We start from the raw sequence: 57,671 nt of genomic DNA on the forward strand, positions 1-57,671 counted from the left end.
TTACATAATCTGCTGTTAATGATTCGATAAAGTATGAACCGCCTGATGGGTCGATTACATTTGTTACATGCGACTCTTCTTTCGTAACAAGGGAAACATTACGCGCAATACGGACCGACTGCCCCGAAACACCTGTCAATGCATCATGCGGATGTACTGTAATTACGTCTGCACCGCCGATTGCCGCTGAGAATGCTTCATTCCCTGCACGCAACAAGTTTACATAAACATCATATTTCGAGAAGCTGCGTACCGAAGTTTCCACTACGACCGGGACAGCGCTTGCTTCATTGCCGAATGCTGAAGCAAACGCTTTCCATAATACTTTAAAGGCACGAAGTTTTGCTACTTCTGCAAAGAATTGTGTATCGACAGCGAACTGTACGAAAAACTTCTGTTCAAATGCTTTAAAATCTTCTGCCGTATTGGCAAGTTTGGCTGCCTGTGCAAGCGCAATAGCCAGCTCTTGTACCGCATTAGCGCCGTCATTATGGAACGGAATCGTATTTGCACAAAACGTGCGGACGTTTGGATAGTCAGCTAATTCAACTGTTTCAGGTGAAACAATATAGCCTACAACGTCATTGCGTTTAGCTTCGTCAATATATTTGAATACATCCAGCACTGCATCTTGGGCAGAAGCGACGATAAATTTAAATGAATTTTCCGATAAATAAGAAGCGAGTTTTTCGCTGTCCTGTTCAGACCAGTCGAATGCAACCGGGCTGTTGATTGTAATCATTTCATTACCGCGTGATAAGCTATCCTCGATATTGGCAAAAAAGCTGGCTGCATCGTTGCCGGCAATTTGCTGGGCAACCGTGAAGCTCGTCTGTTTTGTTAAAGTACGGATTGTTGAAACTTGTTTCTCCAGTTGGTCTCCCAATTTTTCGATTAAGCTTTCTTCTGTGTAAAGTGGGTCAAGCGTGATATTTTCAATCGTCTTTGTAAATAAGGATTCAAACGGTTTTCCTTTTAATGCTTTAACCGCTTCTTCCTTCCACTGCTCATAGCTAGCTGTTTGAAATTCGATCTCTTTCATATTCATTGACATGTGGTCGCTAAGTAGCTTCCCCCCTTGTTATATTTCTGTACTATAGTTTACACGAGAATGTTCTGACAATAAAGAGAAAAAAAACGTGAAAGCCTTATTTCACAGGCTTTCACGGTGTTTTTAGTAGACTGACATCTTCTGTTTATCGACATTTTCGAGAATTTCTTTCACACGAGATAAGAATTTACCACAAATCATGCCATCCAAAATTCTATGGTCTAAAGATAAACATAAATTTACCATAGAGCGTGGGGCGATCATATTCCCCTGTACTATTACAGGTCTTTTTACAATACTTTCCACCTGTAAAATGGCTGCCTGCGGATGATTGATAATGCCCATCGACTGAACCGAACCAAATGATCCGGTATTGTTGACCGTAAATGTCCCACCTTGCATATGCTCCAATTTCAGTTTTCCGTTGCGTACAAGATGTGCGTATTCATGAATTTCTTTCGCAATGCCTTTTATCGATTTTTCATCGACATTTTTGATGACCGGCACGAATAATGCATCATCAGTTGCTACGGCAATCGATAAATTAATATCTTTCTTTTGAATGATTTTATCTTCCGCCCAAACAGAATTGATGATCGGGAATTCTTTAAGCGCCTGGGAGACCGCTTTTAGGAAGAATGCAAAATACGTCAGATTGAATCCTTCTTTTTTCTTGAAATCTTCTTTGATGCTGTCACGGTATTCAACAAGCTCTGTCACATCGACTTCCATCATCATCCATGCATGCGGAATTTCATGTGTGCTGCGCAGCATATTTTTCGCAATCGCTTTACGCACTTGCGTAACCGGAATTTCAATGTCCCCAGCGGCAACAGGAATGTCCTGTTTTGGCTGCGGTGCAGATGCCGAAGCTTGTGTAGTACCTTGTGCTGTCGCTTGCGAAGACGCTTCTTGTTTTGGTTCCGCGAAAGCTGTTGGCTGCTCGTCATTCGAAATATCCTGATTTGTCGGCTTCCCTGCAGCAACATAAGCTTCAACATCTTTTCTCGTAATCCGGTTGCCGACACCTGTTCCGGTAATCTGGGCCAAGTCGACATCATGCTCATTTGCCAATGATAAAACAGCAGGTGAAAAACGGCCAGGCTTGCGTTCTGTGCGCACTGGTTTGTCTTCTTTTTTCACTGCCGGTTTGTCTTCTTCTTTTTTCTGAGTACCGGCATTAAGAATGGCCGAGCTGACATTCGACTTCTTTTCTGGCGGTGCTGGCGGCAATTCGGATCCTTCCACTTCAATCGCGCATACAACTGCGCCTACCGGCAATGTTTCACCTTCGTTTGCGATTAACTCTGTAATTACCCCTGCAAACGAAGAAGGGATTTCGGCATTCACTTTATCTGTTGTTACTTCTGCTAATGGATCATATTTGTTTACTTTATCTCCCAATTGGACAAGCCAGCGTTCAATCTTGCCTTCTGTCACACTTTCTCCAAGTTGCGGCATGACGATATTTTGAATTGTCATCAAACAATCCCCCTTTAACTAATAGGCCTTTGCTCAAAAAGTTGCAAGCCAATTATAGATATTTGAATTAAATTAGGGCATCTCAAAATATATGAGTTGATTTCCATTTCAGGGAGGACACTTTCCGCAGGAGCCGCCTCCCTTCCATTCCATTCAACTCGTTTCTCTACAAAACTGTAGCTTAAATATTCTGTCCCTTATTCTATTAACTAGAATTCAGCGAGTTCGCGAATTGCTTTTTCTACTTTGTCAGGATTGATCATGAAGAACTTTTCCATTGATGGTGCGTATGGCATTGCGGGTACATCCGGTCCTGCGAGACGCTTGATCGGTGCATCCAGTTCAAATAGGCAATGTTCTGCAATAATGGCTGCCACTTCACCGATAATGCTGCCCTCTTTGTTATCCTCTGTAATAAGGAGGACTTTTCCTGTTTTTCTTGCCGCTTCGATAATAGCTTCCTGATCTAACGGGTATACAGTACGCAAATCTAAAATATGTGTCTCGATACCGTCTTTTGCAAGGCGTTCTGCCGCCTGTAATGCAAAATGTACTGCAAGACCGTACGTAATGACCGTTACATCATCACCTTCACGCTTCACATCGGCTTTACCGATCGGCAATGTATAATCATCTGTCGGCACTTCCCCTTTAATAAGACGGTATGCACGTTTATGTTCGAAAAACAGTACCGGATCCGGATCGCGAATGGCCGCTTTTAACAGACCTTTTGCATCATACGGAGTTGATGGAATGACAATCTTAAGTCCAGGTGTCCCTGCAAACATCGCTTCAACCGATTGTGAATGATATAGGGCACCATGTATTCCCCCACCAAATGGCGCACGCACAACTAACGGACAGCTCCAGTCATTGTTTGAGCGGTAGCGGATTTTTGCCGCTTCCGATACAATCTGGTTCACAGCAGGCATGATAAAGTCAGCAAACTGCATTTCGGCAATCGGACGCATGCCGTACATTGCTGCACCGATTGCAACACCGGCAATCGCACTTTCCGCTAACGGTGTATCCAGTACACGCGCTTCGCCGAATTGGTCATACAGGCCCGTTGTCGCTTTGAACACGCCGCCTTTTAACCCGACATCTTCACCTAATACGAAGACGCGGTCATCTCGCTCCATTTCTTCTTTCATCGCTAAGTTAATCGCATCAATATAAGATATTACCGGCATTACGCATCTTCTCCTTCCGCATACACATAACGCAATGCATGTTCTGGCGAGGCATAGGCTGCATTTTCTGCATAATCTGTCGCTTCATTGACAGTATCCATAATTTTTTTGTTCATTTCTTCCAATAGCGCATCATCCGCTATTCCGTTGTCTTTTAAGTATGTTTCGAATAAAATAATCGGGTCTTTTGCTTTTCCTTCTGCAATATCTTCAGCTGTTCGGTATTGACGATCATCATCATCCGAAGAATGGGCTGTCAGTCGGAACGAAACCGTTTCGATCAGTGATGGCCCTTCACCGCGACGTGCACGATCAGCCGCTTCTTTCACCACTTTATAAACTTCCAGCGGATTTTTGCCGTCTACCGTTACACCAGGCATCCCGTAGCCGATTGCACGGTCTGATACTTGTGCACAGCCCAGTTGACGCTCAACCGGAACAGAAATTGCATACTGGTTGTTTTCTACCATGATAATAACCGGCAATTTATGCACGCCCGCAAAGTTTGCTCCTTCATGAAAGTCTCCTTGGTTTGACGAACCTTCACCGAGTGTTACAAATGTGATAAAGTCCTTTTGCTGCATTTTCCCTGCAAGTGCGACACCGACCGCGTGCGGTACTTGTGTCGTTACAGGAGAAGAACCCGTAAGTATACGATTTTTCTTTTGCCCGAAATGCCCCGGCATCTGACGCCCGCCGGAGTTCGGATCTTCCGCTTTCGCAAACGCCGAAAGCATTAAATCTTTTGCCGTCATCCCAAAATGAAGGACAACCCCCATATCACGATAGTACGGCGCAATATAATCCTTTGTATGATCAAGGGCAAAGGCAGCACCTACTTGAGCTGCCTCCTGTCCTTGGCATGAAATAACAAATGGTATTTTGCCTGCACGGTTCAACAGCCACATCCGCTCATCAATACGGCGTGCCATCAGCATTGTTTCGTACATATTCAGTACATCTTCATCCGTCAATCCCAATTGTTCATGTGTAATATTCGTGTCCGTCATAAAATACCCCCTTGTCACTGTTAAAAATGAATCGCTTTGCCTTCAATCGCCAGCGCGGCTTCCCCGATGATTTCGCTTAACGAAGGATGCAAATGCACCATCTGTCCAACTTCCCATGGTGAGGCATTTAAAAACAAGCCAAGTGCAGCTTCGGAAATCAAATCCGTTGCATGCGGTCCGATTAAATGGACGCCGACAACATCATTCGAACTTTCATCGGCAACTACTTTCACAAAGCCTGCTGTTTCACCATACACGATCGCTTTACCGATCGCTTTAAACGGGAATGTTGTTGTAACAACTTTATAGCCGTTATTTTTCGCTTGCTCTTCCGTAAGGCCGACACTAGCGACTTCCGGATTACTGTAGACGCCTCGAGCAATATTTGCATAATGCAGTGGAATCGAATTCTGTCCCGCAATATGCTCAACAGCACGTATTCCTTCATGTGAAGCAACATGTGCCAACTGCATGCCACCGATCACGTCTCCTATAGCATATATATGACGTTCTTTCGTCTGGAAATGTTCGTTTACTGAAATATATCCGTTGTCCAGTTCGATTTCCGTATTCTCCAAGCCGATGTTTGACGTGTTCGCTATCCTTCCAACCGATAGTAGAAGTGCTTCCGCTGAAATGGTTTCATCATTCACTTGAAGCGTCACATCTTCCTTCGTATCAATTGCCGAAGGATCGAGTTTCACATTGAAATGAACGTTTACACCGCGCTTTTTCAAAGATTTCAGCATTTCTGCGGAAATGGCTGCATCTTCAGTCGGCAGCAGGCGGTCACCCAGCTCGATAATCGTGACTTCGACATCGAAATCAGTGAGCATTGACGCCCATTCGACACCAATTACACCACCACCGATAATAATGGCTGATTTCGGAAGCTTTTCGATCGTCAGGAATTCATCTGATGTGAACACCTTTTTCCCATCCACTTTCAAACCGTCCAATGTTCGAGGGCGAGAACCCGTCGCAACGATGACGTTTTGCGGCACAAGCATTTCATTTTCAGTGCCGTCATTCATTTCCACTGAAATCGTACCTGGCATCGGCGAGAAAATAGATGGTCCTAAAATGCGGCCAAAGCCGTCATAAACATCGATCTTTCCTTTTTTCATCAAATGCTGGACACCTTTGTAAAGCTTATCGACTACGGTAGCCTTTCTTTGCTGGACACGCTCAAAGTCGATTTTGACGTCATTCACTTCCACCCCAAAATCAAGTGCCTTTTTCGATTGCACATATACTTCCGCACTTCGGAGCAATGCTTTGGTCGGAATACAGCCCGCATGCAGGCATGTACCCCCCATTTTATTTTTTTCGACGATTGCCGTTTTCAATCCGAGCTGTGAGGCACGGATTGCGGCTACATAACCGCCTGTGCCTCCGCCTAAAATAACGACATCATAATCTTTCGCCATAACCGACACCCCTTTTTTCCAGTTACAAAATCAATTACTTCTTTCGGAATCGCGTTTTAGCGACCGTTTAAAATATTTTTTTCGTTTTGAAGGAACTGACTGCGGGATTTCGCTACACGAGCAATACGCTCTTCCGCTAAACGGTTTGCCGCTAAATAAGTTGGAATATCTTCTTCTTTTGAAATGGCAAAAATCTTTTCCAAGCTTGTGTAGATCGTTTCAACACGTTTCATAGCGCGCTCCCGATTGTAGCCGTATAATTCGTCTGCTACGTTAATAACCCCACCTGCATTTATTACGTAATCCGGTGCATAAACAATCCCTAAATCATGCATTACTTTACCATGTCTTGATTCGGCCAGCTGATTGTTTGCAGATCCAGCGATAACCTTCGCTTTGAACGTCGGAATCGTCTGATCATTGACGATTGCGCCAAGAGCACATGGTGAGAAAATATCCACATCTTGTGCGTAAATCTCGTCAGGTGCTACAGCCACCGCTCCAAAGTCTGCCACGACACGGTCGATTGCCTGCTGATTAATATCCGTTACAATTAGTTTCGCTCCTTCATTATGCAAGTATTCACATAATGTGTACGCAACATTCCCAAGACCTTGAACCGCTACTTTACGGCCTGCCAGCGAATCATCCCCAAAAGCTTCTTTTGCAGCTGCCTTCATTCCTAAAAATACACCATACGCTGTAATTGGCGATGGATTGCCTGAGCTGCCGAATGCCGGTGAAATTCCTGTTACATAATTTGTTTCTTCATGGATCAGATCCATATCCGCAACCGTTGTCCCCACATCTTCCGCTGTAATATATCGACCATTCAAACCTTGAATGAAACGCCCTAATGCTCGGAACATTTCTTCATTTTTATCTTTGAACGGATCTCCAATAATAACTGTTTTACCGCCACCTAAATTTAAGCCTGCCGCCGCATTTTTATAAGTCATACCGCGTGCTAGACGAAGTGCATCTTCAATCGCTGCTTCCTCCGAGGCATATGTCCACATGCGCGAACCCCCAAGAGCTGGACCCAATGTTGTATCATGAATAGCAATGACCGCTTTTAACCCCGATGCCTCATCTTGGCAAAAGACTACTTGTTCAAAATCATATTTCTGCATGTACTTGAAAATTTCCATAACACTATACCCCTCCACTCAAGAAAGCGCTTACTTTCTCGTATATTATTATTTTCTGTTAATTAGAGATAATAAATACTTAAATTTGTATAATTTTATTATCGTTATTTTTACAATACTTATAAATCTAAAATGATGCAACTAGAAATCCCTAATTTGACTTAAATTAGAATATTCGGACAATTTTTAATCCGAAATACACCTGAAAACCGTGTGAAAACACTTTCGAAAACACTATTTTAATATAGTAATTTTAAGGTTGTTAAGCTAATTCCATATTTCCATTCTATGAATCTATACCCGATTATTGACTTTCTCTGCCTGCATTGTAAAATTAAGTGATGCTAAAATAATCTGGGACATTGTTACATCCACTACTTTTTGTCTGGAGGAGGTCTATAAATGGCACGTATGGCTGCATTTATCGTACTAGTCATTCCCGCAATTTTAATGGCTGCCGGGATAAAATTTATGCGAGATACATTATTCGGTATTTTAATTTCACCATTCCCTTGGATTTGGTTACAATTCGTCGTCGGAGCCATATTTTTTGCCGTTTCATTTTTATTTTTTGCAGGTTTTTTACTGTACCGGGATCGCAAGCGCGGCAAAGTATCGGAACGCTGGCAAAAATAAAACAGAACAAGGGGCCGGGACATAACAAAAAAACACTATTTTCCTCTGAGAGGAAAATAGTGTTATTTTGCTAAGCGTTAAAATTGATTTCCATTCCGGGACGCTTTCCGCGGGCGTGAGGCCAACAGGATGTTGGTCACAAAAGCGTTGCCACAGGAAGTGGCGTTCTTAGCTTTTGTTCCTAGTCTCAGGCGTCACGCTATTCCCGCAGGAAGCTTTGCTTGTAGCGAAAGGCGTAGCCGTCAGCTAGTGTTTTAACAGTGCGAAAGGTGAAACCGTCAGCACGAACACTCGCCCTGCATTCCAATCAATTTTGCAAAATATCCGTTTCTTAATAAAGGTTTTCCTGTTATTTAACGGTCATTCTACTTATATCCCAGCCATTTTGTCGATTCAGTTAATTTACTTTCAAGAAACAAGAATACTATTGTGGCATTCCGCAAAATTATTAAAGCGAAAGTAAAAAGGAAATAAATTCCTTTCATCGTTCGTTAAAACTAACCAGACTTGTCAATTTATCCGGGCTTCCTGAACTAAATGCGGAAAATCCGTAATCCACCCTTTTACAATGGAATGGGGATTTTTCAGAAAAGATTCATTCCCCTGGATTCCGTAAAAACGCATGCCGGTATCTGCATGTTTACAAGCTTCTAAATATTGACCTTTATAGTACCTTTTATGGGCATGGATCGCATCGAAAAAATTCTGCTCCGCTAATGTGGCCCAATAGAATTTCTTCGTAATAATGTACCCGGTTTCGATATCCGGACGAACCTCTTTCACTGTTTTTAAAAGAGCATCATGGAATGACGAGAAATGGCTGTTTTCAGGCAAGGTAATCGTTTGCAGTAATTCCTTCAGCACATGCTCGTTTGTTAATAGCGACTCTTTCAGCTCCACATTCAATGCCATGTTTTCTGCATTCGCCCATTCCAGCACATCGGCAAAGGCAACCATCCGTTCACGGCGAAACAGCCGTTTAAAACGCGGACCTAATTTATAATGAATCAGCTCGTCATAGGAGCACTGATTCACCATTTTGTTCACACCGGCAAGTCTTTTTAAGTCATTGTCATGAAATACCACTAAAACCCCATCATGTGAAACTTGGAGATCCAGTTCAATGCCATCTGCCCCAAGTTCTTTTGCTTTTTTAAAGGCAGCAAACGTATTTTCAAGATGAAAGCTCGATGCCCCTCGGTGGGCAAAAATGGGTATGTTATCCATTATACATTCAACTCTCCATTTTCTATTAAAAATCGTCCATTTGTTATAGACGTCAAAACCGTGGACTTTTTGCCGATTTGTATATATGTACCAGGATATGCTTCTTTCGTCACATGTATCTCTGCTTTGCCGACTTCGCGCAGATCGCTCATTAATTGTTTAATTTCCCGATCTAAATTCAGCGCTGTTTCTTTGTTGGAAGCGAGCTTTTGTTCTGTCAGCTCCAGTGTTGCCAATTGTCGTTGTGTCAATGTATGTATAACTGGAGCGATGCGTTCTAAATGTGTCTCAAGCTGTATGATATCTTCCTGCATCGATTTCAGCAGCGATGCCTTGTATTGGATAACTTCAAGACTTTGCGCTTTGTTTATACTATTAATGATTAATTCGGTCGGTCTTTCCAATCGGTTTCCCGTACATGCCGTAACGATGATACTTTTTGCAATTGCAGTTCCCCCGATGATTTTCCCTTTTCGTTCATCAACCAATATAGATCGTGCAGATAATTTGGAACCTAACGAATAAAATCCAATATTCAGATTTTTTCCTGCAATTAAGCGGGCATCATTCACATGTTTAACGAATATATCCCCGGCAGCTTCTACAAGTGTTTCGCCTAAACCGAATATGCCTCCGCGTATAAAAATGTCTCCGTATAGGGACTTAATCAGCTTTGCGCCGGATACACCTTCCGGATGTTCGATTGAAATGTCCCCATTTGCAACAACCGTAAAACCAGGCTGGACGGTTCCTTTAATCGAGACAGATCCATTAAATTCGATATTCCCGGTTTCAACACCGACATCGCCAACAATCGGTAAATGATGATTCACAAATACCGTTCCTTCATGTTCTTCGACTACCCCGCTAATTTTCGAGCGAAGGACCGTCTTTCCTTCTTCCTCCACTTCGAATGCCGATTTCCGGTCATATTTTAGCTGGAGATCTTTGCCCCATGGAGCAGGAATCGGTTCCCCATAAATATTCATTCCCGGAATACCTGGCTGTGCGTGAATTTTCTCCCCAAGCCATGCGCCTTCTTCAATTTCATATATAAAGTTCATATCATAATAATCCGCTTTGCCGTCTTCTCTTATGACCGGTTTCCGCTCAGGCAGTTCTAAATAGGTAAGTTGTGCATCTTTCCCTTGGACAGGCGGGGTCCCTTGCGCAATCAATGTTGCTTTTGCCGTGACAACGGATTCAGGATTCACATTTAGAATCCCGTATGTTATGTTCTCTTCAGCTAAAAGTTGCTGTACCTTTTTCTGAATGGATTGCACATTTTCTTTTATATGCTCCGCTGTCTCATATACAAAAAGCGATGCCGACATTTTATCTTTGGAAATTTCGATCACCATCGACGGCAGCCATATACCGATTTCAACAGGGGTGTCTTTCACTTCATTTAGCCCCTTTTTTAATAAGGCAAAATTCGTAAGTTTAATACGAGGATTTTGGCGCACAATTGTTTCGAAGTCTTTTAGCATAAAACCTGGCTTTCGTGTCAGTAAATATACTTTTCCCTCATTATTTATTATTTTGAAAAAATTATTTTCATGAATAACCATGCCATCCCACCTCCACATACATTATAGTATATACATTTTTTAGTTATTTGTTTAGTTAAATATTGGATTGCAGGGAGGTTTATCGGCATATCCTTTAAATGAAATATACAACATCTGTCTCACCCGTTATAAAACCTTGTAAACCATTATTATAGTAAACGTTGGATTTGGAGCAAATTATGATACATATCTGATAAGTCTTTCAAATACGTTTCGTCACGTGTTTCTATAGCCCTAAGTGTTCGGTGAATCATTAAAATGTCCAGTTCAATGGAGTTGGTTAAGTTTTGATGGTTTATATTATTTTCGATAATTTCGTTTCTTAAAGTGCCCAGCTCATTTAAATAGTTTTCGAGCTTCATTTCCATCATTTGAAGCTGGGTATCGCTTAATGTACCGAGCACCAATATATCGTTATAGCATGTCTCGCGCTGGATATGTAATTCTTCTTTATATTTTTTGACAACCACATCAGGAGAAGTGGCCGTTATTGTTTGAGATGCGTCAAAATCTAGTGGAAATCTTACAAGCAGAAATAATGTCAGGACGCCGAAAAGAATCAGTAGAAATTTCCATCGTTTCATTTTTCATCGCTCCTTATTGTTGTCCCCCTATTCTACTGCGAAATTATATTAATAATGTAAAATTAATATTAAAATCCTATGACAGCAAAAAAAGTGCCCAGCACCGGCCAGACACAAAGAGAACAATACGTTTGTCAACATATTATCCAAAGAAAGGAGGTAAAAACGAAGACGAAGAATTTCTTAGCCTTGCTCTCTCATTTTACCCGTTGTTAATTTTTGTTAAACGTTATTTATAATTTTTTTTGCACAAGGGAGTTTCAACAATTAAAAGATAAACAAAGTCTAAAAAATCTATTTTCAGGTTAGAATAATCGTAAATTACCATGGAAATAAAGGGATGATTATGAAATGAGTGTTATTGTACTAGATAATAAAAGGCTTTTTCTCAAAAGGATTAAAAATTATGAGCTGAATACCGATAAGATCTATTATCGAAATGATCAGGTAGAGGAACGGTTTCTTTTTCTGTTTCTGATGAATGAAGAGGAACTATGGAGTGAATACAAGTTCGGCTATTTATATATTAAGATGTTTGATGGTAATGAATATAAGTATTTTTCTGACAAAAAACTGAATCGAATCTTAAAGAAAATGGAGAAATACTTTAAAGAAGTCGCCGATATTGATAGTGAGATAGACGAATGCTCCTATGACCGTTCCGAGGATTGTTACTATGTTAGCGAAAAATTAAAAGAAATACTGGAAAATGATGAACATCTGGCGCAAGCTGTCGACAGCTATATCATCATCAGGGATACGTACATATTCGTCGATGAAGACATTTCAAGTATTGCGAACAGAATGGACAATGCATTTGGAACGGTATAATGACTGGACACATCATAAAAAAGCCTTCTTGATCAGTGAAAGACACTGTTTAAGAAGGCTTTATGAAAGTTAGATTCTCTTTTTTAGGCACGACGCATTCATATGATTAATTAGCTCGCTACCATTTCAATACGGATCTTGTCAGCGATCATAGCTATGAACTCCGAGTTCGTCGGTTTTGATTTCATATGGTGCACTGTATAGCCGAACAGTTCTGAGATGTTCTCATAGCTGCCGCGGTTCCAGGCTACTTCAATGGCATGGCGAATGGCACGTTCCACACGTGACGGGGTTGTCCCGAATTTTTTCGCGATTTCCGGATATAAAATTTTTGTAACCGAGCTTAATAACTCGATATCGTTGTAAACCATCTGGATCGCTTCACGTAAATAAGCGTATCCTTTTATATGTGCAGGTACACCAATCTCTTTGATGATGCCTGTAATCGTTGTATCCAATAAGCGTGTGTCCATTTTTGCAGGAGTATTCGTTGATAAAACCGGCGTGCGTTTTTCCTGTTCGACTTTCTTGCCTGCACAATGCAGAATTTTTTGAACAAGCTGCTCAAACTCAAAAGGCTTCAGCATAAAGTAAGATGCACCGTAATTCACAGCCTGCTTCATGACATCTTCTTGTCCAAATGCAGTCAGCATAATGACTTGTGTCTGTGTATGTCGTTCATTGTTATACATTTCTTCCAAAACCGCCAGCCCATCCAAATGCGGCATAATGATATCCAATAACAGCACATCGATTTTATGCTCTTCCAACATTTTAATACAGATTTTACCGTTGGATGCTGTTGCAACAATTTCAATTTGCGGATGATTCGTAAAATAAACTTCCATCATTTTAACTAATTCGCGATTATCATCAGCAATCGCAATTTTCACCTTTGACAAACAAAATCCCCCTTTTATAATTCTATCTCTTATATATTCATTACAATGGCAAATTGTATGAGCTTACTTACAAATGTACAAACTTCTTTGTGTAATACAATTGTAACAAAAATGAGCGACAGTTGTCTTTCGATCTCTCTTATTTTGCATTGTCCTTTAGTGAAGTTTCGACAGAATTACTAAATTTCCTTTTCCTTCATAAAAAATAAGTAACAAGTAGCATCTTTTCTCTGTTTCTCGACAAGGAAATTTATGGTTTTGCATTTGTCGATTTATCATTATGTACTATTGTAATGAAAAAAGCAAAAAAAGACTACACTTTATTAAAAAGTGTAGTCTAAAGTATTTTTAGTACGGACTCTTTTTCAGCATTTCAATAACAAGAATACCGGCACCTTTTGTTGGTTCTTCGATAAACATATGCGTTACCGCACCAACGAACTGGTTATTCTGTATAATAGGACTTCCGCTCATCCCTTGAACAATTCCGCCCGTTTTCTTTATAAGACGTTCATCGACGACATTGAAAGTAAACGTATTATCCGTTTGCTTGTCAATTTCGATATCAAACAAATTGACTTCTTCCCCGTCGATTGCCGTTAAGATTTGTGCTTTTCCCTTTTTCAACTCATTTGCATGTATAATTTCCAGCGGCGGATGCAAACTGTCATGTAATGATTGTTTCCAATTACCAAAAATACCGTAAACATCATTGCTTATTACTGAACCGAGTGGCATTTGTGATTTATCTACAACTGAAATTTTGTACCCTGGCTGTCCCGGCGTACTTTTCTTCACTTGTGAGATTGATGCTTCGAAAATTGCACCGTCATTGAATTTCGGAGGCTGCTTCATTGTAGAATCTACAATTTGATGCCCAAGCGCTCCGTATTCCATCGTTTCAGGATCGATATACGTTAACGTCCCTATTCCATCTGTTTCACTTTTTAAAAATGGTTTTAAATGCACCAGTTCATGAGCTGATACGCTGATCTCTCGTTGTTGCTTTCCATTCTCAACGGTCAGTGTAAATGATTCGCCTTTGCCGGCAATGTCTTCTAACTGGCTTACTTTTTCACCATTAAGTTCTAAAATATGTTCTCCCTTTTTCAACCACTCACTATTTTCCAATAATACGTCCTGTGCAACCATTACATAAGGCATCTCCAACTGAACGCCAATTGAATGGCCCATTGGAATTAATGATTTTCCCAATACTTGTATTGGTGATAACATAAAAAGCAATGCAACGAGTATCGACCATTTTTTAATCATCCTTCACCTCCTCTATGCGCTTACTATGTGAAAATTTGACGGAGTTATGAACGGAAAAATTTTGTTGATATGAGGAAAAATTAGAATGTATTCGCTGAAATCCTTGCTGCTTGGCGGCCATGAAACTTATACGTTAAAAAAAATAAAAAACCGCCTAAAATTTTTAATCATTTCAGACGGTTTTTATCTATTTAATTCATCGTTTCCTTGCGTTCATTGGCCATATGGATCAACTCTGAAGCATGCTGTAAAGTCAGGTCTGTAATTTCGGCTCCGCTCATCATGCGGCTGATTTCCACAATTCGCTCCTTTTCTTCCATTTCCGTAATCGACGTAAATGTACGGTTATGCTCCACCTGCTTTTTAATGTAGTAATGATGGTCTGCCATTGCGGCAACTTGCGGTAAATGTGAAATACATAACACCTGGGAATTGACAGAAATCGCAGCAATTTTTTCTGCAATTGCCTGAGCGACACGTCCGCTTACACCTGTATCGACCTCATCAAAAATAATTGATGTAATGCCGTTTGATGAAGAGAAGATTGTTTTCAGCGCCAGCATCATCCGTGATAGTTCCCCGCCGGAAGCAACTTTAGGCAGCGACTTTGGTGGTTCCCCAACATTTGTGGAAATGTAAAATGCAACTAAATCTTTGCCGTTTGCGTCCAGTTGATTAAGTGGCTCGAATTTAACGATAAACTGCGCTTTTTCCATATGAAGCATACGCAGCTCATTCATAATGGCATCACTAAGTTTAATCGCACTTTCTTTGCGGATTGTCGTCAATTGTTCTGCAATGTTATTCAGATCGGCTTCCATTTTCCCCAGCAACTGCTCATTTTTCTGCAGTGTTTCATCACGGTTCATAAGCTGGCTTAATTCTTCCTCGATTTTTTCATGATACGTTAATATCTCTTCAACTGTCGTACCATATTTACGTTTCATAGTTTGATATAAAGCAAGACGCTGCTCAACCTCATTCAGGCGCTCTGCGTCATACTCTAAATCATCGAGCACATTTTTCACCTGATATGCCGCATCCTGCAATGCATAGAAGCTGGAAGTGACCGCTTCTGAAGCCTCTTTGAAATTCGGGTCAAGCGCTACAATGTCTTCCAGTGCATTCATCGCATTACCGATGAAATCCAGTCCTGTTCCATCATCGGAAATCGCTGAATACGCAATGTTCGCACGTTCAAATATTTTATGGAAGTTCATCAAACGGAGGCGTTCTTCATCCAATGCCTCTTCTTCATCAATTTTCAAACCAGCCTGTTCCAGCTCCTGGATTTGGAATTGGTATAAATCAATGCGTTGCGCCATACGCTGCTCGTCCATACTTAGCTCGGCCACTTCTCTTTTTAACTGGCGGTACGCTTCATACGCTACATCGTACTTTGCTTTCACCGGCTGAAGTTTATTATGCGCATAATGATCAAGCAAATTAATATGGAATTTTTCATCCATAAGCTCCTGATTTTCGTGCTGCCCGTGGATATCGATTAAACTGCCGCCAATATCCCGTAAAACAGATAATGGAACAAGTTTGCCGTTCACTCTGCAGACACTTTTTCCTGAATCATGCAAATCACGTCTTAAAATAATCGTATCTTCTTCTGATTCAATTCCATGTTCTTCGAGTTTTGCAAAAATCGGATGCTGACTATTATTCACATGAAATAATCCGCCAAGTTCCGCCTTTTTTTCTCCGTGGCGGATAAACTCCGTTGAGCCGCGTCCGCCAGCTAATATATTCACCGCATCAATAATGATCGATTTTCCGGCACCTGTTTCCCCTGTCAAAACAGTGAGACCGCCGAAAAAACTAACGGTTAAATCATCAATAATAGCAAAATTTCGAATGCTTAATTCTCTTAACAAACCATTCCACCTCGGTTTACAGCATATCTAATAAGCGATTTTTTATTTCTTCACGTTCGTCCTCTGTTCGACACATGATTAAAATTGTATCGTCCCCGCAAATCGTTCCTAAAATTTCCGACCAGTCCAGATGGTCCAATAACGATCCGATTGCATTTGCATTCCCAGGCAATGTTTTCATAACTAGGAAATGAGAAGCGCCATCAATCGATACAAAAGCATCTGCCAACGAACGATGCAACTTTTGGATTGGATTGAAGCGTTGGTCTGCTGGTAAACTATATTTATAACGACCGTCCTGTAACGGTACTTTTACTAAGTGCAATTCTTTAATATCTCGTGAAACCGTTGCTTGAGTGACATTGTAGCCTGCATTTTTCAGCTGATCTACTAGATCGTCCTGTGTTTCGATTTCGTTATTTGTAATAATATCACGGATGCGTATATGGCGCTGTCCTTTGTTCACAAAAGTCACCTCATTAAAATGTATAGGAATATATGTATATTTACACTACCATTTGCATAAAGGAAAAACAAGAAAAACCGTACATATGTTCAAAAATCCGTTTTTTTTGACCACTTCCTTCTTTTCAAAATCAAAAAGGGAAACACTTTCCGTATAAATTTTGTACCAATTATACGGAACTGTTTCCTTTTAAAATTTTATCTTTTCTTCTTTTTTTTCCATACATACAAGATTAATCCGATGACTATGAAAAATAATATGAAAAATAAATATAAACTATTGCTGTCCAGTACATCTGACGTGAATACCCGTGAAGTATTTTTTTCCGCTGCCGCTGCCTCTGCTTCATTCGTAAAAAATTTTCCGTTACTACCGTTGACTGCGATTTTCGCATTATCTGACGAAAGTTTTAAACCCGTTATAAAATCATTCGGAACATACTGGTCAGTTTCCCCGATTGCATCTAAAACGATCATGCCGAAGTCTTCATTCCAAGGATTGTTTTGTATAAAAGCAAATTGTGACACATTGAAAAAACCATGCTCTGTTAAATCAGGTATATTGCCGTTATAATTGACCGCCAATAGTTCATCTTGTAATTGTTTATGCTGGGTTTTACCACCAATAAATATCACATGACCATTTTTCAAATTTGCCTCTTTCGCTTTATCAGACTGCATAAGTGTAATATTAGGCAGTTTATTATTGGATGTAAGTCCTTCATAAACTGCTAAAAGGTCTGACCAGTAATATTTTTCAGGCAATACCACAATCACAGGCTCTTCATGGTTTGGAAAAGGAAAGAAACGAAAAGTAAATTCGTCCACTACTTGCTTGTCAACATTAAAATTTATGGCACTAGCTTCATCTATATACACCCACTTCGCCTTATCAGATTCTAAACATGGCTCTTTTTCATGCAGGCCATTTGCGGCAATCTGTATGCGCATTAATGTAGATTGTGTAAAAACCGAACTGCTTAGCGGGACTTCGATAAAAATATCGCCATTTTTATCAGGTTTTACTTCACGCAAATCAATGCTATGAGGCACCTCATTAATGAGGAGCACTAATTCCTCCGATTGATTATTTTTTTCTGACTGACTTGATTGTATTGTTTCAGAAATTTTCAAATGTAATTGAATACTGGCTTTCAACTCGTTGAATGGATAGTAAGGCATATAATAGTAATATGTATCCGTACTCGTCTTTCCATAGCCTAAAGTCAGACTGGGAATCCCCATCGTTTTAAACGCTAGTTTATTTTGATTCTCGTTTTCTTGCAATACTGGCATATTTGTAATCGTTAATTGATTTCCTTGCAATTGCTTTACAAAGAAATCTTCTGTTAACACACCAATTTTTTCGAATTCCCCATCATTTTTTCCGGCAATAACAAGCACATTTTTCGAAGTACTTTGATTTACAGTAACCGACTGTATAGAAAGAGATAATCCATCGGTTGCTTCCCCTTTATTGATAAGCTCGTTTAGCCATGCACCCTTGAACTGGTTTGCCTGCCCGATTACCACTGTTGCATGAGTAATCATTTTTACTTGCGATTCTTTTAAAAGTTTGACTTTGTTGTCTGTCGAGCTGTTGGACAAATAATTTGTCAACTGCAATGCTGCATCGAGCGTATTTAAAGTGGGCTCATCCGGAATGACAATTTGCGTATTCCTTGTATCTGTCCCTACGAAATAAGCTGGGTATTGATTTAAATCCCGTAGCTGTCCATTCACCATAGAATCAATATCTATAAAGGAGGCGATTTTCAACGTGAGCCAATTTCCACTCGTATTTTGCTTTACACAAACCCCTTCTTTTATAATGCCTACATATTTAATCGAAATTGTATGAGTGCCTTTCTTCAGTGCATTGCTAGGTAAATTAACCGATAATTCCGTTTTCCTACTGTCAAGTCCGATTGATTGGACCGCTACCCCATCAATTGCTACAGTCAATGAAGAAGGAGCAATTAATAATTGGGAATGATCAAAATACAACTGTAATTTTTGTCCTTTTGCTTGCTGTGTTTCCAGCAGTTCATAGAAAAATTCAACTTCTCCGGACACACCTTCCAATGTCACTTCTTCAGTGAATAGAGGGCTTCTTGCTGTTTCGTTAAAACCTTCAATTGGCAAATTTACTTCCACTGCCGAAATAGTAGTTTGAAAAACAAGAAAAGCGATGAAGCCAAACAATACGCTGACTAAATGCTTCATTTTACTTATCCCCCTTTACCGAAAACCGCTCTGTTTTATACCATTTGTGGTCTTCCTTTTTTAATACACGCCTCATTTCCAAAAACAGAGAGTGCACAATTAAAACTATCCACATTTGTGAATATGTAAAATACATGGTTAATACAAACAAAATATTACGCCATGTAAGTTGATTTCGTTCGATACTCAATGTAATCATCACTTCCGTCAAAAATAGCAAAAACGCAATAATCCAAAGTACAATCGCTATATTGCCGACTGATAAATTTAAATCAACAATCAAATTCATAACAAATATTATGTTTGACATAATCACACCGAAAAAAAATAAAAAGTATGTGAAGAAAAAATAGAAAATATCAAACATGATACGCTTTTGACGCAAACTAAAAATATTACGGATAAATTTCAACACAACATATTGGTTGCCACGAGCCCACCTTGATCGTTGCTTCCACCAAACACGTAACACTTCCGGCTCCTGCTCCCACGTGATAGCTGCCGGGAAAAATCGTATATAGTAGCCAAAATCATATACGCGAATTGTCAATTCTGTATCTTCAGCCATTGCATTAATATCCCATCCACCTAATTGCTCAATTACATTCCGTCTTATAGCGAAGTTTGTACCTGGAATTGTCGCGACGCCAAACCAAAACCATCGTCCTGCTTGTGCCATCCATTGGAAACATATAGTCTCAATATTAATGAAGTGCGTGAGCCATGTATTTTTTGAATTTATGACACGAAACTTCCCGACTATTGCTGCAGCTTTATCATCATTGACAAGCCCCATCACCAAATACCATAATGCATCTTTTTCCGGAGTATTATCGGCATCATATACTGCAATAATGTCTCCCGAAGAATTTTGTAGCCCATAGTTTAAAGCAGATGCTTTTCCGCGCCCTTTTAAAGGTTCTTCCGTTTCAATAACACGCAAAAAAGGAAAATCCTTTACAAACGATTCGCCAATTTCTTTCGTTCGGTCGCTGCAATTATCGCAAATTAATATGATTTCTAAGCGGTCTTTTGGATAATTAAGACGTACCATTGCCTTTAAAGTTTGTGCAATTACCATTTCTTCGTTATGTGCGGGAATAAAAACAGAAATTTTTGGTACTTGCGGGAGAGCACGCAGATTTTTATCCCAAGTTGATATTTCCTGTCGGTATCGTTTGTAGTACAGATAACCACCTTGCGCAAGAAACATATGATAGAGTAACATAATCCAAATTAGGAGTAGCGACATATAAAAAAGGATATTTGCCATTATGTTCTCTCCTCGAATAAATTTTTTCGATAACGCAATCTTAAAAAGAAAATATTACCTGTAAATAAAACGACAAAACCAATTGGCAGAAAAACAAGCACCCATAATACTATTTCCAATGGACGATCGCGGAATCTCCATTTTAATTCGTCAATTGTAGTCCAACTTGATTGTACTTTATAAATACCTTCCATATTTTCGACTTGAAATTTATCGGTGTGTATAAGGAACGGCTCTTGCTGAAAATCATACCAGTACATATTAGGGACATTTTCAATAGTCGAAAGAATCGCCGATAAAGTGGATAATTCATCATACATTGAAAATGTTGTGCTTAAAACCGCATTATCCACTTGCATAACACGTTCGATTTCATTTTTCATCGTCAATAACGGATTATCATATTGATCCTGCGGAGGACTTAATGTTATAGGAAATAACTTTTGACGATTAAGTAAGTTGGGATTGCTAATAAAAAGAGGTCCCTGATTTTCACCCGAAGCATCGCCGGCCAATGAAAGCTTGCCAAAAAATGTTGACGTATAGTCGGCCATTTCCAAATAATCGGCTTGAAATAAGCGTCCATTTTGATTATAAAAGGCGGAAGGCAATAAATTTTTTTGCACTAATATTTGAATCGCAGTCGAAAAATTCTCTTTTCCATTTAACCTGGTCTGTTGCTCATTCAATTGTGACGTCGATTGCCCTGGATTCCGGTTAAAAACTGTAAAAGCTTGCTCAGTATTTACTCCATAATTCATAGCATCTATATCATAGTCAATATAATCATTGACGATAATGATGGCCCCCTGCCGTTGGAGTTCAATCAATAAACGAACTAGCGGGTCCGAATCGGACAATGTGGCACTCGTTTTCAATTCATTATTCGTATAAATCGATGAAATGCTTAATAGGATTGGTATATTTCGATTGATCAATTCATTTGCTACTTCTGTTAATTTTTCAATATCGGTCAATGGATTAATATGTTCTACGATGATATAGGAAGGATGCTTGGAGTTCTCATATTTTCCACTATATAAAGTGAACAAATTATTCATTATAATTTGGGCGTCTAACTGAGTGTAATGCTCTAAAAAAAGTGCCCGATGCTCATTATGTTGCACAATTAACGGAATCTCTTCATTGTAGCCAATGGCATAATTCAATACTTGCGAATTTTTATCTACTTGCACATGATGCAACATAGTGAGGCTATTTAAAGTCAAATTTGCGATTGTATGAACAGGTAAATAGTTTTTGCTTTCCCAATCCGGAAATTGTGGTGCAACTTTATAAAACTGTCCCAGTGCTATCACTGGGCCATTATAGTTTTTCAGATTTTGTTTTAAAAGAGCATAGTCTAAAGTCTCCACATTCTGGACAAAGCCTACAACTAAATCTGTTTGAATCGGCACATATGCTTCTTCAAATGTTTGCATGATGACTTCATCAAAAAGTCCGCTCAAGTTCGCTTCAATTAGTCGTACGGATTCGTATTCCTGTTCAGTATTCGCTTCATAAAAAAAAGTGACCGCTCCGGTTTCATGTGTACTTTTTGCATCGACACTTTGCAGAAAAATACTGAATAACATGCAAAAGAACAATGTAGCAATAACGGATTTACATCGCATAAAAAACAATCTCGCTTTTTAAGTTTGCCATTAATGTATCGTAATCAATATTTCCCATATCGCTATTGCATTCTTCAAAACTTATATGGAATGTCAGCGTCACTTTTTTGCCGCTCAGTAATTCATGTTCTTGCAACCCGTTTGATAAATTATCAATAATTATTTCGATTGATGTTTTTTTCGTCTCAATAAGTAAAAGTGCAAAAATATTATTATCCAGCCTAAACTTTCTGTCGGTCATTCTTACAAGACTATTCACTCTACTTCCAATGCTTTTTAAAAGATGCTGTACTTCCTTTTGACCATACGCTTGCTGAAATTCTTCAAAATAATCGATTTGAATCAGTAATATTGTAAATCTTCCGCCATGACGACTAATTCTGCTCAATTCCCTTTTCACTTCAACTTCCATCCTTTTTGCAGTATCAAACGATGTATCCACATCAATCGAAACAAATTGCAGCAGATCATTTTGCAATTTTACATTTTTCCTTATTAACCCTGTTATTTTTTCTTGAATAGAACCTGTTAGCAATATAGTTACTATCAAAATAATTCCGAATTGAAAAAATTGATTTGCCGTAATGGTTTGCCAACTTCCTATTAACGCCGTACTTAATTGGAAAAGTAAAATTGTTCCCGCACAAAAAATTATAAACAAACTAAAAACCAATCCGCCTAATGTGCCCGTAAAGAGTGTGACAGCAACAACAAGTATCAATAATACCGCTAATAATAATTGCTCCGTATTATTCGTATCAATGGTATATATAAATATTGTCTGTATACAAACTAAACACAGTAATTGGATTAATAGAATAGTTTTATTAATATTTTGCATTGTTGGTTCCTGCCTCTGCTATTAATGGAAGTACATTATCAAAAAAATGGGTTCGTCGGGTTGATAAATCTATAAACCCTCCGTAATATTTACTTTCCTTATCCTTTACTTTCAATTGCTCCATATTTCTGAGTAGCTGCCGTGCAAGTTTTTGTTCACCAGCACGTTCCATTGCCATATAAGCCAGTGCATAAACAGCGGGCGATTCATAATTGACTGTGAATTGTTTAGTATCGGCCATCATACGCCCATATAGTTTGCCATGCTGTGCTAGCATTTGTTTAGTAAAGATTATCATTTCATCTATCGGCAAATTGACGAGTGTGCGATGGTAAGCTATATAATATTGATCGATTAGATTAATTTCTTGATTAAATTCAAAACGCTGCTCCAATGGATAAAATCGTTGTGCATACCATCCACCTTGCATCGGTATTTCTTTCAATAAATTCATATTTACAGTTGCTTGATCAGCAGTTAATATTTTTTCCTGTTGTAAAAATGAAATGGCTGCTGGATCTAAATAGGATAATGTCAAACTATTATTTGAAGTAACTTCATCATAGAAATCAATAAAAGTATCCCTTTTTAATTGAAACGCTACGATGCTTTTTCCAATTGCTGTTGCTAATTTTTTATATTGCTTCTTATTCCACATTTCGCTCGCATTATTCAATGCTACCATTATACGGAAGTCATCAATCAACGCATTTGTTTGCGAGGCTTTTCCATCAGCATAACGCCAGGAAATTAGTGAATTCTCTGTAATGAAATGTGCCCTTAATATTTCCACTTGCTCCTCAAACCTTTGTTTATCATCTATTAATAATAAATATTGCATCCATAGACCAATTGACTCTGATAAATAAACTTCTTTATTATCTTTTAAATCAGTTTGAAGCCACCCTTGTTTAATCAAATATGTATCGAGAAATTGAGCATTCTGAGGTAATGGCAAAGGGCGAAATTCCGTCTCTTCCTTTTGACAGGAAGCGAGAATTAACAGAATGAAGATAAATAAAAATAATTCAGAAGTTTTATATACCATACTTAAGTCATCCTCAAAGGGTCATATTGTTTAAAACAACATACTATACGATATGCAAAAATAGGTAATTAAGTACCATTTTTATCTTTAAAATTCAAAATAACTCCCGATATTCAGTACTTAATAATCATAAATGCTATTCCGTTTTACTTATATGTAGGCAAATTAAAAAAGCTATGTTAAAAGTTGCATTACTTTTAACATAGCTTTTACATCATTTTAAGTTTTTATGAGATTCTTGGACGACTTGTTCAAAGTTTGTAAAGGCTTCAACTTCCTCACCGTCATGCGGATTATATAGGTGGAATAAAAATTCAATATTCCCTTCCCCGCCTGTAATCGGTGAATACGAAGCATCCTTTACAACAAAGCCGATCTCCGTTGCCATTTTTGCTGTTTCTTCCAAAACAGCGAGATGGACTTTCGGTTCACGGACAATTCCTTTTTTCCCTACATTTTCACGACCTGCTTCAAATTGCGGCTTTACAAGTGCCATCACATCGCCACCTTGAACTAAAACCGTTTTTAATACAGGCAGAATCAGCGATAGCGAAATGAATGAAACATCGATTGTCGCGAAATTTGGTAAGCCTTCCGTTAAATCTTCCGGCTTTGTGTAACGGAAATTTGTTTTTTCCATCACCGTTACACGGTCGTCCGAACGGATTTTCCATGCTAGCTGGTTTGATCCGACATCCAGTGCATAGCAATGACGCGCACCGTTTTGCAGTGCACAATCCGTAAATCCGCCTGTAGAAGAGCCGATATCAAGCATCAGCTTCCCTTCCACAGATAGATCAAAAATTTCAAGTGCCTTTTCCAGCTTCAAACCGCCTCGTGACACATATTTTAACTGTGAGCCTTTTACTTGCAGCGGTGCATCAACTTCGATTTTTTCCCCTGCTTTATCAATGCGGATTTCATTTGAGAACACGAGACCCGCCATAATCGAGCGCTTTGCCTTTTCACGCGTCTCACATAACCCGCGTTCAACAAGCATTACATCTACTCGTTCTTTTTTTTGCTTTGTCATTCTTTATTAAACCCTATCCGACTGTTTATTCGGTACAAGCTGTGTAATACGTTTTACCGCTTCTTCAGCTGTCACGTTTATTTCTTCCAATAATAAATCAACTTCACCGTGCTCAATAAATTCATCCGGAATCCCGATACGCTCAATTTGAACATTTCGGTATTTCTTATCAATTGCAAATTCCAGTACAGCACTGCCAAATCCGCCTTGCAGCAATGATTCTTCAATTGTTAGGACCGGCAAGTTTTCCTGCATAATTTCATGCAGCATCACTTCATCCATCGGTTTGATGAAACGTGCATTCACAACACGCACGTCAATCCCTTGGTATGCCAACTGTTCCGCTGCCTTGAGTGCCATTGGGATCGTTGTACCGAATGTCAGAATTACTGCATCTGAGCCTTCACGCAGCACTTCCCATGAACCGATCGGCAATGCTTTCATTTCCACGTCCATTTCAACGCCTAAGCCATTGCCGCGCGGGTAGCGAAGCGCGATTGGACCGTCGTTATAATCAATTGCAGTTTTTACCATATGCTGACCTTCATTTTCATCTTTAGGCATCATCAATACGATATTCGGGATATGACGTAAAAACGAAATATCAAATACGCCTTGATGTGTCTCACCGTCCGCGCCAACAAGGCCTGCACGGTCGATACCGATGAAAACATTCAGATTCGGGCGTGCAATATCATGCAGCACCTGGTCATATGCACGCTGTAAAAACGTCGAATAAATTGATAAAAACGGTTTCATTTGCTGTGTTGCAAGACCTGCTGCCATTGTAGTTGCATGCTGTTCGGCAATCCCTACATCAAAGAAGCGGTTCGGGAAGTCTTTTTGAATACCTTCCAGTTTTGAACCGACAGGCATTGCCGGTGTAATCGTTACAATCCGGTTATCTTCCTTCATGCACTTACGAACCGATTCTGCGACTAGGCTGCTCCACGCAGGACCTTTTGTTGAAGATTTTACGAAAGCACCTGTTTCCATTTTATATGGACCCGTCCCATGCCAAGTACCGATTGTATCGTCTTCGGCAGGTTTGTAGCCTTTACCTTTTTTCGTCAATACATGGACAAGTACAGGACCTTGTACTTTTTTCGCATATTCCAATGTTTTTTCCAGTGCCTCAAAATCATGCCCGTCAATCGGACCTAAATATTTGAATCCTAATTCCTCAAAGAATACACCTGATACAACTAAATACTTTAGGCTGTCTTTCACACGTTCAGCAGTAGCGGCCAGCTTGTCGCCAACCATTGGAATTTTGTGAATTAAAGATTCCAAATCCTCTTTTGCACGTGAATATTCCTTTGCCGTGCGCAGACGTCCTAAAACGTCATGCAATGCCCCAACGTTCGGAGCAATCGACATTTCGTTATCATTTAAAATAACGATCATATTCGTTTTTTCATGACCAATATGGTTCAATGCTTCCAGTGCCATACCGCCTGTCAATGCACCATCACCGATAATCGGTACAACAAAGTTTTTGTCCCCTTTAATATCTCTCGCCGCAGCCATACCCATCGCTGCAGATAAAGATGTGGAACTATGCCCTGTTTCCCACATATCGTGTTCACTTTCGACAAGCTTCGGGAAACCGCATAGTCCTTTAAATTGACGCAATGTGTCAAATTGACTTGCCCGGCCTGTTAAAATTTTGTGGACATATGCTTGATGCCCGACATCCCATAAAAATTTATCCTTTGGACTGTTAAAAGCTTTATGCAGTGCAATCGTCAGCTCAACGACACCTAAATTCGGGCCAATATGACCACCCGTAATTGAACATTTTTCGATCAGAAAAGCGCGAATTTCTCCAGCCAGCGCTTCCAGTTGCTTTTTATTCAAGTCTTTCAAAAAGGATGGACTAGAAATTTTCGTTAAATCCATCTCATCCACACACCTTTTCATCAGTTTATTCACCGTTGTGATTTTTCTATTATATCAATGTACAATACAAGACAAAAGTTTAACACATTTTAGTTACTACGTCTCACAATATACTGTGCAAATTGTCGAAGCAATGTCGTATCAGTGTCGATTTTCTGCAATGCTTCAATCGCCAGCGCATAATGCTCATCCAGCTTTTGCTTTGCACCGTCCAATGTAAGTAAAGCAGGGTATGTACTTTTTTCGCTTGCCACGTCTTTTCCTGCTGTTTTCCCTAGCTGTTCCGAAGTTCCCTCAATATCTAAAATATCGTCTTGAATCTGGAAGGCTAAACCGATATGGTGCGCATATTCCACTAATGCTTCACGGTCAGAACTGCTTGCATTTGCCAGCACGGCACCTGCTTCGATACTAAAACGAAGCAATGCACCTGTTTTATTTACATGAACCGTTTCAAGCTCCTGTAAATTTAATAGACGTTTTTCTCCGTCCATATCAAGCACTTGTCCGCCGACCATTCCTTCAGCACCTGCTGCAACACTTAACAGGTTAACGAGCTCGATGCGTTTTTCAGCAGAAAGATTTTTTAGACGCGCGATAACACCAAATGCGATTGTGTTTAAGGCATCACCAGCCAATGTTGCCAATGCTTCACCATAAACTACATGGTTCGTCGGCTTGCCGCGGCGCAATTCATCATCATCCATACTTGGCAGATCATCATGGATTAACGAATACGTATGGATCATTTCAACAGCAGAGCCTACTGAATAACTTGCCTCAAGAGACTGATTATACATGTCGCAAACCGCCACAACAAATAACGGGCGAATTCGTTTGCCTCCTGCTTTTAATGAATACAGCATCGATTCTTTTAATTGTGCCGGTGCTTGTATCGATCCGACGAGTTCATACATTGTCGTCTCCAGCTGCGGAATATTATGATCAATAAACTGCTTTAACGTGTTTTCCATCTGTTAGTCTTCTCCATTTCCTTGTTGGAAAGCTTTCTTTTCACCATCTTCTCCAACGATTGAAATTAATTGCTGCTCTGCGTTTTGCAGTGTATCATGACAAAGTTTTGATAGTTCCATTCCCTTTTTGTAAAGATCAATCGCTTCTTCCAGCGGAACATCCCCTTGTTCAAGCTTACGTACAACTTCTTCTAATTCTGTCATTGCTGTCGCAAATGTCGGTTTTGTCACTTTGCTTCCCCTTCCTTTTGCACACGCTTTTTCTCAATTTTCGCTTCGGCATATCCATCCTGAAACGTCACTTGAATCACGTCGCCTTTTTCCAGCTCGTGAACTGATTTTACTACGTTTTCCTCTTTATATGCCACGCTGAAGCCTTTACTCATTAATGCGAGCGGATTTAACGCCTCCAGCATACGCAGCTGATTTGTAAAAGCGACTTTATTTTGTGCAAGCTGCTGCTGCATTCGATTCGTTAAAGTTTGCGTACGGTGTGCAAGCTGCTGTTTGGCTGCAGTTAGCTGATGCACCGGCGAATACAGCTTCATCTTGCTGTCTATTGCCTGCAGTTTTGATTTTTCATTCATCATATAAAGCTTCGTTGCATTTTGCAGTGATAAATCCACCTGAATTAGCCTTTCAATAAAAGGACGATATAATCGCTCAGGTGTTGCAAGCGGATAGGAATTTTGCAGTTTCGTTAAGCGATTGCGTTCGAAATTGAGCTTTGATGTCATCATTTGATGAAGAATCGACTGATGATGAAGTATTTGCTGATACAGCTGCTGCTGATTCGGGACAGCCAGTTCTGCCGCAGCAGTTGGTGTCGGTGCACGCAGATCCGCGACAAAATCAGCTATCGTCGTATCGGTTTCATGTCCGACAGCACTGATAACCGGAATGCGGCTTTCAAAGATCGCACGTGCGACAATCTCTTCATTGAATGCCCATAAATCTTCAATCGATCCGCCCCCACGACCAACAATGAGAACATCACAAAAGCCATGGCGGTTCGCTAAATAAATATTTTCAGTAATATTTGGCGCAGCGCCAGCTCCCTGTACGAGCGTCGGATAAATTAAAATTTCAGCCTGCGGATAGCGTCGGTTAATCGTTGTGCAAATATCGCGGATGGCTGCACCGGTCGTCGCTGTTAATACACCGATCGTTTTCGGGAATTGCGGAATCGGCTGCTTAAAATCCGGGTTGAACAAACCTTCTTTTTGCAGACGTTCCTTCAGCTGATTAAAGGCGACGAACAATCCGCCAATCCCGTCAGGCTCCATCGTCTGGGCATAAAGCTGATATGCGCCGCTCGCTTCATAGACATTCACATCGCCTCGTATAAAAACTTTCATCCCTTCTTCAGGTTTAAAAGAAAGTTTCGAAGCCTGTGAACGGAACATCGTCGCGTTAATCCGCGAACTGTCATCTTTCAGCGTAAAATAAATATGACCTGAACTATGTACTTTTACATTTGAAAGCTCTCCCGTTACGTACACATCACGTAAATGCGGATCGGCATCAAATTTTCGTTTAATATATTTTGTTAATGCTTTTACGGATAAATAAGAATTCGATGTCATAAACGTATTGCTCCTTTACGGTAGTTCTTTACTGTATTTATGCGTTTTTGATGCGACCAGCAAAAATGTCTGTTCAGCACTAAGTAACGCAAAAAAATCTTATAAGTATCTCTTATTGTACCCTATAAGCTAAAAATCACGATTTTGATCTACATCAAAATCGTGATTTTTGAAGTTAGATTAATTCTCTTGACGTTCTAACTCTTTTTCAGCTGCTTGTACTGTGTTTTCCAGTAACATCGTAATCGTCATCGGACCGACACCGCCTGGAACAGGTGTAATATGTGAAGCGATGCCTTGTACATCGTCAAAGTCGACGTCACCGCATAAACGGTTGTCCTGGTTGCGGTTAATCCCTACATCAATGACAACCGCACCTTCTTTAATATGCTCGCTCGTAATAAAGTTTGCACGACCGACAGCCGCGATTAAAATATCGGCCTGTTTTGTAAAGGATGGTAAATCCGGTGTTTTAGAATGTGTATACGTTACTGTAGCGTCTTTTTGCAACAATAGTTGTCCCATCGGTTTCCCGACGATATGGCTGCGTCCTACGATGACCGCATGCTTTCCGGCAACATCTATTCCCGCATGTTCGAGCATTTTCATAACCCCATAAGGAGTACATGGCAAGTATGTATCCTGTCCAAGCATCATTTTCCCTACACTGATCGGTGAGAACCCATCCACATCTTTCTCCGGAGAGATTGTTTGGATTACTTTATCCTCGTTGATATGTTTCGGTAATGGAAGCTGAACGAGAATACCGTGAATTGAAGCACGTTCGTTTAATTCACGAATTTTTTCAAGTAAAGCCTGTTCTGAAATATCTTCAGGTAGTTTGACAAGTTCCGAATACACCCCGATTTGCTCACAAGACTTTTGCTTGTTTGCTACATATGTTTTGGATGCGGGATTGTCCCCTACTAAAATGACCGCTAAACCGGGTGTGATCCCTTTTTCTTTTAGCGCTTGTACACGAGTAGCGACCCCTGTTCGAATTTCTTGACCGATTTCTTTACCATTAATAATTACGCTTGACATGTTATTGCTCCTTCCAGTGATTACGACAATCGGAAAGGCTGCCTGACGCTTGCTATGACAACCTACCAGTTAAATCTTGATATATTAAATCTTTATAGAATTGAATACATTTGTTGATTTATTGCTCAGTAAATTTCGAAAGTACACCATTGACGAACTTGCTTGATTTGTCGTCACCGAATGTTTTGGAAAGCTCGATTGCTTCGTTCATAATAACTTTGTTTGGCGTTTCTTCTGCGTATAATAATTCATATACAGCTAAACGTAAAATTGTTCTTTCAATTTTTGGCAGACGGTTGATCGTCCATTTTTCAAGGTTTTTTTCTAGCGCTGCATCAATTGCTTCGAGATTTTCAGTTGTCCCACGAACTAATTGCTCCAAAAAGGCATTCGATTTTTGTTCTTCTTCAAGAACATGGCCGATCGCCTCTTCTATTGTTAATTCTGTGCTGTCTAACTGAAACAAAGCTTGTAACGCTTTTTGACGCGCCTCTGTTCGTTTCATAAATAATAGCTCTCCTTCATAAGTAGCATTACTTGTTATCATAGCATATTTTGCAAGGCATCGCACAGTTTGACAGAAAATTTTTGGCCGTTAAAAGAGATTTTTGTATTCTTCCTTAAAATGGTGAAATTTGCGATAAAAAAACGACATGTTTGAGATAAATCAACATGTCGCTGTTATACTTTTTCACTCTAATTATTCTGTAACGGGATCATCAGCGTGCCTGTTTCGCGTTTGTCGTTTCCTGATTCCGGGAACTCAAACAGGTACGTAATTTGTTCTGCTGTTTCTTTTAGAACATAGAACTGGAAATGCTCCATATTTTCCAGGAAATAACGAATATCCTGCATTGCCATCAGCTCTCCTACTTCTTCATAGTGTGCCAATGCCTGCTTAAAATAAGCGTTGATCAGTGTTAAATCTTCTTCATTTGCTGTACGAATATAATCTTTGCTCATATCATTTTAACTCCTCAACTACATAATGACCTATTATAGCATAATTCCGATAGAGATCAGGAAGCTGCTGCCAACAGACTTCAGGTCATTTATTTTCCAGTAAAATTTATTACTTAAACGCCTGTGCGGCTTTAACTGCTTTGTGCCAGCCTGTGAACAATGATTCGCGCTGCTCTTCATCCATTGCCGGCTCGAATTGGCGATTCAGCTGCCAATGTTGTTGCACTTCGTCGAGATTCTCCCAGAACCCGACAGCCAAGCCGGCTAAATAGGCAGCACCGAGTGCCGTTGTTTCATTGATTGAAGGACGTTCAACAGGCACGTTTAAAATATCCGACTGGAATTGCATTAAAAAGTCGTTCATGACAGCACCACCGTCAACACGCAATTTTCTTAACTCGATTCCCGAATCCGATTCCATTGCAGACAATACATCGCGTGTTTGATAGGCAAGTGACTCCAACGTCGCACGGATAAAGTGTTCCTTCGATGTACCGCGTGTCAAACCGAATACCGCACCGCGCACTTCACTATCCCAATGCGGTGTACCCAGTCCGACAAACGCCGGCACGACATACACACCATCCGTATCTTTTACACGGGCTGCATACGCTTCACTTTCAGCAGATTTCCGGAACATACGAAGCCCGTCACGCAGCCACTGGATTGCCGAACCGGCTACAAAGATACTTCCTTCAAGGGCATAGGTCACTTTTCCGCCATAGCCCCAAGCGATCGTTGTAAGCAGGCCGTGCTCGGATTTTACCGCTTCCTCACCTGTATTCATCAGCATGAAACAACCGGTACCGTAAGTATTTTTTACCATTCCCTGTTCATAGCAAGCCTGACCGAATAACGCTGCCTGCTGGTCTCCGGCGATTCCCGCGATCGGTACACGATGACCAAAGAAGTGATTCCCCGCAATTTCCCCGTAAATTTCAGAGGACGGTTTCACTTCCGGCAGCATGGACGCAGGAACGCCTAAAATGTCCAGCAATTCCTCATCCCATTTTAATTCGTAAATATTATACATGAGTGTGCGCGAAGCATTCGAGTAGTCGGTTACATGAACAGCACCTTCTGTCAGCTTCCAAATAATCCATGTATCAATCGTTCCGAATAATAGATCGCCCGCTTCCGCCTTTTCGCGTGCGCCTTTTACATTGTCCAGTATCCATTTTACTTTCGTGCCGGAAAAATAAGCATCGATGAGCAAACCGGTTTTATTACGGAACAGCTCATTGTGCCCCGCTTCTTTTAACGAATCGCAAATGTCCGCAGTTTGGCGCGATTGCCAAACAATTGCATTATATACCGGTTCCCCCGTATTTTTATCCCAGACAACCGTCGTCTCACGCTGGTTCGTAATCCCGATACCTTCGATTTGAGATGCTTGGATATTATTTTCCGATAACACTTTTGCGATTACCGATAAAATCGAGCTCCAGATTTCCTTTGCATTATGCTCAACCCAACCCGATTTCGGAAAATGTTGTTTGAATTCCTGCTGTGCTGTGTGTACAATATCCCCTTTTTTATTGAATAAAATGGCACGTGAACTCGTCGTACCCTGATCTAACGCCATAATATACTTTTCCATTATACGATCTCCTTTTTAGCGGATTTGGATTGTGTGATAAAGGCAATGACACAAATGACAACAAATAACGTTGTAAATAACCAAAATGCCACTGAATTTTCATTTAAAAAGAACTGTTTATAAAACAGTGCGCCTGTTACACCGCCTATAATCGGTCCGACAATCGGCACAAAGGCATAAGACCAGTCCGAATCACGTTTACCCGGGATCGGGAGGAAGAAATGCGCGATGCGGGGTCCTAAATCACGGGCGGGATTGATGGCATAGCCTGTTGGCCCGCCTAAACTCATCCCGATCGCAATAACGATAATACCGACAAGCAATGGATTAATGCCATCCGCCAATGAATTGCCGCCTAATGCCAAAATCCCTAATAATAATATAAAAGTCCCTATCATTTCCGTTACCATGTTTGCCAAAGGATGGCGAATGGCAGGAATTGTAGCAAAAACGGCTAACTTTGCATCCGGATCTTTCGTTTGCGACCAGTGTGGCAAATAGGCAATATATACGATAATTGCGCCAATAATTGCTCCTAATATTTGTGCAATAATATACATCGGAACATCCGCCCATGGGAAGTCACCAATTGTTGCAAATGCTATTGTCAATGCAGGGTTCAGGTGGGCACCACTTATTCCGCCTACAGTATATGCCGCGATTGCCACGGCAAAACCCCAGGCGATTGTAATGACGACCCAGCCGCTATTTTCCGCTTTGGAGAATTTCAGCAAGGAACCAGCAACAACCCCGCCACCTAAAATTATTAAGATCATCGTTCCTACTAATTCTGCTAAAAATGTGGACATTCCCTTCGCCTCTTTTCACTAAGTCATTGTTACGTCTTGGAGTTCCTGTTCTAGTTGGTCTGTATGCTGCTGCTTTTCTTCTGCTGTCCAGTTCAGGTAGTCGCTCATCTCGTCAATAACGAGCTGTTTATATTGTTTCACGAGGTGAATATTAAATAATAATGCGCCGGTGCGACGAACGAAAAAGTCTGTCGGAGTACATGCACTTTCCTCGTTTATCGCATAGTAAAGCTGACCGTATACGATCGGCGGCAAGTTTCCTTTTGCCTGTTTAATATAATCGAATACTTTATCAACATTCGTTCCGTAGAATTTTGCTAAATAACGGCTCTGTTCCTCCGTTAACCCAAGATCCTGGCCTTTTTCCGTACGTTTTTCTACAAACGGTTCAAAAAACTTCGAGCCGCTCGTTTCCCCGCCCGAAATAGGAAGATTTTTTGTAATGGATTTGCCGTATTTCAGCTGGTATTCATCGTTTAATTGTTTGACGACAAGGTCGACAATTTTTTCCGCCATTTTACGGTAGCCTGTCAGCTTTCCTCCTGCGATCGTAATCAGTCCGCTTTCCGATTGCCAAATTTCATCTTTACGTGAAATTTCCGACGGACCCTTCCCTTCTTCATGGATAAGCGGTCTCACCCCTGCCCATGCCGATTCGATTTTATCTTCTGTCAGCTGCAGTTGCGGGAACATGTAATGAATCGCATCCATAATATATTGTCGATCCTCTTTTGTGACCTTGATGTCTGCAGGATCCCCTTCATAAAAGGTATCTGTTGTTCCTACGTATGCTTTGCCGTCCCGCGGGATCGCAAAAATCATCCGCCCGTCTTTTTCGGTATCAAAATAGATTGCCTGCTGCAGCGGGAAATCATCCTCGTCGAAAACGAGATGTACACCTTTCGATAAAATAAGATGTTTGTTATTCAGTTCCCCATCTAATTTTCGTACATCATCCACCCACGGTCCTGCCGCATTGACAACTTTCTTCGCCCGAATTTCATATTGTTCACCAGTGAGCTGATCTTCCACTGTCACCTTGGAAAAAGCCACGTTATTTGCTTCAATACCGACAACTTTCAAGTGGTTCATTGCAATTGCCCCGTTGGCAACAGCCGCCTTCATTACTTCGATTGTCAGGCGCGCATCGTCTGTACGATATTCGACATAGACGCCGCCACCGAGCAATCCGTCCTTTTTAATGAGCGGTTCCCGGGCAATCGTTTCATCTGCAGAAAGCATAAAACGTCTTTCATCCTTTTTAACATTCGCTAATATGTCGTATACTTTCAATCCAAGCGCTGTCGAAAACGAACCAAATGTCCCGCCTTTATGGAAGGGAAGCAACATCCATACAGGTGTTGTTACATGTGGTCCGTTTTCATAAACAATTGCCCGCTCTCGACCAAGCTCGGCAACCTCTTTTATTTCGAATTGTTTTAAGTAGCGCAGGCCGCCATGCACAAGTTTTGTCGATCGGCTACTCGTTCCTTCCGCAAAGTCCTGCATTTCTGCCAACCCTACTTTTAACCCTCGCGTGGCTGCATCAAGTGCAATCCCCGCACCTGTTATACCACCACCAATAACAAACAGATCAAAGGTGTCTTCTATAAATGTTTTTTTCAGTCGCTCTCTTGCATTTGCAGAAAAGTTTCCCATACCGTTTTCCTCCTTACCAAATGAAGCTTTAAATCTATACCCTATTTTCACCTTGTTCATATCCTAAAATTCACAAAATATGAAAAAACATTTTGAGATTAACGCATTCACTCTTGAGAAAACAAAAAAACCGAGCTTCATTTAAATGAGCTCGGTTCATGTTTATACGATTATTCTGCGTCTTTTGAAGTTTCGAACTGAATCCCTGTAATATGGATGTTCACTTCGCTTGTTTCGATGGCTGTCATATTTAAAATGGCTTGTCGAATCGTTGTTTGCACTTCTTTCGCCACTTTTGGAATGGCATAACCATATTTCACTGTGCAGAATACATCAATGACAATATTGCCTTCCTCAGACATTGCCGATTTGATGCCTTTTGAATGTACTTTTTTACCGAAACGCTCGGCAACACCTGACGCGAAATTTCCGCGTGTTGCTGCGATTCCTTCCACTTCTGTTGCAGCGATACCTGCGATCACTTCAATTACTTCCGGCGCGACTTCAATCTTCCCCAATTCTTCTTTACCAACCGGTGTTGGTTGTACGAATGCTACTTGTTGTTTCTCAGCCATTTGCGATACATCCTCTCTTATGTAAACTAATGGATTTCTAACGCTTGTTACTTTAAATCCTTATGTTCAGTATACTACAATTATAGACCGGATGTAGAACCGTTACGCCACATTTTCTAAATTTGGCACGGGTCATCCATTATTCCATGCATACGGACCATCATTCGGATCTACTAGTTTAATGTCATACACTTCACAGTAATGTTTTGCTACAAATAATATTTCCTGACGTACTTGCAGCATGATCCCCGTATCATTCGTCTCGACAAAATACCGGATGAGGATACGGCAGCTTGTCGGCATCAGCTCATCCATCGCCACATGAATAATCTTTTTCGAGATTTTCGGATGCAGTGAAATCTGCTCACGTACCGATTCCAAAAACTTCACGATACTTTCCTCACTGTTTTCAGCAGAAATATGCAGGTGATGCTCCACTTTTCTTTCTGTCCGATTCGACAAATTATAAATCGGCCGATTGACCAAATACGAGTTCGGTACATAAACAGTCCCTTTATCGGCTGTTTGAATGACCGTACTGCGCAAATTAATATCCTGGATCGTCCCGTCGATTTTTTCATCTCCCGACATGACCCAATCCCCGATCTGGAATGGTTTATCCAGGGCAACACTCATCCCGCCGAAAATATGTGCGAGCGTGTCACGAATACCGAATGCAAGCGCAACACCTGTCAGTCCAATTGCAGTTAAAAACCCGTTTAAATTAAAGTTCCACAGTGACGCAATTGTAAACATCGCAATGACCATAACCGCAACTTTACTCATCCGTAAGAAAAACGGTGTTAAAATATCCTGATCTTTCCCTGTTTCAAACCGGTGCGGATTTTTCAAATAAAAACCGAGTACATCATACAGCGCTTTAAACGCAAAAAATACATACACCGAATCGATATAAATACCGAGTTTTGTATTATCAAACAGCCAGACTTCCACTAATAGAGATGCCGCCATCACAATCAGGCTGAAAATAATCGCATTTCGTATTGATGGGTACACACTTTTAGTTATGTCACCCAAAACCGGATGATTTTTTTTATTGAATAAATCCGCAAGTTTGAATAGCAGCGGCCGTATTATGAATCGAATGACGAGTAAACCGACGGCAATTATTGCAGCAGCCGCCAGACCATCTGCCACAGTCGGTGCGGTAACAGACGGAATTAACCATTTTATCGATTCCCACATAACAATCACCTTCTTAAACCTTCTTTACAACTACAAGACAAAATCATACCATTTGAGACTCCCACGTCTAAAGACGCAAGCCCTAACCCTTACGGTTTAACGGGTGGGATTCTTGAGTGACTAAGCGTTCGCAGTCCATTTCTGTTTTGAACAGCCCTCAAGATTAGGGTATCTCATTACCCCTCCCTATCCAGTGCATCTAGCAGATAAGGCTGGTTGATTGTTACCATCAACCACAGGTGCATATCGAATATTCATCGCACCCATTATGTCTCTATGTGTTTCGAATCCGCATGGACATTGATACTTCCTATCTTGTGCCTTATTCTTTTTTGAACATTTAGGGCATGTTTGACTTGTATATGCAGGATTTACATAGTCAACTTTCATCCCTGCTAAATTTGCTTTATATTCAATAAATTGAGCGAGTCGATAGAATGACCATGTATGCAAATTCTTTTCGTTTTTACGACTTGTTCTTGTCGTCTGTCTAATATTCGCTAATCGTTCTAAACGAATGACAGAAATTTTATTTTCTTTCGCAAAATTAATTATTTCACAACTCACTTTATGGTCTTGGTCTTTCATCCATCGCTGTTCCTTGTCGTTCAATTTTCGGATAGCATTTAACTTTTTCTTTTCCCCTAATTCTTTACGAACTGAACGGAATTTCCTTTTCTTGAATTTATTTTGTCTGCCATTACCAAAGAAACGCACTTTTTCGTTATCAGTCACAGCAACAGCAGGTACTTTTAGTCCTAAATCTACTCCCATGACTTTCAATCCTGTTTTTTGAGTAGTAGGAATAGTGACAGAAATTTGTGCAATCCATTTATTCGACTTTTTTGTAACACGCAGTGCACCTAACTTATGTTTAAGCAAATCGAAATTCCGATTATCTTTATCAACCAATAAAGCGCGAATAGGTGTTTTCTTAGTTTTTCTGTCAACCATGATAGGCAAGGAGATGTGAGTGACATCAAAAGAATAGTTTTGATTGTTCCAGATACACATCGGTTTCTTCAACACTGGAACTGTTTCAAATTTTGTTTTCTTTGCCTTATTGAAAACACTTTTCGCATCTTTAATCGCTTGGTTCTTTACCGCACTTGGCAAAAGTACATCCATGTTTTTACTTGTTTTCCTGGTGCTTTTCTTTTCTTTTACCATTTCAACTACAAGACCATTGATTGTAGAAATGTATTCTTTACTCATTTCAGTTAGAATCAAAGCCTGCTCTTTCGTAGGTAACAATTTGACGTTGACAGTGATTGTTTGTGACATGTTTTCACCCCCTTGTCTTCTGTTGCTCAACATAACGTTTAATTGTTTCACTCGATACATTTCTAGCGGTAGAAACAAAATATGAACGTGTCCATAAACTCGGCAAGTGTTGTAGTTGAGGAAATTCTTCACGCAATCGTTTAGATGTCACTCCTTTTATTTTTGCCATGATGTTTGCAGGACTTAATGTAGGTAGTGCATTTAGAAATAGGTGTGCATGATCTTCGTAACATTCTAAGGCAACCACTTTTATTTTCATAGACTCACATATTTCGTACACCATTTCTTTGAATCTCTGTTCTACATTGTCATCAAGAAATAGTTTCCTTCTGTATCGAGGGCAAAAGACAAAGTGATAATTAATCAATGATACGGTTGTGTTTGTTCTTCTGTATTCTTCCATAACCAAATTGTATCAGTTTGAATTACAGACTGCAACGCACGTGTATAAATATAGATAGTGAAAATTTCGGTCAATTGAGATAGCAACAGCTATCTCTTGACCGACCTCACTATCCTCCCATGTCTAAAGACGATGGGCTTTCTCGTTCGGAAAATCTGTAAAGAAACGATTTACATCGAAAATCGTTCCACTGATCGTCAATTCGAATGGAGGGATAATTATGACTGCACTGAACAATCAATTTCTGCTTCTGGAACAACAACTCATGTATTACAAAAAGGAAGACTTCATCAGCCTCCTGAGTGAGGATTTTCTGGAATACGGATCATCCGGGGGCATTATGGATAAACCATTCCTGCTGAAAGAGATAACAAATGCAGGTATTGAAGAAAGTTTATTTACGGTTGCGGATTTCCAGGCAATTGCAATTGCAGATCGGATCGTACAAACACGATTCGTTACGACAAACCGCACGAATGGCAACAGCCAAAACCAAAACCGCAGCTCCCTTTGGCGCAATGAAAACGGCTCGTGGCGGATGTTCTTCCATCAGGGCACACCAATAAAATAAAAAACCGCCCTTATGTAAAGTGCGGCATTTCATTACTTTATAAATAGATCTTTATATTGATGCGATGTCGTGATGGCGATTGTGAGCGCACCTTTACTGTAATACGATTTAATTAAAAACGGAGCCCCGCTCGTATTTTGAAACTTGAAATCGAGCGATCCGTAAGCAACTGTGGCATCCCTGCCTGTCGGGACATAGCCGATGTTCAGTGAATGGTGATGCCTTTCCGTAATGCGAATGCCCAACTGGTCAACGGCATTAAATAATGTCGATGATGTTTGGCAAATGCCACCGCCAATCCCCATTACTAGCTCCTTATTGATAATTTCAGGTGCCGGCTGATAACCTTTTTCCACCGTCCGTTCTCCAACCATTGTGTTAAATGAAAAATAATCGCTATCTCCAACTAAAATATTATGGATGGCTTTTGATGAAAGTTCGATATTTTCGCTTCTTCCGGTTTGTGCCCCATTAAAATAAGTCGTAAATGATGCAACGGTCACATCATCCAGTGAAGGAATGTCTATGTCCAGATTGGTTTCCAATATATACAGCGGCAAAAATATGTGATCTCCTTTTGATGAAGCTGTTAAAATTTTTTCGACCAATTCACTTTCCTTCAAAAGGATACCGGGTATCCCTTCAATAATATCTCCGTTCTCCCCGACTTTATGAAGCACCATCGTTTGATCATAGCCGGTCCTTTCTTTCGTACCTCCGGCTAAATCTCTCGCTATTTTTTTAATGTTGGCTTTGTACAGCTCGCTATCCGTACCGTATCCTAATAATTGCGGTGTGAACGATTTCACGATTTCCATTGTTCTCGGATCGATTAATGTAATGACAGCTGGATAAATAAGCGGGTATTCTCCGACAATCGCTTCACTTTCCGGCAATGGTGCGGTAGTTGAAGCTTCAACTTGCTGTTCATTTTTTTTACCGGTTTCGGAAGCTTCTGAATTCGACGCTTTTTCACAGCCTGTAAGAAAACAAAGACCGATCAGCACTAAATAAATGAAGTTTGTTTTCATTTTATTTCCCCTATCTATAAAAGCAAAGATCTCATAACTTATTCAGAATTTTTACTTCTGTTAACAGAAGTAATGCCACTAAACGCCCATGCCTCTCCAATATGGGATACCGTCACTTTTATAGACAGCGAGAATGGAATCCATCATTATTGCTTTCTTTGCTTCGCTTCTTTTTCCCATCTTGCCAAAGCCGGATATGGATCAAATGCCCACTCTGTACGGCCATTAAATTTATAGATGCCGTAATGGAGATGCGGCGGGAATTTTCCGGCTGTTCCTTCTTTTCCATACCCTGTGCTTCCAACATAGCCGATAATTTGTCCTGCCTCGACAATATCGCCTTCTTTGAGCCCTTTTTGGAAATAAGCGAGATGTGCATAATAATGATACGAGTTATGATTGTCACGAATCCCGACACGCCAGCCACCAAACTGATTCCAGCCCATCACTTCAATTACACCGTAGGACGTTGAATAGACCGGTGTGTTGTACGGAGCAAAAATATCTGTACCTTCATGAATTCTTCGGCCACCCCAGCCGCGATTTGCTCCCCATGTTCCCCTATAGCTGTAATCAGCATGTGTGGATAACGGAAATGTATGATTATCTAAATGAATGGTTCCGAATTTCTCATATAATTTTGCAATAACAAGTATCTGGTTCACTGATAGTTCATTATTATAGTAGTCCCATAATGCCAATTTAAAATTATCTTCACCATATCCGTACTTCCTTAAATAATTCGCTAAAGTAAATAATACATCCGCATCATCGGAACGGTCTGCCACCCCATCCCCGTTTCCGTCCATACCGTTTCCATTAAAATACGCAATCGAAACCGGAGAGGTATCATCGCCCGCCGGATTTAAAATACCGGACCAAAATTCATCCGAAAATTGAATGGCAATGGCACTTTCCCGTTTTGGTATATCTGTTCGCACTTCCTGAATATTACGTTCAAATTGATCGACAGCAGCTAGATAATACCAGGGCAATAATATGTTTTCATACTGTATATAGTAGTCCATCCTTTTTTGCATGAGCTGTTCTTTTGTCAAGGTGGTGTCCTCTTCGGCAGAAGCATCGGCAACCGGCATAAATCCTAAGATGAAAATGGCCGTCATCATCAAAGCAATACGGTATTTCATCATTTTTCCTCCTCTACGATATGTTGTTTTGTATCACTTTGTAATCGGATCATTTGGGAAATTGTGATAAATCGGTAGCCTTGCTTTTTCAGCTCGGGCAAAATTTTTTCCAACGCCTGAACCGTCTGCTCCCGGTTTCCTCCTCCATCATGGAACAAAACAACATTTCCATTTCCAAGACCGTTCAATACCGTATTTACTATTGTATTTACACCTGGATCCTTCCAGTCTTCTGTATCCTGATGCCACGACCACATCACAATTTTATAGCCGTTTTTGACGGATTCTTTAACGAGTTCATCCGTATAATAACCTTCGACCGGTCGGAATAAATTCGGTTTCACTCCTGTTATACTGAAAATTGTATCGGATGTTTGATTAACCTCTTCCATTATGGGAGAAACTGATTTTGTAAAAGGATGTGTGTACGTATGATTGGCGATCTCATGTCCACTTTCATGCATCCGCAAAACGAGTTCGGGGCTTTTTTCAGCCAATTGCCCCACGATAAAAAACGTTCCCTTCGCCTCATATCGTTCAAGTAAATCAAGTATCTGCCCGGTATATTTCGGATGGGGCCCATCATCAAATGTCAGGGCCACTACCTTTTCGTCTGTCTGAATATCCCAAATAATCTGTCCTGTTTCTTCGTAATAATCCCGTCCTTTCGCTTCACCGAGACTATTGAAAACATACATAGCTGCAAATATAAATAAAAGAACTAAAAATAAAATAAAAGCAATTCTTTTCCATTTTTTTCTTTGCATTTCATCACATCCTTAATTAATTTCCTCTGCATTAGTATTTAGAGAAAAGCTAAAAAGATGTATTCAATTTAAAGTGAAAATAAACCATTTTGTTTTTTAAAATAAAAAAGAGCCAGAGATTCTATAGGATCTCCAACTCTTTTCTCGACGGTTTTCAATTTAGTACTTTCTTAAACAATTCCAAACCATGTATATAATGCAATGACGGCAAATACAGCTGCTGTTTTAATCAGCGTAATCGCAAAAATGTCGCCATATGATTGTTTATGTGTTAATCCTGTGACAGCCAGCAGTGTAATGACCGCACCATTATGCGGCAATGTATCCATACCGCCTGATGCCATTGCTACAACCCGGTGCATCACTTCCGGTGAAATATTGGCAGCTGCAATCGCACGGTTGAACTGCTCCCCCATTGCCCCTAACGCAATTCCCATTCCGCCGGAAGCAGATCCTGTGACACCCGCCAACACACTGGTAGTTACCGCACCATTTACAAGTGGATTTGTAAACGTCCCGGAAATTCCGCTGCTAATCGTTGAAAACCCGGGCAATACAGCGATTACTCCACCGAAACCATATTCGGAACCAGTGTTCATCACCGCCAGTAATGCACCGCCGATCGTTTTATTCAACCCTTCTTTCACTTGTCGAATAACACGTTTGAAGTTGTAGGCGAACGCCGATACAATTCCGACGATTACTGCAATTTCAATTGCCCAAATTGAAGCATTTGCAGCCACATCAATCGAATAGTCAGAGAGTCCGATTGCCGCAAAATCAAATCCATTCGGATACCACCTAGGAATTGCTGTAATTAAGTAATTGTTCATTACAGCAACCAAAATTAGCGGTACAAATGCTAAAACTTTTCGGAAAACCGACTGATTCGTATCAATTGAAGGTTCAACCGTCTCGCTGATATCATCATTTTCCTTGATTTCACCATTCAAGCCGGCATAGCCTTCTCCAGCTTTTTTCGCCGAACGTTTCCGCCATTCCAAATACGATAACCCGGTACCCAATATAATGATTGCACCGATAATTCCTAATACGGGTGCTGCGTAAATATTGGTCCCGAAAAACGTAGTCGGTATAACATTTTGAATTTGAGGACTTCCCGGTAATGCATCCATTGTAAATGTAAAGGCCCCAAGTGCAATTGTAGCCGGCATGAGTCGTTTCGGAATATCTGCCTGTCTGAATAATTGAACAGCAAAAGGATAAATCGCAAATACCGCGACGAACGAACTGACACCGCTATAAGTTAAAATTGCGCCAAATAAAACGATTGTTAACATCGTCTGTTTTGCCCCGATCAGCTTTACAATTGTTTTGGCAATCGATTCTGCTATACCGGACATTTCAATGACCTTACCAAAAATCGCACCTAGAAGAAAGACGGGGAAATAATTTTTAATGAAGCTGACCATCTTTTCCATATAAATTCCCGAAAAGAACGGTAATATATTGGCTGGCTCAATGAGAAATACCGCTAACAGCGCACATAACGGCGCAACGATAATAACCGAAAACCCTCGAAAAGCCGCAAACATTAACAGCCCTAACGCAAGTAAAATAATAATTAAATCCATAATATAACCTCAAGTCTATAATATTAGGATGAATCTTTTGTATGTTTCCAATGAACAATGACAAAAAATTAAGTTGAGTACATATGACGGAACCTACTATAACGTACGATTTATAATGTGTACAATAGTTAAAAATCATAATAGACATTCCTTTTTTTCATACCCAGACAATCCTTTTAATGTATAGAACAGGAAGCCGTGAATAAAAAAAGTACCGCTTCAGTTAGAAGCAGCACTTTGATTAATGTGGTAAATAGATTAACTGTAAAATAAACAGAACGGCAAAAATATAAACAAGAGGATGTACTTCGCGTCCACGACCTTTTACTAGCATAATTAATGGATAGCTGATAAAACCGAGTGCGATCCCTGTAGATATACTTGATGTTAGAGGCATTGATAAAATTACTAAAAACGCCGGGAACGACTCTTCAATTTCATCCCACTTCATATTTTTAACGACACCGATCATTAAACTACCAACGATAATTAATGCAGGCGAAGTAATGGCAGCCACACCTGATAATGACCCGACAAGCGGTCCGAAAAATGAAGCAATAATGAACAGTACAGCAACAGTTAATGCTGTTAAACCTGTACGGCCACCTACTGCAACACCAGAACCTGATTCCAAATAGGCTGTAGATGGGCTTGTCCCGAACATCGCACCCGCAGTTGTCGCAAGTGAATCGGAAACAAGTGCCTTACGTGCACGCGGCAGTTTTCCGTCCTTCAATAATCCTGCCTGCTTTGATACACCAATTAACGTCCCTGTCGTATCAAATAATGTAACTAAAATAAATGAAAAAATAACTCCATATAAACCGTATTCAATCACTTCAGAAATCGCAGTGATTGGATTGTATACAATCAAGCCTTCCGGTAAATGCGGAAGCGCCACTACTTTATCGATTGAAAGCTGTCCTGTGAACATCGCAATGATGGCCGTCACGATCATCCCGATAAAAATTGCCCCATTCACTTTACGTGCCATTAATGCGACTGTAATGAACAGCCCGATAAATGTCAATAACGGTGCCGGCTCTGAAATATCACCAAACTTCACTAAATTGGATTCATCCGCTACGACGATTCCGGACATACGAAGCCCGATGAACGCGATAAATAATCCGATCCCCGCAGTAATCGCCAATTTCAGGTTTTCCGGAATGGCGGTAATGAGCTTTTCACGGAATGGCGTTAAACTAATAATAATAAATAAAATACCTGCAATAAACACTGCTGAAAAGGCAGTAGTATACGTAATTTCTCCATTTGAAGCTAATACAACCGTATAAGTGAAATACGCGTTTAACCCCATACCCGGTGCAACGGCAATCGGATAGTTCGCACAAAACGCCATCCAGCCTGTACCGATAACTGCTGCAATAATTGTAGCCATAAATACTTGATCAACCGGAACCCCAGCACCTGATAAAATAATCGGGTTAACAATAATGACATAAGCCATCGTTAAAAATGTTGTTAAACCGGCAAATAATTCACGCTTAACTGTCGTCCCATTTTCTTTTAACTGAAACATTTGCATTCCTCTTTTCAAAACACGAACAATTTTTAAGAACTTATATATAATATTCGTTTTTATATAAAAATGCAATCCATTCTGAGCATTTTCTTAAATAGGGAAAATTAATTATTTTCTGAATTTCATTCCGTTATTTATATAGAAGTTGCTCCTTCAAATACTTTTTTCAATAATGGATTAATGAGATTTTTGCTGTATAGGACCACAAACCCTTTTTGCTTCTATTTTCATTACTTTACCCAAATTTATGATGTTTCATTTATTTTCCCTTTGACAGACGGTAAAAATAGAAAATGAAAAACCCTCTAATCAGGAATTAGAGGGTTGGAATCATATTAATTTATTTAAGCTTTCACATTCACGCCTAAAATATCATTCTCTTCTAGGAACTTCGTGTTGAATTTCGCTGATTTGAATACGTCGTTGTTCATTAAAGCCTGGTGGAATGGAATGGTTGTGTTAATTCCAGGTCCGGCTACTTCAAATTCCGATAACGCGCGGTTCATTTTCGCGATTGCTTCTTCACGAGTGTCTGCATGAACGATCAGTTTTGCAACCATTGAATCGTAGTATGGCGGGATCGTATAACCTGCATAAACTGCAGAATCGATACGGACACCATAACCGCCTGGTACTACATACGTATCTACCGTACCTGCTGAAGGCATGAAGTTTTTGTATGCATTTTCGGCGTTAATACGGCATTCAATTGCCCAGCCGTTAATTTTGATATCTTCTTGCTTGAACGGCAGTTCTTGGCCAGAAGCGATTTTTAACTGTTGTTGTACTAAGTCGACACCTGTGATCATTTCTGTTACAGGGTGCTCAACTTGGATACGTGTGTTCATTTCCATGAAGTAGAAACGATCTTCCTGGTAATCGTAGATGAACTCGATTGTACCCGCACCTTCATAGTTACAAGCTTTTGCTGCTTTTACAGCGGCTTCGCCCATTTCTGCACGACGCTCTTCAGATAATGCCGGAGACGGCGCTTCTTCTACAAGCTTTTGCATACGGCGTTGAACCGTACAGTCACGTTCGCCTAGGTGTACAACATTGCCATGGCTGTCTGCTAATACTTGGATCTCGCAGTGACGGAAATACTCGATGAATTTCTCTAAGTAAACACCAGGGTTGCCGAAAGCCGCTGCTGCTTCTTTTTGAGTAATTTCGATTCCTTTTACAAGATCTTCTTCTGTGCGTGCAACACGGATCCCTTTACCGCCACCACCAGCAGTTGCTTTAATGATGACCGGATAACCGATTTTTGCAGCCCATTCTTTACCTGTTTCGATACTCGGTACAATGCCTGTACCAGGAACTAACGGTACGTTTGCCGCTTCCATAGTGTCACGTGCAACGTCTTTAATCCCCATGATTTTAATCGCATCCGAAGAAGGACCGATAAATTTAATACCCGCGTTTTCACAAGCTTCAGCAAATGCTGCGTTTTCCGCCAAGAAACCATATCCTGGGTGGATCCCGTCAGCACCTGTTTTTTGTGCTACCCCTAAAACTGCCGGGAAACTTAAATACGAATCTTTCGATAACTTTGGTCCGATACAGTATGCTTCATCCGCAAGCTTTACATGCAATGCATCCGCATCTGCTTCAGAATATACTGCGACCGTTTGAATACCTAGCTCTTTACATGCACGAATAATACGTACTGCAATTTCGCCTCGGTTTGCGATTAATACTTTTTTCATTTGTATATACGCTCCTTATTCAGCTTTTACTAAAAATAATGGTTGACCGTATTCTACTAATTGGCCATCTTGAACTAAGATTTCTACGATTTCACCTTTAATTTCAGCTTCGATTTCATTGAATAATTTCATCGCTTCTACGATACATACGATTGACTCTTCGCCTACTTTGTCGCCTACTTTTACATAAGCTGGTGATTCCGGGTTTGGAGACTGATAGAATGTTCCAACCATTGGAGACGTGATTTTATGTAAATCAGCCGTGTTTTCTACTGGTGTTGCTGGTGCTGCTGCTTTAGGAGCTGGTGCTGGCGCTTCCACTTGTACTGGAGCAGGTGCTGCAACTGCTGCTGCAACCGGTGCTGCTTCTTGTACTTTTTTAGGAGCCGCTACTTCTGTAACACCGTTGTTTTTCTTTAGTTTAACCTTTGCGCCGTCCGCTTCATATACAAACTCGTCGATTGATGAAGCATCTACTAATTTAATAATTTCTCGGATTTCTTGAACTTTGAACATTCTTAACTCTCCCTTTAAAAAAAGTAATAACAATACAAACCCTATTTTATAATTTTTCGGACTATTTTGAAACAAATAATTTTAAATAGCTCAAAAATAGGCATAAAGCAGAACAATCGTATATTAAGACAAAGAAAAATATTTCTATCTGCTATATAACACATTTACTGCTTTGCACTAATAGGACGTTCTTTTAATTAAAAGGTTCGAATTCTACGCTAACATTTACATAATCCTTAAACTCTGAGCGTACAACATATAAAATTTCATCTGCCAATTTCCCGGAAACTTCATCTGACATAACTTTTACAGCTACTTTATCCCCTTCAATTCGGACAAGGGCATCCGAATAGCCGATTGATTTGATCAGCATTTCCAGCATCGCTTCCGAAGATTCCAATTTAATCAGTTCATCCATTTCGTTGAATGCCTCATTCTTTTCTTCTGCTGTAAATTCATCAGCAGCAATCTTTTGCGTCAACTGTTCTTTTTGCTGGCTGCGTTTGTTTGCTAACTCTAAACGTACTTCCTGGAACAGGTCGCTTTCTGAGTTAACTGGTTGTGTCAGGTTTTGATTAACCCCTAAAATGTCTGTTTCATCAATCGTTTCATCAGAGAAAATCGTTAAAATATTCGGCGTATTATCTTCAAAAATATAAAATACAGAAATTACCGCAGCTAAACTTACTACTGTTAAGAACCATACTGTTCGCTTTTTCACTTTCACTTGTTTTCCCCCTTAATTTGCATTGGCACTACTTGAATACGATGCGACGGAATTTGCAGAACATGCCCAACTGTCTCCTTTAGCATGGTTTTCACGTCGGTGCTATTCGCTCCTTGTGCCACAATGATGACACCGGATAGCTTTTGCTGTTGTGTGACAGACAAAAATTGCTTTTCACTTTGTTGATCATAGTGAAAATAAACCTGAACTTGTCCGACTGACTGAATTTCACTTAATAATCTGGCAAGCTGTTCCTCATTTGAGTTATAACTTTCCCCTTTCTCCGGTTGTGATAAAAAGATGAATAAAAAAATAATGAAAACTACAGCAATGACAATTAATAAGATAGGACGGTTCGCTTGTTTCTTTTCCACATTATTAAGCGTTACGCCCCCTTCTCTACTAGATTTCAACATAATGTATGAACGAAACAAACTGGTTATGCAAACAATGAAAGAATTGTGCTTGTCACGAATAAATACAATGCGAGCTTTACATATACTTGCCATTGCCGCTCATCGGCAAATAGGAGAAGACTGCTGCCCAGTAAAATAAAAAGAAATAGTTGAATCATGTTTTTCCCCCCATTGACATTTGCATAAAGAAAATAAATAACAGCACGATAAACATAATGGCGAAGCCAAGCAAAAAGGCGACCGCACATAGAACAAACATCGTCTTTCCTACATCATCAAACAGACCGCTCATACGCATATTTGTAAACGGTTCAATAATGGCGCCAATAATTTTAAACAGCAGTGCGTGCATCAAAAGGACCGTTGCCGGATAAAAAGCCGCCCCCCAAATAATTGTTAAAAAGGACAGTCCGACAAAGGTGGAAACAGTTGACTGGGTTTTTTGGAAAAAGGAAAGCCCTTCTACAATCAAGTTGCCGATTAGCGGTATATTTTGCTCGATTAATTTTTTTATAGGTGATTTTAGTGCATCATTGAGCTGAATAAAGGCGGCACCCGAAAGCGTCAAAATCGAGGTTAATGCAACCACCGACGCAATCATGACGCTTAAAATGGAGGAACGAATAAAATCGGCAGCTTTTGAAAAGGAAATGGCCGGATATATTTTTGTACATACATCAAATATCAATGCGAGGACAAGAGCTGGTATGGTTACGTTTGTGCTGACAAATAAAATGATTTGGACAAAAAGAATGATAATCGGGTTCCATGCAATCGCCGTAAACACGGTTTGAATTGTCAACAGCATAAATGACATAATCGGCAAAATCGCCATAAAGAAATTTTGCAGTATGGCAATGAGCTCATACAGTACTACAAAGGCATCGACAACATTTTGTGCAAATACTACGATAAACAAAATAATAAATAACTGTTCGATTAACACGGTTTCTTTCGGGACTAAGGCAAGTAGCAGTAGATACATCAAAATATAGATTGCTACAAGCAGCAAAGAATACACTAACGATTGAATAGGTTCTGAAAAAATTGAATAAATTGTCTGCATTACTGTAGCCTTTCTAATAATTGGATTAATAGCTGAAATTTCGGTTGTAGCAGATTGATCCAATATAATACTGCGGTCATGCGAATGGACAATGTAACTAATGTCGCAAAAGCTTCATATTCAAATTGATCTAATAGCTGACAGATTAATTCATTCAGCAAAAAGAGCAGCGCCGTGAAGAGCAGTCCCTTACTGTATGGTACATTATTGAATATAACTGCGAGTCGCTGCCAAAGCGGGATGAGTTGTTCGCGGACAACAAACTGAAAAAAAATAAAGAAAGCGATGACGACAATGATTGAATGCAGCTTGTCCATCGTCTGTTTTAAAAATAAAAACAGAACTAAATAAATGACACTTGCAAATAGCGCAATCATTTCGCTAGACGGCCGTCAACCATTGAAAAAATACGACAATTTCTTGAAAGAACAAGCGCAAAAATCGAATTAATTCAATCGTCATGTATAGGTACGCAATGAAAAACAGGAAAAATGAAAACTCTTTTTTTCCTAAATGCTCGAAGAATAAATGAAGAAGTGCAATAATCAACCCAATCCCTGCAACACGAAGCACATCTTGTAATTCCAATAAAGCCCTCCTTCCTTAACGAAACTATATGCATTATCCAAACAAATAAGCACAAAAAAACACCGACGACAAAGTTTTTATCCTTTGTCGTCGGTATAAAAAATTTTACGGTAAGAGAGTTTCGATAATCTCTTTAACAGATGCCTCTTTAGCCAAATAGCTATTTTCCCCCATCCAAAGAGACATATATTCACGGTTGTTTTGGCGGGCGCTTTCTTTTCGGATCGGTTGTGTCAAATAATGCTGGACCGGATATGGAGCGGTAGTCGCTTCTTTTAATTGCTCGGTAAATCTGTTTTTCAAGCCGCGCGCATATTTGCCGGTAAAGGCTTTCGTCAAAGTTGTCGCATGAATACCGGAAGTTAAAATCGCCTGTTTATGGATTTTCGATGACTCGCATTCATATGCAGTTAAGAGAGCCGTACCTACCTGGACAGACGTCGCCCCTTGCTGCAACATTTCCCTGACATGCTCGGCCGTCATAATTCCACCCGCAGCGATGAGCGGAATGGATATTAGTTCACGTACATCCGCTAAAAGATTACTAGTCGCTATTAATTGAAGAGGCTCAGTAAACGACCCGCGATGCCCGCCTGCTTCTTTTCCTTGAACAACTACGGCATCAAGACCCGCTTTTTCAACTGCAATCGCTTCCTCTGCAGTTGTGGCCGTGCCGATTAAATAGATACCGCGTTCTTTTAATTTTTTTATTATGTGTAAATCAGGAATACCGAATGTAAAGGATACAATTTTTATTTCTTCATCGATTATCGCCTCGATTTGGTCGAGAAAAATTTATGCAGGCACAACAGGTGGTGTATTGGAAATACCTAACTTTTCATAAAAAGGCTGCAATTCCTGGCAAGCCTTTTGAATGATCGTATTATCTATTATTGAATCTTCCGGAACGAATAAATTTACACTAAAAGGTTTCGTCGTCAGGTGCTTGACTTGTTGAATAAACTTCCGTGTTTCTTCACCATTTAAGTAACCTGCTCCTATTGACCCTAACATGCCTGCCTCACAGCAAGCTTCGACAAATTTAGGGGTCGTAATTCCGGCCATGGGTGCTTGTATAATTTTATGCGGTAATGTGTAATCTGTTGTCACAATATTTCCTGCCTTTACTAAGTTTTGATTATATTCTTTTCACACTGTCTTTTTTTGAATCACTGAACAATCATTGCTTTGATCGCGGGTCCAACAAATCCCGCACAGCATTACTTAGCATATACAGCCCTAATACCATTATTGTGATCGCAATCCCAGGCGCATAGACATACCAGGGTGCACTCGTCAAATAAGACTGTGAATCTTTCAGCATCCTTCCCCAACTAGGGTCAGGTGGCTGCACACCAAGTCCTAGATAGCTAAGTGCCGCTTCCGCCAGCATCGCCGTAGCAAATGTAATCGTTGCCGCAACAATGATTTGAGAGGAAATGTTCGGGAATATATGCCGAAACATAATTCGCGGTGCATTAGCGCCAATGAGCTTTGCCGCTAAAACGTATTCCGCTTCACGCTGCTGGACGAAACCACTCCTTACAATGCGGGCAATGCCTGGTATTGCAATGACTCCTAAAGCGATAGATGTATTCACAATACCCGGGCCAAAAATGGCCACTAGCATTAACGCTAAAATAATGCCTGGAAACGCCATAAGCGCATCTAAAAAACGGCTTAATATTTCGTCCGTCCAACCACCGAAATAACCGGCAATGCCTCCAATCAGCACCCCAAATGCAACTCCAATAAAAACTGTTATTACACCAACTAAAAAGGCTGTTTGTGTCCCTTTCATAATCCGGCTGAAGATGTCGCGGCCGAATTCATCTGTACCGAACCAATTTGTGCCGTTTGGTGCTAGCAGTTTTTGTGCAATATTCATTGCCGTTACATCATGCGGCGTGTAAAAAAAACTTACTATCATAATCAGTAATAACCCACCAACAATAAACAAGCCGATGAGCAAATTGAAGTTTTTCAAAAGTTTAGATGTCAACCATGCTCACCCCTTTAGCGAATTCGAATTCGTGGATCTATAATGGAGTATAAAATATCAATGATAAAGTTAATTGTTACTACTGCAATTGTAATATACATGACGATTCCCTGTACGAGCGGAAAATCGCGGTTGTTGATTGCCGTCACTAATAACTGCCCTACTCCTGGAATTGAAAATACTTGCTCAACAATAATTGTTCCTGCCATTACTTCTGCTGAAATCAATCCGAAAACAGTTAAAATCGGGATTAACGCATTCTTTAGCACATGCTTGTACATGACAATGCTTTCAACAATACCTTTACTGCGAATTGTCCGAACATAATCAAGGCGAATTTGCTCCAAAATCGCCGTACGGACATAGCGGAAATTAATCGCTATTTGTGGGATGGCAATCGTTATCGCTGGTAATAACAATGTACTTAATGCCCCTGTAATACTTGTGGACCAAGGTATGTAGCCACTAATTCTAAAGAAATCAACATTCATAGCGACATAAATAATCAGCATCATCCCCAGCCAAAATGATGGAATAGCCATCCCGATTTGCGTTGCCGTTGACAGCGTTAAGTCACTTAATTTATTTTGACGGCGTGCAGCAAACATCCCAAGCGGTAACGACACTGCACAAACGATGAAAAGCGTAATTGCTGCTAATGAAAGCGTAACTGGCAGTCGATCGAGCATTAAATCCATGACCGGCATTGAAAATCGAATAGAATTTCCTAAATCCCCTGTAAAAAGTCCTGTCACCCAGTCAAAATATTGTACATATAGCGGGAGGTCCAAGCCAAGCTCAGACCTCAAATTTTCAATCTGTGCAGGATCCGCCTCTGTACCAAGCATGGTCAGCACGGGGTCTCCAGGCAAAATTTGAAACACGCCAAATGTAATAAATGATACAAAGATAACAGTAACAATTAAGAGGACGAAGCGGCGTAGTAAATACAACATTACGCTTCAACCCTTTCTTAATTTGACATTTTCACTTCCGACATATCATGGTACCAGAACGGATACGACTTCAAACCGGATACCGCTTTATCTGAGCCCCAGATTACTTGATAGTCTGCAATATAAACTGCTGCTGCTTCCTCAGTTAAAATACTTTGCGCCTGTTTGAAGTAGTCCACTTGCTTTTCCTGATCTGTTTCAAGCAGAACTTCACTCATCACCTTATCAAAGTCAGCATTGTTGAATCGGAAAAAGTTTTCTCCATCGTTCGTTGAAATGTAATCATTTAACACTTCATAGGCAGATGGGCGCCCTGTTAAATCGATTGCCGTCATTTCATAATCACGACCAAAGTAAACTCGCTCCAGCCAAATGCCCCATTCCACTACTTCAATTTCAACGTCAATACCGATTGCCTTCAAATTTTCAACAACGATTTGTGCAATATTCCCGTAAATTCCGTTATGAGATGAAACCGTAATTTTTGTAGAGAAGCCATCCGCGTATCCTGCTTCTTCAAGGAGTGATTTAGCTTTTTCAACATCGAATTGCCAAACGTCCACAAGAGACTCGTCATGGTATTTCCCCATCGCCGGACTCATATTTGAGCCAAGTTTCTCCGCATATCCGTTAAATACAGAGCTGATAATATCGTCCTTATTAATCGCCATTGCGATCGCCTGACGCACTTTCACATTGTTAAAAGGTTCTTTCTCTTCATTAAAAGTAACAACTAACGATGAGTTATTCTGCTGTTGGGTTGTATTAAATTCATCGGTTACTTCATCAATACGTGCCCAAGGTACACTTGTTAAATCAACTTCATTTGCAAGCAGCGCCATAATAGCCGCCTGATCATCCGACTGGAAATTGAACGTTACTTTATTTAAATACGGTAAACCGTCTCTCCAGTAGTTGTCGTTTTTCTTCAGCACTAAATTCGTACCCGGTGAGTATTTTTCGTATGCGAATGGCCCTGTACCGATTGGGTTTTCATTATGTTTGCCGTCGTTAGCTGCCGGTACAATTCCTGAAGTTAATGCGGTTAATGCATATAAAAAGTTTGAATTCGGCTCTTTTAATGTAAATTTAAATGTCTTGTCGTCCACAACTTCTGTCGAAAGAACATTATCAAAATTATTTTTCATTTTCTCGCCGCCATTTGTCCCCATTAAACGATCGAACGTATATTTAACATCGTCCACCGTTAAATCTGAACCATCATGGAATTTTACACCTTGACGGATCGCAAAAGTATACTCTAATCCATCATCCGATACTTCATACTTCTCTGCTAATGCCTCGCGCAATGACCCATCTGTATTTGGAGCCATCAATCCTTCGAACATGTTTAAAATCATCTGGAATGAAATCGAAGCAGTCGCTTTATGCGGATCTAAAAAATCAGGATCATCATTTACACGAACGATAATTTCTTGCGCCTCGTCCCCTGATGAGCTATTGTTTGTTTCATTCGAAGAACCGGTGTCTGAATCTTCTGAACAGGCTGCCAATAAAACAACGACTAATGCCATTAAAAATAATAGAGCATACTTTTTCAATAGAACTCCCCCTATATTCGGATACTTTCATAACTTTCAACATTCGCCAAACGCTTCGCATCTTTTACTGCACGAACAATCGCCTGCTCCATTGCTTCTATAGCAAGCTGTCCTAAATAATCAAGTTGATACCTTTTCTCTCCAGTCCCAAGTACAAAAATTGTATCTCCATCAAACATTGTATGCACTGGATAAATCGTATGCGCAAGTGCATTATGCGTCAGCTGCGCAAGCTTTTTCGCTTCTGCTTTTGTCAATTTAGCGTTAATGGCAATTGCACCAATTGTCGTATTGGCACCTGGCGTTGTATGGACATTTGCATATTGCTTTATTAAAGCGCAGCTATCCAGCCATTCACCTGTCGCATGATTACGACTGCCTGCTATGATTTCATGTGTTGCAGGCTCCCTTACATCACCAACAGCATTAACTGCTACAATTGCACCCACAACTAAATCTTCGGTACCTTGTATAGAGCTCGAGCCAAGTCCCCCCTTCATAAAGTGTTCGATACCTGCCACTTTCCCGACAGTCGCTCCATAGCCAACACCAACATTGCCGTTTTCAAAAGGACCAGTCATCGCATTGTGTGCCGCTTCATAGCCCATTTCTTTTGTCGCATATGCAGTGGGGCTTCCAATCAATAAGTCAAAAATAACCGCGCCTGGTACAATCGGTACAGTTGCAACTTCAACAAATAAACCAATTTGCTGCTCAGCCAAATATTTCATTACACCTGAAGCGGCTTCCAATCCAAATGCGCTGCCGCCAGCCAATGTAATGGCATGTACTTTTTCTACTCCATTAATAGGATCAAGCGCATCGGTCTCACGCGTACCAGGTGCAGAACCACGCACATCAACTCCACATACCGCCCCATCTTTCGATACGATAACCGTGCAGCCCGTCACACCTTGTTTATCAACGGCGTGTCCTACTGTAATTCCTGCTACATCCGTTATATTGTTATGCATTCATTACCTCCTCCTCGTATAAGAAACAAGCGACTTGCTGCGCATCTGTACCTTTAAGAAGCGGCTTTTTTTCCCGGCATTGAGGCATAACGTGTGGACATCGTGTATGGAACACACAACCGATGGGCGGATTCATCGGATTCGGCAGATCTCCCTTTAACGGAATCACCTCTCGTCTTTTTGTGAAATCTACGACTGGTATTGCTTGGAGCAACGCCTGTGTATAAGGATGCCTTGGTGCAGCAAATATATTTTCCTTTTCACCGATTTCTACGATATTACCCAAATACATCACTGCTACCCGGTCACTTATATGCTTAACAACACTGAGGTCATGAGAAATAAATAAATAGGTTAGATTAAATTCTTCCTGCAAGTCCATCATCAAGTTCAGGACTTGTGACTGGACCGATACATCGAGTGCAGAAACAGGCTCATCCCCAATAATAAAAGCCGGATTAATCGCAAGTGCTCTCGCAATTCCAATACGTTGGCGCTGTCCACCTGAAAATTCATGCGGAAACTTTTCTACTGCATCTGCACGCAACCCTACTTTTTCCAGCAATGTTAGCACGCGTTTTTGACGATCCTCTTTTGACATCGATAATTGAAGCTTCATCGGCTCTTGCAAAATATCACCGATACGCATGCGAGGATTAAGAGATGAGAACGGATCTTGGAATACCATCTGCATCGCGTTCCGGTGTTTTTGCAACTCGCTTCCTTTTAGTTTTGTAATGGGGGTATTGCGGAAATAAATTTCACCGCTCGTCGGCTCTGTCAGCTTTAATATCGTGCGCCCCAGAGTCGATTTACCGGAGCCGGATTCTCCTACTACACCGAGTGTCTCCCCTTTATAAATAACAAGTGAAATATTATCAACAGCCTTGACTACCTTTTTCTTCTCCTTCAATGTTTTTCGTTTTACACTAAAATGTGTTTTTAAATTTTTTACTTCAATTAATATTTCACGCGTCATGAGCAGCAACCTCCTTTTCTTTATATAAATGACAGCGAACGATCTGACCATCTTCAAAACTGCGTTCAGTTGGTATTGTGCGATCACAAATATCCATCGCATGCTGACAACGAGGGGTAAAGCGACAGCCTGCCGAGAAGTTTGAAGGAGACGGGACGGTGCCTGGAATAGTAGGTAATCTTCGCTCATTTGTTGCAAGTGATGGCATCGTTTGCAGCAGTGCTTTCGTATACGGATGTTTCGGATCAGTAAATATTTGTTCTACAGGTCCCGATTCAACAATTTGACCTGCATACATGACCATCACCCGATCTGCTGTTTCTGCTACTACGCCCATATCATGTGTAATAAATAAAATGGATGAGCCGTGTTCTTCTTTCATTTTCAACATTAACTGTAAAATTTGCGCCTGGACTGTTACATCGAGTGCAGTTGTCGGTTCATCCGCCAACAGAAGTTTCGGATTGTTGGCCATTGCCATCGCAATCATAACGCGCTGCCTCATACCGCCTGATAACTGGTGCGGATATTCATGAATAACTTTTTCGGCATTCGCTATGCCGACTTCCTTCAGCATCGATAGTGCAATAGCAAATGCCTGCTTTTTATCCAATTGTTGATGGCGGCGGATTCCCTCAATGAGTTGACTGCTGATTTTGAAGACCGGGTCCAGAGACGTCATCGGTTCCTGAAAAATCATCGACATTTCATTCCCGCGAACACTGCTCATATCATCCAGCTTCATTTGCAGTAAATCTTTACCGTTC

The 57,671-nt window shown here is 40.4% G+C and carries 55 protein-coding genes and 1 pseudogene (2 of these 56 running past the window's edge); 3 read left to right on the plus strand and 53 right to left on the minus strand.

All coding sequences use genetic code 11. The features are described 5' to 3' along the window. From MKZ25_RS11375 to MKZ25_RS11400, 6 genes are all read right to left on the minus strand, one after another. A protein-coding gene (locus tag MKZ25_RS11375; RefSeq protein ID WP_340801595.1) for a methylmalonyl-CoA mutase family protein crosses the window boundary here: on the minus strand, window positions 1-1,048 show its 5' portion. It extends 635 nt beyond the left edge of the window; the window shows 1,048 of its 1,683 coding nt (coding positions 1-1,048); its start codon is at window positions 1,046-1,048; its stop codon lies off the left edge, out of view. A 126-nt stretch (window positions 1,049-1,174) separates the two neighbouring features. Beyond that, a complete protein-coding gene (locus MKZ25_RS11380) occupies window positions 1,175-2,533 on the minus strand; it encodes a dihydrolipoamide acetyltransferase family protein (RefSeq protein ID WP_340801596.1) in 1,359 nt (452 codons plus the stop codon). Between the two features lie 209 nt (window positions 2,534-2,742). Beyond that, a complete protein-coding gene (locus MKZ25_RS11385) occupies window positions 2,743-3,726 on the minus strand; it encodes an alpha-ketoacid dehydrogenase subunit beta (protein WP_340801597.1) in 984 nt (327 codons plus the stop codon). Next, window positions 3,726-4,736, minus strand: coding sequence for a thiamine pyrophosphate-dependent dehydrogenase E1 component subunit alpha (locus MKZ25_RS11390; RefSeq protein WP_340801598.1), 1,011 nt, complete (start codon window positions 4,734-4,736; stop codon window positions 3,726-3,728). Before MKZ25_RS11390 ends, MKZ25_RS11385 begins: the two co-directional genes overlap by 1 nt. Before the next feature lie 20 nt (window positions 4,737-4,756). Next, window positions 4,757-6,166 (minus strand): dihydrolipoyl dehydrogenase, encoded by a 1,410-nt coding sequence (lpdA, locus tag MKZ25_RS11395; RefSeq protein WP_340801599.1) that lies wholly within the window; start codon window positions 6,164-6,166, stop codon window positions 4,757-4,759. Window positions 6,167-6,222: 56 nt separating this feature from the next. After that, a complete protein-coding gene (locus MKZ25_RS11400; RefSeq protein ID WP_340801600.1) occupies window positions 6,223-7,317 on the minus strand; it encodes a Leu/Phe/Val dehydrogenase in 1,095 nt (364 codons plus the stop codon). A 402-nt stretch (window positions 7,318-7,719) separates the two neighbouring features. Between MKZ25_RS11400 and MKZ25_RS11405 the strand changes: the two genes are divergently transcribed. Continuing rightward, on the plus strand, window positions 7,720-7,953 hold the full coding sequence (locus MKZ25_RS11405) for a DUF2627 domain-containing protein (protein ID WP_251687080.1): 234 nt from the start codon (window positions 7,720-7,722) through the stop codon (window positions 7,951-7,953). Window positions 7,954-8,463: 510 nt separating this feature from the next. Here the strand turns inward: MKZ25_RS11405 and MKZ25_RS11410 are convergent. The 3 genes from MKZ25_RS11410 to MKZ25_RS11420 all read right to left on the minus strand — a co-directional run bounded on the left by MKZ25_RS11410 (window position 8,464) and on the right by MKZ25_RS11420 (window position 11,335). Next, a complete protein-coding gene (locus MKZ25_RS11410; RefSeq protein WP_340801603.1) occupies window positions 8,464-9,180 on the minus strand; it encodes a glycerophosphodiester phosphodiesterase in 717 nt (238 codons plus the stop codon). Beyond that, window positions 9,180-10,751 carry a DUF342 domain-containing protein gene (locus MKZ25_RS11415; RefSeq protein WP_340801604.1) on the minus strand — a complete coding sequence of 524 codons (1,572 nt, stop codon included), beginning with the start codon at window positions 10,749-10,751 and terminating at the stop codon, window positions 9,180-9,182. The genes MKZ25_RS11410 and MKZ25_RS11415 overlap by 1 nt, the downstream gene beginning before the upstream one ends. 149 nt (window positions 10,752-10,900) lie before the next feature. Continuing rightward, the gene (locus MKZ25_RS11420) at window positions 10,901-11,335 is read right to left on the minus strand and encodes a hypothetical protein (RefSeq protein ID WP_340801606.1); all 435 of its coding nucleotides are present in this window, start codon (window positions 11,333-11,335) and stop codon (window positions 10,901-10,903) included. A 351-nt stretch (window positions 11,336-11,686) separates the two neighbouring features. Between MKZ25_RS11420 and MKZ25_RS11425 the strand changes: the two genes are divergently transcribed. Next, window positions 11,687-12,166: a DNA polymerase III subunit alpha gene (locus tag MKZ25_RS11425; RefSeq protein WP_340801607.1), complete on the plus strand. Its 480-nt coding sequence runs from the start codon at window positions 11,687-11,689 to the stop codon at window positions 12,164-12,166. Window positions 12,167-12,276: 110 nt separating this feature from the next. Here MKZ25_RS11425 and spo0A read toward each other — a convergent pair whose 3' ends face one another. From spo0A to tnpA, 24 genes are all read right to left on the minus strand, one after another. Beyond that, window positions 12,277-13,068, minus strand: coding sequence for a sporulation transcription factor Spo0A (spo0A, locus tag MKZ25_RS11430; protein ID WP_340801609.1), 792 nt, complete (start codon window positions 13,066-13,068; stop codon window positions 12,277-12,279). 348 nt (window positions 13,069-13,416) lie between these two features. After that, window positions 13,417-14,343, minus strand: a complete 927-nt coding sequence (locus tag MKZ25_RS11435; RefSeq protein WP_340801610.1) for a SpoIVB peptidase S55 domain-containing protein — start codon at window positions 14,341-14,343, stop codon at window positions 13,417-13,419. A gap of 191 nt (window positions 14,344-14,534) precedes the next feature. Continuing rightward, window positions 14,535-16,226 (minus strand): DNA repair protein RecN, encoded by a 1,692-nt coding sequence (gene recN, locus MKZ25_RS11440; protein WP_340801611.1) that lies wholly within the window; start codon window positions 16,224-16,226, stop codon window positions 14,535-14,537. A 16-nt stretch (window positions 16,227-16,242) separates the two neighbouring features. Continuing rightward, window positions 16,243-16,692 carry a transcriptional regulator AhrC/ArgR gene (ahrC, locus tag MKZ25_RS11445; protein WP_079527588.1) on the minus strand — a complete coding sequence of 150 codons (450 nt, stop codon included), beginning with the start codon at window positions 16,690-16,692 and terminating at the stop codon, window positions 16,243-16,245. A gap of 197 nt (window positions 16,693-16,889) precedes the next feature. Then, window positions 16,890-18,917: a cellulose biosynthesis cyclic di-GMP-binding regulatory protein BcsB gene (locus MKZ25_RS11450; RefSeq protein ID WP_340801612.1), complete on the minus strand. Its 2,028-nt coding sequence runs from the start codon at window positions 18,915-18,917 to the stop codon at window positions 16,890-16,892. Window position 18,918: 1 nt separating this feature from the next. Continuing rightward, on the minus strand, window positions 18,919-20,190 hold the full coding sequence (locus MKZ25_RS11455; protein ID WP_340801613.1) for a glycosyltransferase family 2 protein: 1,272 nt from the start codon (window positions 20,188-20,190) through the stop codon (window positions 18,919-18,921). Next, window positions 20,190-21,824, minus strand: a complete 1,635-nt coding sequence (locus MKZ25_RS11460) for a hypothetical protein (RefSeq protein WP_340801614.1) — start codon at window positions 21,822-21,824, stop codon at window positions 20,190-20,192. The genes MKZ25_RS11455 and MKZ25_RS11460 overlap by 1 nt, the downstream gene beginning before the upstream one ends. Then, window positions 21,814-22,665, minus strand: coding sequence for a GGDEF domain-containing protein (locus tag MKZ25_RS11465; protein ID WP_340801615.1), 852 nt, complete (start codon window positions 22,663-22,665; stop codon window positions 21,814-21,816). The genes MKZ25_RS11460 and MKZ25_RS11465 overlap by 11 nt, the downstream gene beginning before the upstream one ends. Further along, window positions 22,652-23,713, minus strand: coding sequence for a glycosyl hydrolase family 8 (locus tag MKZ25_RS11470; protein WP_340801616.1), 1,062 nt, complete (start codon window positions 23,711-23,713; stop codon window positions 22,652-22,654). The genes MKZ25_RS11465 and MKZ25_RS11470 overlap by 14 nt, the downstream gene beginning before the upstream one ends. 214 nt (window positions 23,714-23,927) lie before the next feature. Further along, entirely contained in the window at window positions 23,928-24,746 is an 819-nt protein-coding gene (locus tag MKZ25_RS11475) for a TlyA family RNA methyltransferase (RefSeq protein WP_340801617.1), read from the minus strand. 6 nt (window positions 24,747-24,752) lie between these two features. After that, a complete protein-coding gene (dxs, locus tag MKZ25_RS11480; protein WP_340801618.1) occupies window positions 24,753-26,648 on the minus strand; it encodes a 1-deoxy-D-xylulose-5-phosphate synthase in 1,896 nt (631 codons plus the stop codon). An 89-nt stretch (window positions 26,649-26,737) separates the two neighbouring features. Further along, entirely contained in the window at window positions 26,738-27,622 is an 885-nt protein-coding gene (locus MKZ25_RS11485) for a polyprenyl synthetase family protein (protein WP_340801619.1), read from the minus strand. 3 nt (window positions 27,623-27,625) lie between these two features. Then, the gene (xseB, locus tag MKZ25_RS11490) at window positions 27,626-27,853 is read right to left on the minus strand and encodes an exodeoxyribonuclease VII small subunit (protein ID WP_008404237.1); all 228 of its coding nucleotides are present in this window, start codon (window positions 27,851-27,853) and stop codon (window positions 27,626-27,628) included. After that, on the minus strand, window positions 27,850-29,208 hold the full coding sequence (gene xseA / locus MKZ25_RS11495) for an exodeoxyribonuclease VII large subunit (protein WP_340801620.1): 1,359 nt from the start codon (window positions 29,206-29,208) through the stop codon (window positions 27,850-27,852). Before xseA ends, xseB begins: the two co-directional genes overlap by 4 nt. A 180-nt stretch (window positions 29,209-29,388) precedes the next feature. Further along, on the minus strand, window positions 29,389-30,252 hold the full coding sequence (folD, locus tag MKZ25_RS11500; RefSeq protein WP_340801621.1) for a bifunctional methylenetetrahydrofolate dehydrogenase/methenyltetrahydrofolate cyclohydrolase FolD: 864 nt from the start codon (window positions 30,250-30,252) through the stop codon (window positions 29,389-29,391). Window positions 30,253-30,370: 118 nt separating this feature from the next. Continuing rightward, window positions 30,371-30,757, minus strand: a complete 387-nt coding sequence (nusB, locus tag MKZ25_RS11505; RefSeq protein WP_079527600.1) for a transcription antitermination factor NusB — start codon at window positions 30,755-30,757, stop codon at window positions 30,371-30,373. A gap of 191 nt (window positions 30,758-30,948) precedes the next feature. Beyond that, window positions 30,949-31,215, minus strand: a complete 267-nt coding sequence (locus MKZ25_RS11510) for an aminopeptidase (protein ID WP_340801622.1) — start codon at window positions 31,213-31,215, stop codon at window positions 30,949-30,951. 109 nt (window positions 31,216-31,324) lie between these two features. Further along, window positions 31,325-32,815 (minus strand): glycerol kinase GlpK, encoded by a 1,491-nt coding sequence (glpK, locus tag MKZ25_RS11515; RefSeq protein WP_340801624.1) that lies wholly within the window; start codon window positions 32,813-32,815, stop codon window positions 31,325-31,327. Further along, window positions 32,815-33,624, minus strand: a complete 810-nt coding sequence (locus MKZ25_RS11520) for an MIP/aquaporin family protein (RefSeq protein WP_340801625.1) — start codon at window positions 33,622-33,624, stop codon at window positions 32,815-32,817. The genes glpK and MKZ25_RS11520 overlap by 1 nt, the downstream gene beginning before the upstream one ends. An 18-nt stretch (window positions 33,625-33,642) precedes the next feature. Next, window positions 33,643-35,283, minus strand: a complete 1,641-nt coding sequence (locus MKZ25_RS11525) for a glycerol-3-phosphate dehydrogenase/oxidase (protein WP_340801626.1) — start codon at window positions 35,281-35,283, stop codon at window positions 33,643-33,645. 170 nt (window positions 35,284-35,453) lie between these two features. After that, window positions 35,454-35,858 (minus strand): Asp23/Gls24 family envelope stress response protein, encoded by a 405-nt coding sequence (locus tag MKZ25_RS11530; RefSeq protein WP_008404246.1) that lies wholly within the window; start codon window positions 35,856-35,858, stop codon window positions 35,454-35,456. A 132-nt stretch (window positions 35,859-35,990) separates the two neighbouring features. Then, entirely contained in the window at window positions 35,991-37,064 is a 1,074-nt protein-coding gene (locus tag MKZ25_RS11535; RefSeq protein ID WP_340801628.1) for a mechanosensitive ion channel family protein, read from the minus strand. A gap of 186 nt (window positions 37,065-37,250) precedes the next feature. Beyond that, window positions 37,251-38,348: a transposase gene (locus tag MKZ25_RS11540; protein WP_340718679.1), complete on the minus strand. Its 1,098-nt coding sequence runs from the start codon at window positions 38,346-38,348 to the stop codon at window positions 37,251-37,253. A 4-nt stretch (window positions 38,349-38,352) separates the two neighbouring features. Next, window positions 38,353-38,751 (minus strand): IS200/IS605 family transposase, encoded by a 399-nt coding sequence (gene tnpA, locus MKZ25_RS11545; protein ID WP_340718680.1) that lies wholly within the window; start codon window positions 38,749-38,751, stop codon window positions 38,353-38,355. 220 nt (window positions 38,752-38,971) lie between these two features. Here tnpA and MKZ25_RS11550 point away from each other — a divergent pair, with 220 nt between their 5' ends. After that, window positions 38,972-39,322, plus strand: coding sequence for a DUF4440 domain-containing protein (locus tag MKZ25_RS11550; protein ID WP_340801629.1), 351 nt, complete (start codon window positions 38,972-38,974; stop codon window positions 39,320-39,322). A gap of 32 nt (window positions 39,323-39,354) precedes the next feature. On the opposite strand, the gene MKZ25_RS11555 is transcribed toward MKZ25_RS11550, so the two are convergent. From MKZ25_RS11555 to MKZ25_RS11650, 20 genes and pseudogenes are all read right to left on the minus strand, one after another. Further along, window positions 39,355-40,353 (minus strand): VanW family protein, encoded by a 999-nt coding sequence (locus MKZ25_RS11555; protein ID WP_340801630.1) that lies wholly within the window; start codon window positions 40,351-40,353, stop codon window positions 39,355-39,357. 146 nt (window positions 40,354-40,499) lie between these two features. After that, complete coding sequence (locus tag MKZ25_RS11560; protein WP_340801631.1) at window positions 40,500-41,501, minus strand: M23 family metallopeptidase; 1,002 nt, start codon at window positions 41,499-41,501, stop codon at window positions 40,500-40,502. After that, window positions 41,501-42,268, minus strand: coding sequence for a polysaccharide deacetylase family protein (locus MKZ25_RS11565; protein ID WP_340801632.1), 768 nt, complete (start codon window positions 42,266-42,268; stop codon window positions 41,501-41,503). Before MKZ25_RS11565 ends, MKZ25_RS11560 begins: the two co-directional genes overlap by 1 nt. Window positions 42,269-42,438: 170 nt before the next feature. Next, window positions 42,439-43,863, minus strand: coding sequence for a GntP family permease (locus tag MKZ25_RS11570; RefSeq protein WP_340801633.1), 1,425 nt, complete (start codon window positions 43,861-43,863; stop codon window positions 42,439-42,441). Between the two features lie 241 nt (window positions 43,864-44,104). Beyond that, the gene (locus MKZ25_RS11575) at window positions 44,105-45,406 is read right to left on the minus strand and encodes an NCS2 family permease (protein ID WP_340801634.1); all 1,302 of its coding nucleotides are present in this window, start codon (window positions 45,404-45,406) and stop codon (window positions 44,105-44,107) included. A 347-nt stretch (window positions 45,407-45,753) separates the two neighbouring features. After that, window positions 45,754-47,118 carry an acetyl-CoA carboxylase biotin carboxylase subunit gene (accC, locus tag MKZ25_RS11580; RefSeq protein ID WP_340801635.1) on the minus strand — a complete coding sequence of 455 codons (1,365 nt, stop codon included), beginning with the start codon at window positions 47,116-47,118 and terminating at the stop codon, window positions 45,754-45,756. Between the two features lie 15 nt (window positions 47,119-47,133). Then, window positions 47,134-47,634, minus strand: a complete 501-nt coding sequence (gene accB, locus MKZ25_RS11585) for an acetyl-CoA carboxylase biotin carboxyl carrier protein (RefSeq protein WP_340801636.1) — start codon at window positions 47,632-47,634, stop codon at window positions 47,134-47,136. A gap of 193 nt (window positions 47,635-47,827) precedes the next feature. Continuing rightward, window positions 47,828-48,361: a SpoIIIAH-like family protein gene (locus MKZ25_RS11590; RefSeq protein WP_340801637.1), complete on the minus strand. Its 534-nt coding sequence runs from the start codon at window positions 48,359-48,361 to the stop codon at window positions 47,828-47,830. After that, complete coding sequence (locus MKZ25_RS11595) at window positions 48,358-48,735, minus strand: hypothetical protein (protein ID WP_340801638.1); 378 nt, start codon at window positions 48,733-48,735, stop codon at window positions 48,358-48,360. The genes MKZ25_RS11590 and MKZ25_RS11595 overlap by 4 nt, the downstream gene beginning before the upstream one ends. A gap of 65 nt (window positions 48,736-48,800) precedes the next feature. Further along, on the minus strand, window positions 48,801-48,935 hold the full coding sequence (locus tag MKZ25_RS11600; RefSeq protein WP_340732572.1) for a hypothetical protein: 135 nt from the start codon (window positions 48,933-48,935) through the stop codon (window positions 48,801-48,803). Next, entirely contained in the window at window positions 48,932-49,843 is a 912-nt protein-coding gene (locus MKZ25_RS11605) for a stage III sporulation protein AE (protein ID WP_340732573.1), read from the minus strand. Before MKZ25_RS11605 ends, MKZ25_RS11600 begins: the two co-directional genes overlap by 4 nt. Then, on the minus strand, window positions 49,843-50,220 hold the full coding sequence (locus MKZ25_RS11610; protein WP_008404267.1) for a hypothetical protein: 378 nt from the start codon (window positions 50,218-50,220) through the stop codon (window positions 49,843-49,845). The genes MKZ25_RS11605 and MKZ25_RS11610 overlap by 1 nt, the downstream gene beginning before the upstream one ends. A 4-nt stretch (window positions 50,221-50,224) precedes the next feature. Next, window positions 50,225-50,431 carry a hypothetical protein gene (locus MKZ25_RS11615; RefSeq protein ID WP_008404269.1) on the minus strand — a complete coding sequence of 69 codons (207 nt, stop codon included), beginning with the start codon at window positions 50,429-50,431 and terminating at the stop codon, window positions 50,225-50,227. Window positions 50,432-50,536: 105 nt separating this feature from the next. Then, a pseudogene (locus MKZ25_RS11620) lies at window positions 50,537-51,496 on the minus strand (NAD(P)H-dependent flavin oxidoreductase). A 115-nt stretch (window positions 51,497-51,611) separates the two neighbouring features. After that, a complete protein-coding gene (locus MKZ25_RS11625; RefSeq protein ID WP_340801639.1) occupies window positions 51,612-52,433 on the minus strand; it encodes an ABC transporter permease in 822 nt (273 codons plus the stop codon). Window positions 52,434-52,447: 14 nt separating this feature from the next. Further along, complete coding sequence (locus MKZ25_RS11630; protein WP_340801640.1) at window positions 52,448-53,389, minus strand: ABC transporter permease; 942 nt, start codon at window positions 53,387-53,389, stop codon at window positions 52,448-52,450. A 17-nt stretch (window positions 53,390-53,406) separates the two neighbouring features. After that, on the minus strand, window positions 53,407-54,924 hold the full coding sequence (locus tag MKZ25_RS11635) for an ABC transporter substrate-binding protein (protein ID WP_340803010.1): 1,518 nt from the start codon (window positions 54,922-54,924) through the stop codon (window positions 53,407-53,409). Between the two features lie 38 nt (window positions 54,925-54,962). Beyond that, a complete protein-coding gene (locus MKZ25_RS11640; RefSeq protein WP_340801641.1) occupies window positions 54,963-55,925 on the minus strand; it encodes a P1 family peptidase in 963 nt (320 codons plus the stop codon). Then, complete coding sequence (locus tag MKZ25_RS11645; protein ID WP_340801642.1) at window positions 55,918-56,904, minus strand: ABC transporter ATP-binding protein; 987 nt, start codon at window positions 56,902-56,904, stop codon at window positions 55,918-55,920. Before MKZ25_RS11645 ends, MKZ25_RS11640 begins: the two co-directional genes overlap by 8 nt. Further along, window positions 56,894-57,671 carry the 3' portion of an ABC transporter ATP-binding protein gene (locus MKZ25_RS11650; protein ID WP_340801643.1) on the minus strand. The gene runs 236 nt beyond the window's last position, so only the last 778 of its 1,014 coding nucleotides appear in the window; its start codon lies off the right edge, out of view; it ends in the stop codon at window positions 56,894-56,896. The genes MKZ25_RS11645 and MKZ25_RS11650 overlap by 11 nt, the downstream gene beginning before the upstream one ends.

Origin of the sequence: Solibacillus sp. FSL W7-1464, from assembly GCF_038004425.1 — a bacterium.
In the GTDB taxonomy this organism is placed as follows: domain Bacteria; phylum Bacillota; class Bacilli; order Bacillales_A; family Planococcaceae; genus Solibacillus.

Bases quoted from the DNA above. Each gene is read 5' to 3' on its own strand.
- MKZ25_RS11380 (WP_340801596.1), bottom strand. From the start codon at position 2,533: ATGACAATTCAAAATATCGTCATGCCGCAACTTGGAGAAAGTGTGACA.
- MKZ25_RS11385 (WP_340801597.1), bottom strand. From the start codon at position 3,726: ATGCCGGTAATATCTTATATTGATGCGATTAACTTAGCGATGAAAGAA.
- MKZ25_RS11390 (WP_340801598.1), bottom strand. From the start codon at position 4,736: ATGACGGACACGAATATTACACATGAACAATTGGGATTGACGGATGAA.
- lpdA (WP_340801599.1), bottom strand. From the start codon at position 6,166: ATGGCGAAAGATTATGATGTCGTTATTTTAGGCGGAGGCACAGGCGGT.
- MKZ25_RS11400 (WP_340801600.1), bottom strand. From the start codon at position 7,317: ATGGAAATTTTCAAGTACATGCAGAAATATGATTTTGAACAAGTAGTC.
- MKZ25_RS11405 (WP_251687080.1), top strand. From the start codon at position 7,720: ATGGCACGTATGGCTGCATTTATCGTACTAGTCATTCCCGCAATTTTA.
- MKZ25_RS11410 (WP_340801603.1), bottom strand. From the start codon at position 9,180: ATGGATAACATACCCATTTTTGCCCACCGAGGGGCATCGAGCTTTCAT.
- MKZ25_RS11415 (WP_340801604.1), bottom strand. From the start codon at position 10,751: ATGGTTATTCATGAAAATAATTTTTTCAAAATAATAAATAATGAGGGA.
- MKZ25_RS11420 (WP_340801606.1), bottom strand. From the start codon at position 11,335: ATGAAACGATGGAAATTTCTACTGATTCTTTTCGGCGTCCTGACATTA.
- MKZ25_RS11425 (WP_340801607.1), top strand. From the start codon at position 11,687: ATGAGTGTTATTGTACTAGATAATAAAAGGCTTTTTCTCAAAAGGATT.
- MKZ25_RS11435 (WP_340801610.1), bottom strand. From the start codon at position 14,343: ATGATTAAAAAATGGTCGATACTCGTTGCATTGCTTTTTATGTTATCA.
- MKZ25_RS11450 (WP_340801612.1), bottom strand. From the start codon at position 18,917: ATGAAGCATTTAGTCAGCGTATTGTTTGGCTTCATCGCTTTTCTTGTT.
- MKZ25_RS11455 (WP_340801613.1), bottom strand. From the start codon at position 20,190: ATGGCAAATATCCTTTTTTATATGTCGCTACTCCTAATTTGGATTATG.
- MKZ25_RS11460 (WP_340801614.1), bottom strand. From the start codon at position 21,824: ATGCGATGTAAATCCGTTATTGCTACATTGTTCTTTTGCATGTTATTC.
- MKZ25_RS11465 (WP_340801615.1), bottom strand. From the start codon at position 22,665: ATGCAAAATATTAATAAAACTATTCTATTAATCCAATTACTGTGTTTA.
- MKZ25_RS11470 (WP_340801616.1), bottom strand. From the start codon at position 23,713: ATGGTATATAAAACTTCTGAATTATTTTTATTTATCTTCATTCTGTTA.
- MKZ25_RS11475 (WP_340801617.1), bottom strand. From the start codon at position 24,746: ATGACAAAGCAAAAAAAAGAACGAGTAGATGTAATGCTTGTTGAACGC.
- dxs (WP_340801618.1), bottom strand. From the start codon at position 26,648: ATGGATTTAACGAAAATTTCTAGTCCATCCTTTTTGAAAGACTTGAAT.
- MKZ25_RS11485 (WP_340801619.1), bottom strand. From the start codon at position 27,622: ATGGAAAACACGTTAAAGCAGTTTATTGATCATAATATTCCGCAGCTG.
- xseA (WP_340801620.1), bottom strand. From the start codon at position 29,208: ATGACATCGAATTCTTATTTATCCGTAAAAGCATTAACAAAATATATT.
- folD (WP_340801621.1), bottom strand. From the start codon at position 30,252: ATGTCAAGCGTAATTATTAATGGTAAAGAAATCGGTCAAGAAATTCGA.
- nusB (WP_079527600.1), bottom strand. From the start codon at position 30,757: ATGAAACGAACAGAGGCGCGTCAAAAAGCGTTACAAGCTTTGTTTCAG.
- MKZ25_RS11510 (WP_340801622.1), bottom strand. From the start codon at position 31,215: ATGAGCAAAGATTATATTCGTACAGCAAATGAAGAAGATTTAACACTG.
- glpK (WP_340801624.1), bottom strand. From the start codon at position 32,815: ATGGAAAAGTATATTATGGCGTTAGATCAGGGTACGACGAGTTCACGT.
- MKZ25_RS11520 (WP_340801625.1), bottom strand. From the start codon at position 33,624: ATGTCCACATTTTTAGCAGAATTAGTAGGAACGATGATCTTAATAATT.
- MKZ25_RS11525 (WP_340801626.1), bottom strand. From the start codon at position 35,283: ATGGGAAACTTTTCTGCAAATGCAAGAGAGCGACTGAAAAAAACATTT.
- MKZ25_RS11530 (WP_008404246.1), bottom strand. From the start codon at position 35,858: ATGGCTGAGAAACAACAAGTAGCATTCGTACAACCAACACCGGTTGGT.
- MKZ25_RS11535 (WP_340801628.1), bottom strand. From the start codon at position 37,064: ATGTGGGAATCGATAAAATGGTTAATTCCGTCTGTTACCGCACCGACT.
- MKZ25_RS11540 (WP_340718679.1), bottom strand. From the start codon at position 38,348: ATGTCACAAACAATCACTGTCAACGTCAAATTGTTACCTACGAAAGAG.
- tnpA (WP_340718680.1), bottom strand. From the start codon at position 38,751: ATGGAAGAATACAGAAGAACAAACACAACCGTATCATTGATTAATTAT.
- MKZ25_RS11550 (WP_340801629.1), top strand. From the start codon at position 38,972: ATGACTGCACTGAACAATCAATTTCTGCTTCTGGAACAACAACTCATG.
- MKZ25_RS11555 (WP_340801630.1), bottom strand. From the start codon at position 40,353: ATGAAAACAAACTTCATTTATTTAGTGCTGATCGGTCTTTGTTTTCTT.
- MKZ25_RS11560 (WP_340801631.1), bottom strand. From the start codon at position 41,501: ATGAAATACCGTATTGCTTTGATGATGACGGCCATTTTCATCTTAGGA.
- MKZ25_RS11565 (WP_340801632.1), bottom strand. From the start codon at position 42,268: ATGCAAAGAAAAAAATGGAAAAGAATTGCTTTTATTTTATTTTTAGTT.
- MKZ25_RS11570 (WP_340801633.1), bottom strand. From the start codon at position 43,863: ATGGATTTAATTATTATTTTACTTGCGTTAGGGCTGTTAATGTTTGCG.
- MKZ25_RS11575 (WP_340801634.1), bottom strand. From the start codon at position 45,406: ATGTTTCAGTTAAAAGAAAATGGGACGACAGTTAAGCGTGAATTATTT.
- accC (WP_340801635.1), bottom strand. From the start codon at position 47,118: ATGAAAAAAGTATTAATCGCAAACCGAGGCGAAATTGCAGTACGTATT.
- accB (WP_340801636.1), bottom strand. From the start codon at position 47,634: ATGTTCAAAGTTCAAGAAATCCGAGAAATTATTAAATTAGTAGATGCT.
- MKZ25_RS11600 (WP_340732572.1), bottom strand. From the start codon at position 48,935: ATGATTCAACTATTTCTTTTTATTTTACTGGGCAGCAGTCTTCTCCTA.
- MKZ25_RS11605 (WP_340732573.1), bottom strand. From the start codon at position 49,843: ATGCAGACAATTTATTCAATTTTTTCAGAACCTATTCAATCGTTAGTG.
- MKZ25_RS11610 (WP_008404267.1), bottom strand. From the start codon at position 50,220: ATGATTGCGCTATTTGCAAGTGTCATTTATTTAGTTCTGTTTTTATTT.
- MKZ25_RS11630 (WP_340801640.1), bottom strand. From the start codon at position 53,389: ATGTTGTATTTACTACGCCGCTTCGTCCTCTTAATTGTTACTGTTATC.
- MKZ25_RS11635 (WP_340803010.1), bottom strand. From the start codon at position 54,924: ATGGCATTAGTCGTTGTTTTATTGGCAGCCTGTTCAGAAGATTCAGAC.
- MKZ25_RS11640 (WP_340801641.1), bottom strand. From the start codon at position 55,925: ATGCATAACAATATAACGGATGTAGCAGGAATTACAGTAGGACACGCC.
- MKZ25_RS11645 (WP_340801642.1), bottom strand. From the start codon at position 56,904: ATGACGCGTGAAATATTAATTGAAGTAAAAAATTTAAAAACACATTTT.